This is a genomic window from Bacteroides congonensis (genome assembly GCF_900130125.1).
GTDB classification, from domain to species: Bacteria; Bacteroidota; Bacteroidia; order Bacteroidales; family Bacteroidaceae; genus Bacteroides; species Bacteroides congonensis.
In genome coordinates this window covers 692,059-749,729 of the sequence record NZ_FQXY01000010.1, presented here as the reverse complement: position 1 = coordinate 749,729, position 57,671 = coordinate 692,059, and the positions used below count along the sequence as shown (strand labels likewise).

The window sequence follows — 57,671 nt, the reverse complement described above, 5'->3', positions numbered from 1 at the left end:
TGATGATACGCGGAATCAAAGGAACACCCAGTTCCAGTAATTCGTGCGCAATGCGGTAATTGCTGATAGCCTTGATAGCCGGATAGCAGAAGATTACTTCACCATAGCTTTCGGCAGCAGGGTCGCCGTTGTAAGCGGCTTCCACGTCGGTTGCCAGTATTCTCCTCATGGCAGGCAGCTTACTGATAAATTTAGCAGCAAGGCGTGCGGCTTCTTCCCGTTTGGAGTCTGAGCAGACATTGCATTTCCCTTCTATGCTGACGCTGAAACACAACCCGGCGAGGATTTGCTCGGAGAGCAAACCGAATAACTTCTCAATATTTACACCGATGTGATAATTGATTGTCCGGCTGTTGATGGTTGAATTCCCGTAATATCCGGGGAAGAGAATGGAGCGTGAAAGCTCGATAATTTCATACAAGACTTTAGCAGAGGGCAGTGGTTCGCCATCTTTGTGTTGATGAAACAGTCCTTTGTAAGATTCGCTTTCCGATAGCTCATCGACTGCCTGTGTCAAAATGTGGGTGAAGTTCAGTGGACTCATTAGGTCAGTTACTCATATTTATATGGGTGCAAAGGTATTAAAAAAATAATAAAATTCGTTGGGATTCAGGATAAATAATGTATTTTTGTCACATTCAAAACATGACATGAATAAGGGGCAAATGAAACAAAGGGCTACTATGAAACTATTCGGGTGGTTGTGGCTGTTGATGTTATTGGGCTGTGGATATACTGACAAACATCACAGTAAGCCTTTGTGTGAACAGACTTTTGTTGATTCATTGGAAGTTCGCGTGCAGGACTCCCTGTTCTCCAATGTGCTTTATTCCCGCTCACAGATACGTGACGCGTTGGCTCAGGCGCAGGATTCCCAATTTTATTATCGTCTTCTCGCTTTGTACGGAAAAACATTCTTTGTTTCTTCTGATTTCGATTCTATCTTTTATTATCACCGGCAGGTGAAAGCATTCTCCCACAAGGCGGTCAAATGCCCGCGGTGGAACAATGTGCTTTCCGAGATTTATAATATGGAAGGAAATGTCTGGATGCAGTTGAATCGTCCGGATTCTGCCATAATGGACTATAGGCAGGCGTATAGGCATTGTCTGGACGGAGAGAAATTACAGCGTCTTCCGGATATTTGCATCAATATAGCCGATGCTTATCTGCATCGTGGCGACCTGGCGCATACTGCTTTGTATTATCGTCGTGCCCTGTTTCTCTGCGATTCATTGAACTTGTCCGAACATACGAAATTCCCCGTCTACTACGGGCTGGGGCAAACCTATATGGAATTACGTGACTTCGACTTGTCGAACCACTATTATGAACTGGCGGGACAGTTCTTCGATGAAATGAATGTAGGAGAGAAATGGACTTATCTCAACAACCGCGGTAATCATTATTATTACAGAAAAGACTATCAGGAAGCCTTGAAGTATATGCGCAGGGCAAATGAACTGGTATCTGCCCACTCCCAGATGGTGTTCGAGCAGAACTTTATCAAAGTGAATTTGGGAGAGTTATATGTATTGACCGACAACCTCGATTCCGCACAAATATGCCTGGATGAAAGCTATCGTTTTTTCTCTAAAATACAGCATAACTCGGCCATATATTACATCGAAACCCAAATGATTGAACTTGCCCTGAAGAAAGGCAACATTGCGCAGGCGCAAGAAATGATTGCCCGCACTGCTCCCGTGGGGCATCTCGATGCCAATATGCTGACCATACGCAACCAGTATCTCCAGCATTATTTTGAACGTACTGGTGGTTACCGTCGCGCCTATGAATATCTGAAACGTAATGGTCATTTGGACGACTCCATCCGTAGCGAACGGGTGCAGATGCGTGTTGCCGAATTGGATATGCGTTATCAGCAGGATACGATTGTGTTGCGAAAAGAGATACAGATTCAGCAACAGGCAGGTGAAATGAAAGCCCTGAAGTTGAGTGTTTATGTTTGGATACTGGTCTGCGTGCTGCTTGTAGCGGGTACGGTAGTCATCATCTGGTATATGCGCAAGAAGCGGGAATTCCTTCGTGAGCGCTTTTTCCGGCAGATAAACCGTGTCCGCATGGAGAATCTGCGCAGCCGTATTTCCCCTCATTTTACTTTCAATGTGCTGGGACGTGAGATTAACCAGTTCAATGGGTCTGAAGAAGTGAAACAAAACTTGATGGAACTGGTGAAATATCTCCGCCGGAGTCTCGAACTGACAGAGAAACTAAGCGTACCTTTGCAGGATGAACTGGACTTTGTATGCTCTTACATCGACCTGGAGAAAGGGCGTGTCGGAGAGGATTTCACCCCGATAGTTACAGTGGAAGATAGGTTGGATGCTACCCGTATCATGATTCCCTCCATGATTGTGCAGATTCCCGTAGAAAATGCCATCAAGCATGGGCTGGCAGGAAAAGACGGAGTCAAGGAACTGGCTATATGCGTCTCCCGGCAAGAGAACGGAATCCGCATAACAATTATCGACAACGGGCGCGGATATCTCCCGCAGGTGGCTTCCGCAACACGCGGTACCGGTACGGGATTGAAAGTCCTTTACCAGACTATCCAACTGCTGAATACGAAAAATAAGAGTGACAAGATACGTTTTGATATAACCAACAGAAGCGATGGACAGACCGGAACGCAAGTTTCGGTATATATCCCGTTTCATTTTTCTTATGATTTATGATGGAGACAGAAGAAAAGTATAAAGTAGTTATCGTTGATGACGAACGTTCGGCGATTGATGCTTTGCGCCATGAGTTGGAACCCTATCGTGATTTTGAAGTGAAGGGAATTGCAAGCAATGGTACAAAGGGGAAGAAGATGATTATGGAACTGCGCCCGGATTTACTCTTTCTTGATGTAGAACTTCCGGACATACTCGGTCTTAACCTGCTGAGTGAAATAAGGGATGATGTATTGTGGGATATGAAAGTGGTATTCTATACCTCTTATGACAAATATCTGCTGCAAGCCCTGCGCGAATCCGCTTTCGACTTCTTGCTGAAGCCTTTCGAAAGCGAAGATTTAAAAGTGATTATAGACCGTTACCGGAAAGCCATGTCAACCTCTGCGTTGCTTCCGCCGCCTTCCTTCGCGTCTTCTATCAATGCCCTGCTGCCGCAACATGGCATGTTTATGATTAGCACAGTGACCGGATTCAAACTCTTGCGACTGGAAGAAATCGGCTTCTTCGAATACCTGAAAGAGAAGCGCCAATGGCAGGTCGTACTGTTCAACCAGTCACGGTTGAACCTGAAACGGAATACGAAAGCCGAAGATATTATCGGTTATTCACAAGCTTTCATACAGATTAGTCAGTCTGCTATTGTAAATGTAAATTATCTGGCTGTGATTGACGGCAAGTGCTGCCAGCTTTATCCGCCCTTTCATGACAAGAGCGACCTGGTTATCTCCCGGAATTTCTTGAAAGAACTGCAAGAACGCTTTTACGTGCTATAATCTGCCGGGCTTATACATAATCGAAATTATATATCATCGGACTTAATATATAAATGGGCATATATATAAAATGGGGAGACGCCACTTCTTCATCAGGAGCGGCGTCTCTATTTGTTAGAATATTAGAATGAGAGAGAGTTATGTTACATATTTGTATTATCCATCGTAACGGTCATTTCGGGAACCAATACGTAGGTTTGTTTCTTAGCGTTCCATTTGTAATAATTGGTAGTGACAGTCTTGCCTTCATAAATGTAATTGATGCGTAAGTCTTTTTGCCATTCATCCTTGCTGCTGTTCCATTTCATGGATTCACTTTCAATCATACGTTTGTTGTCATCGTACTTATAATTGTACTTCATATAATTAGCGAGAGTGTTACCGTCCATTTTGTAAACGGTTTGTCCTACTGTCACGCCATTTTCTTCTACCGGATTATAAACCAATTGTCCATCGTAGCTACGTGCAGAAGTAGCAAGCGACACAACAAGAAGAACTGCTGATAAAACGAACATTTTTAAGGATACTTTTGCTTTCATGGCTATTTAAGTTTTTGAGTTATACTTTCATATTTCTACAACTGCGTCAGTTTTACGCTGCAAACTTACATATTAATTTGGTGTTTATGCAATTTAAATGCTGAAAGATTGTCAAAATGTCAAGAGATGGTGCGGGGTAACAGTTGCTTTTTGCCAATATTGGTGACAAAAAAATATCCGGCAGTCAATCTGCCGGATATAGAATGAATCACTTCGTTGAGAAAGTGTTCCTTTTACTAGCTTTATGGATACCGGGTTAAATAATGTTATTACATCTTTTACTTTCCGGTTTCCTGATATTTACTTTGTCAGTATGACCTGTGCCGCCTCTTATTAATGTGCTTCAAGCCAATTCTTCCCCCATCCGCAATCAGCTTTCAAAGGCACATGCATACGATATGCCTTCTCCATTTCCTCGATAACGATTTCCTCCACGCGTTCTTTCTCGTTGACGGGAACGCTGAAATTCAATTCGTCATGTACTTGCAGAATCATCTTCGCCTGTATTCCTTCCGCCTGGAAGCGCTGGTAAATACGGGCCATGGCTACCTTGATAATATCCGCCGCGCTACCTTGGATAGGCGCGTTAATCGCATTTCGTTCCGCATACCCGCGTACGACGGCATTTCGTGAATTGATGTCCGGCAAGAAACGTTTCCGATGGAAAATCGTTTCTACATATCCTTTTTCCTGTGCCACCTGAATGCTTTTATCCATATACGCCTTCACGCCCGGATAAGTCTCGAAATACCCGTCAATCAATTCTTTGGCCTCTTTCCGGTCTACATTCATCCGTTCGGCAAGACCGAATACGGATATACCATATATAATACCGAAATTGGCAGTCTTGGCCTTACGGCGCATATCCGAACCTACATCATTCAAATCAATCTTATAGATTTTCGCGGCCGTGGCAGCATGAATGTCGTGATTGCTGAGGAAAGCATCAATCATATTCTTATCCTCGCTGAGATGTGCCATAATGCGTAATTCAATCTGCGAGTAGTCCGCCGAGAAGAAAAGACAACCTTCATCGGGGATGAATGCCTTGCGGATTTCCTTCCCGTTCTCGTCGCGGATAGGGATATTCTGCAAGTTCGGATTGCTCGAACTGAGTCGTCCCGTAGCGGTGACCGTCTGGTTGAAAGACGTATGTACCCGGCCTGTGCGTGGATTGATTAATAAAGGCAGCGCATCGATATACGTTCCCAACAACTTTTTCAGCCCGCGGTGTTCCAGAATCTTTTCCACCACCGGATGCTTGTGGCGAAGACTTTCAAGCACCTCTTCCGAAGTGACATACTGTCCCGTCTTGGTCTTTTTCGCTTTCTCTACAATCTTTAATTTATCAAACAACACTTCGCCGACCTGTTTGGGCGAAGCGATATTGAAAGTCTCGCCTGCCAACCCGTAAATTTCCTTCTCGATGTTTTCCATCTGTGCCGTGAAATGGGCGGACGATTGTTTCAGCGCTTCCGTGTCCAGCAATACCCCGTTCCGTTCTATATTGACCAATACCGGAACAAGCGGCATCTCTATATCGTAGAATAACCTTTCGGCATCATTCTTCTTCAGTTCCTCTTCCAGTACATTCTTCAACTTCAACGTTACATCCGCATCTTCGCAAGCATAACGATAGACGTCCTTCGGGTCAAGGTCGCGCATATTCTTCTGATTCTTACCTTTCGGCCCGATTAGTTCGTCAATATGAATCGTCTGATAGTGCAGATAAATTTCCGCAAGATAATCCATCCCGTGACGAAGTTCCGGCTGAAGAACGTAATGCGCAATCATTGTATCGAAAAGCGGGCCTTTCACATCCGCGCCATAATTTTTGAGAACAATCATGTCGTACTTGATATTCTGTCCTACCTTCAGCGAATTTTCATTTTCAAAGACCGGACGGAACTCGTTGACGATTTTTAACGCTTCTTCTTGCCCGGCAGGGACAGGAACATAAAATGCTTCATTTTCGGCAATAGAAAAACTCATTCCGACCAATTCTGCGTCCATCGGTTCCGTTCCCGTTGTCTCTGTGTCTAACGAGAGAATTTTCGATGTAAGCAACTTTTGAATAATTTCCCATCTTTTCTCTTCTGTATCAATGAGTTGGTAGTTGCAATAAAGTGAATCTAACGTCTCTAGATTTGATTTTTTTGCTTCGTCCGGCTCGTTGCCCGTGAAATTTGCAAATAAATCGCCTTGCACAGCTCCTCCTTCTTCGGGAAAAAGTGGGAGAGGGGCGGGAGTCTCCTTTTTGAGCACGCGGTCGATAAGCGTCCGGAATTCCAGTTCCTCAAAAATACTGCGGAGTGAATTTTCATCTGCGTCTTCGCGGACAAGCTTGTCCATTTCAAGTTGGATGGGTACGTCGATTTTGATAGTTGCCAGGAATTTCGAGAATGTTATCATTTCCCGGTTCGTTTCCACTTTCGTCTTCAGTGCCCCTTTCAGTTGGTCGGTATGCTCCAGCAGATTCTCGATACTTCCGAACTCGGCAATCAACTTCTGTGCAGTCTTTTCCCCTACACCGGGGCAACCGGGAATATTGTCCGAAGAGTCACCCATCAAACCCAGCATATCAATCACTTGCGCAGGCGACTGGATATCAAACTTGGCTTTCACCTCCTCGATGCCCATCACCTCAAAACCACCCGTATGCTTGGGACGGTACATGAATACCTTGTCGCTCACCAACTGACCGTAGTCCTTGTCAGGCGTCATCATATATGTTGTAATCCCCTGCTTGCCGGCTTCGGTGGCAAGAGTTCCTATCACGTCGTCGGCCTCGTAGCCCGACACTTCGAGAATAGGAATACGATAAGCCCTTATAATATCCTTTATAATAGGTACGGACAGGCGGATCGCTTCGGGAGTCTCTTCGCGTTGCGCTTTATATTGTTCGAAAGCCTCGTGGCGGAAGGTAGGCCCTGAAGGGTCGAAAGCTACTCCTATATGCGTCGGATTCTCCTTTTTCAGCACTTCTTCGAGCGTATTGACAAAGCCCAGGATGGCTGAAGTGTTGAATCCTTTGGAGTTGATTCTTGGGTTCTTGATAAAGGCGTAATACGCCCGGTATATCAGTGCATAAGCGTCTAAAAGAAATAATTTATTATCTGAATCCATAGATTTAATTAATTTTTCATGGTAAAAGTACAAAAAAATACCGTATTAAGCGTTTTATTATTACTTTTGTGCTCAAATTACGTATTAATGGACAGTATCTCACTCATCAGGACTCCGATTGAAGCGGAACTGGCGGACTTCAAAAATCTTTTTGATAGTTCTCTTTCCAGTTCGAATGCATTGCTCGACAGCGTCGTATCTCATATACGACAGAGGAATGGTAAGATGATGCGTCCTATTCTCGTCCTGTTGGTAGCGCGCCTTTACGGTGCTGTCCGCCCTTCTACGCTTCATGCCGCCGTCTCCTTGGAGCTGCTTCACACAGCTAGCCTGGTGCACGATGATGTAGTGGACGAAAGTACCGAACGTCGCGGACAACTTTCGGTGAATGCCATCTTTAATAATAAGGTGGCCGTACTGACAGGCGATTACTTGTTGGCTACAAGCCTTGTTCATGCCGAACAGACCCACAGCCATCCTATTATCCAGTTAGTATCTTCATTGGGACAGGATCTCGCCGACGGCGAGTTGCTCCAGCTTTCCAATGTAAGCAATCGTAGTTTCTCCGAATCAGTTTATTTCGATGTCATCCGTAAGAAAACCGCCGCCCTTTTTGCAGCCTGCACAAAAGCCGCCGCTTTCTCGGTGGGAGTAGGTGAGGAAGAAGCTGAATTTGCCCGTTTGTTGGGCGAATATATCGGAATCTGCTTTCAGATAAAGGACGATATATTCGATTACTTCGACAGCAAAGAAATCGGCAAACCGACCGGCAACGATATGCTCGAAGGCAAACTGACATTGCCCGCCCTGTATGTGCTGAACTCAACGAAAGACAGCGCTATGCTGGAGATTGCCATCCGTGTGAAGGAAGGCACGGCCACCCCTGACGAAATAGCCCGTTTAATCGGGTTTATCAAAGAAAATGGCGGTATTGAATATGCAGTCCATACGATGAACCTTTATAAGCAGAAAGCCTTTGGCCTGCTGGCTTCCCTGCCGGATTCAGATGTCTGCGCGGCTCTCCGTGCCTATTTGGACTACGTGGTAGACCGCGAAAAGTAATTACTTCCTGTATTTGTCTAGCAGAGAATAACAAGTCAGCGCTCTGTCCCAATCTTCTATTCTTCCTGATTTCATGGCCCGGCCGAGCAGGTAGCTTTTGTCTATCTCTTCCGGAGTGCGAAGATTTTCCGCACATAATGCGCTTGCCTGTTCGATGTATTTCCAAGCCTCTTCTTTGGTAATGTACCCACTGCCCAAAGCTGCGCGGACTAATCCGACCAGCAGTCCCATATCCCATCCGACAACCCCTCTTTCCAAGTCATTAATCCATATGATCGGATCCCTTCTTTCTTCTGTATACTTCACGAAATTGTATAGATTCTTTCCCTGCTGAACGAAGCGCTCCACCCCGAAGAAACGTTTTTGAATGATTTCCTCGAACTCGCAGATGTTGCTTGTCGATAGGAGATAGGGGAGCATGATTTGATAGGAAACTCTGTCTCCTTCGTTAGTAAGGAACTGGAATAATCCGGTGACGGACTCGGTATCCGTGCAGTGAAAGTCTTCCGATAGAAATCTTGATAACTTTTGCGGATGTACGCCGGTATCCATGGAATTGATATAGAAACCATTCAGTGTGGCTTCCATATAACCTATACGCAACCCCTTTTTTCTCTCATTTCCAAGAAAGAAATTCAGAGGATTGGGATTGAATCGTACGGTTCTTATATGTGTTTCCATCCTTAGTACTTCCATTAAAATTTGCGAAAAGCGTGGGAACTGTTGCCATGTATTTTCCTGAGGCTTCGGCAAGCCGTTATGAAATACAAGCAACAGTCCCACGCTCCGTTCGAATATATAACAAAAGTATATACATGAAGGTGCGTGAGACCCGTTTGCTTATTACCGTTCATAACTTTGAAATTTGCCGAATTTCAGGAATATGGTAATAAATGAAACGTTCTCTAATATAACTAATTAGCTATATTTTCTCTGCTAATTCACTTACAAAGATAAGGAATTTTCCCGATAGCCTGGTAACTATCTTTAGTTTTTCTTAAATAAAAAATACCGCGTCGGCTTCCGTATAGACGGGAGCCGGCGCGGTGAGGCATATTTGAATTGCTAATGTAGCCTTTGACTTTCCTAGAAGAACTTGACCTCTTCGCCTTTAATATCCGAGAGCAATAAATTCGCTAAACGACTCGTTCCCAGGCGGAACAGTTGGTTATCCAGCCACTCTTCGCCCAGCAACTCCTTGACGATAGTGTAATAGATAATCGCATCGTTCACCGTGTTGATTCCACCTGCCGGTTTGAAGCCGACTTTGATGCCTGTCTTCTGATAATACTCCCTGATAGCTTCACACATCACGTAGGCGGCTTCGGGGGTGGCGGCAGGCTGTTGCTTTCCTGTAGATGTCTTGATGAAATCCGCGCCTGAATACATGGATAGGATAGAGGCTTTCTTGATGTTGGAAGCGCTCTTCAAAGCACCTGTTTCGAGGATTACTTTGAGGTGACGTTCCTTGCATACTTCCTTCAATTCCTGTATTTCCTCGCACATTCCTGCGTAGTCGCCACTCAGGAATTTGCCGACAGAAATGACAATATCTATCTCGTCCGCACCGTCTGCAATAGCCAGTGCAGTCTCTGCCACTTTTACCTCGATAAAGGTCTGTGAGGAAGGAAACCCGCCGGATACACAAGCGATATTGACGCCATCCACTTCCAACGTATTCTTCACGATAGCGGCAAAATTAGGATATACACAGATGGCAGCCACGTTCTTCAAGTCGGGATATTCGTCGTCGAACTTATTGACCTTTTCCGTGAAATGCATCACGCTTTCATCGCTGTCCGTACTGTTCAGAGTAGTCAGGTCAATGCAGTTGAACAGGAATTTCTTCACGTCTTCCGTATCATTTTCCGGTACTTTTTTCTCGATTAGTTCAGCTACGCGAGCCTGAATATCTGCATCGTTCAGATGTGTATTATACTTTGCCAATGCGGCATCATACTTGTTGGGCAGTGAGTTATTCTCTTCCATGCTCTTTCAGTTTTGGGTTATTGATATGTCTTTGATTATCTCGTTTCGTTTTCTTGTCCATGCTCTTCTGAAGGGCGGTGGTGAGGTCTACACCCGTCTGGTTGGCGATGCAGAGAAGTACCCAGAGTACGTCTGCTATCTCCTCGTCGAGATTGTCTTTCTCTCCCTCTTTGAAGGACTGGTCGCCGTATTTGCGAGCCATCACGCGTGCCAGTTCGCCTACTTCTTCCGTCAGAACCGCCATATTTGTCAGTTCACTGAAGTAGCGGACACCGTATGTCTTGACCCATTGGTCTACCTGTTTTTGAGCTTCTTCTAAAGTCATTTTTTACTCCTTGTTTTTTGTATCCATGCATATAGTAACAGGGCCGTCGTTTAAAAGTTCGACTTTCATGTCTGCCCCAAAGATTCCCGTGCCTATTTCTTTTCCTAATGCACTGCTCAAGTCCTTGCAGAATCGCTCGTAGAGTGGGATAGAAACTTCCGGCTTGGCAGCCTTGATATAAGAAGGGCGGTTTCCTTTCTTCGTAGAAGCGTGTAACGTAAACTGGCTGATGACCAGAATTTCGCCCCCGTCCTCTAAAATAGACTTGTTCATCACTCCGTTTTCATCGTCGAAAATACGTAGATTTACTATCTTTTTGCAGAGCCAGTCAATGTCTTCCTGACCGTCCGCTTCCTCGATGCCGACCAATATCAGCATCCCTTTTCCGATGGCGGACTTGCAGTTTCCTTCAATGGTCACTGACGCATGACTTACCCGTTGTATAACTGTTCGCATTGCTATTTATCCTATTTCATGATTATGAAAGGCAAATTTACAAAATTCGAAAGAGAAAACGATGGGTTGAGAGGAAAATATTATAGAGTCGTGCAGAAAGCTTTAATGATTTGGTTTAGGCACGGATTACACGGATTACGCTGTTACTTTATACAATCATATTTTCAAAATCCGTGTAATCCGTGTAATCCGTGCCTAAAAATGATAGAAATACAATCGGATCTATTCTGCCAATTTCTTATCGAACTGACGTTATTTATTGTCAGCTTGTTCATCGTTCAATCCCGCCTTTACAGTCTTTCCCTTCGCTTCCCCGACGATAGCGCTAATCTCCTCTAAAGAGGCTTCTTTGATTCGTTTTACGCTCTTAAACTCCTTCAAAAGGGCAGTCTTGCTCTTTTCACCGATTCCCTTGATATTATCCAACGCAGACGCCACTTGCCGTTTGCTCCGTTTATCGCGGTGAAAACTGATAGCGAAGCGATGCACCTCATCCTGAATCTGCGTCAGCAAGCGGAACAGCGGACTATGCTGCTTGATACCGATAGTCTGCGGTGGAAAACCGAAAAGCAGTTCCGATGTGCGGTGACGGTTGTCCTTAGCCAACCCCGCAATAGGAATATTAAGATTCAATTCATCCTCAATAACCTCCCTGACGACCTCCATTTGCCCTTTTCCACCGTCAGTAATAATCAGGTCGGGTAGTGGAGAGCTCTCCTCGATAGCGCGCTGATAACGCCTTCTTACGACCTCTTTCATCGACGCGTAATCGTCCGGCCCTACAACCGTCTTTATATTGTATTTCCGATAATCTTTCTTCGATGGCTTGGCCTTTTTGAATACGACACAGGCGGCCACGGCATCAGCCCCCTGTATATTCGAGTTATCGAAACATTCAATCTGCAAAGGCGGCCTTTCCAAATGTAACTCCTGCTGTATCTCTTTCATTAAACGCATACTTCTCTGCTCAGGATTCAGCTTCTCCGCTTGCTTCAGCCGGTCAGCCTTATATTGCTTCACATTCAAGATAGAAAGTTCCAGCAACTTCTTCTTGTCTCCCCTCTGCGGAACGGTGAAAACGACATTATTCAACTCTAAATCGAGCTTGAAAGGAACGATAATCTCCTTCGACATACTTTTATAACGCTCCCGCATCTCAATAATACCAAGCGTCAAAAGCTCCTCTTTCGACTCATTCAGCTTCTTCTTGTACTCGAAAGTGAATGCCTGATTGATAGCCCCGTTCGTAATATGAAGATAATTGATAAAAGCCGAATTAGCTTCATCTTCTTCAATAGAGAATACATCAATATTATGCAGGACAGAACTTACCACCTCAGACTTCGAACGGTAATTCTCTATCAGCAGATACTTTTCCTTTACCTTCTGCGCTTCTTCAAACTTCATCTCAGCCGCCAATGCCTGCATTTTCTCCAACAGCATCCGGCCGACCTCCTGTGTATTCCCTTTCAGAATCTCCTTGATTTCATCGATATTTTTAAGATAATCTTCCTGTGATTGCAGTCCGACGCAGGGGCCTGCACAGTTTTTGATATGATATTCCAGGCACACGTTGAACTTCCCGGCACGTATATTCTCCGGTGTCAGGTTCAAATGGCAGGTACGCAACGGGTACAAATGCTTAATCAAATCCAACAGCGCATACATTGACGGAATATGACTATACGGCCCGTAATAAGAAGAACCGTTCCTGATAATCTTCCTGGTTCTGAAAATCCGCGGAAAGTACTCATTCTGCACGCAGATGGAAGGGTACGTCTTGTCGTCCTTCAGCATTACATTGTAACGCGGCTTATACTTCTTAATCAGATTATTCTCCAGCAGCAAAGCATCCTCTTCCGTATTGACCACGATATAGCGGATATCGGCAATCTTGCTGACGAGCACCCGGGTCTTTCCCGGTTCATGCTCCTTGCTGAAATAGGAATAGACCCTTTTCTTTAAATTTTTCGCCTTTCCAACGTATATAATTGTCCCTTCCGTATTCAGGTATTGATAGATACCCGGCTTATCAGGAAGGTTGGCTACGATTCCTTTCAAATATTCATTGGTTTTGCTTTCCGGTTCTGTATTCATAATTGTTAGGGATGAGAGACCACTAAATGAGAAACTATTAAATGAGAAACTGCTAAAATGAAAAGGGCGTAGTTCAACTACGCCCTGCAAATATAATCAAATCCTTTATAAAGACAATACGGATTCTACTTCTACGTCATCTCCGAATACAGATTTCCCATTCAGGTCTTTCAGTTCGATGATGAAGTTTACATATACCTTCTTTGGTTTTAGCTTTTTCACCAGTGCACAGGCTGCTTTCATTGTTCCGCCTGTTGCCAGTAAGTCATCGTGCAGCAGCACTACGTCGTTTTCATCCAACGCATCTTTGTGGATCTGCACGGTGTCTTGCCCGTATTCCTTGTCGTAGCTTTCTTCAAGCGTTTCGGCGGGAAGTTTGCCGGGCTTGCGGATAGGGATGAATCCTGCGTTCAAGCGGGTAGCCAGGATAGGCCCCATGATGAAACCTCTCGATTCTATGCCTACTACTTTAGTGATGCCTTTCTCCTTATACATCTCAAACATAACGTTCGATAATTCTTGTAGACACCATGGGTCTTTGAATAAGGTGGTAACATCATAAAACAGGATTCCGGGAATTGGGAAATCCGGTATTTCCCGAATGCTTTTAATTAGCGTTTCTTTGCTCATAATCATTGAATTATATCGTTTCTTTAAATGCTTTGTTTCACGTGAAACGTTGCCGTTTATCGTCCGGAAAGTACCAGTAATACGTTGATGTCGCTTGGTGATACTCCCGGAATCCTGCTTGCCTGGGCAATCGTTTCCGGATCTATCTTTATTAGTTTCTGACGGGCTTCCGTCGATAATGATTGAATGGAAGCATAATCAAATTTGCCTTTGATTTTAATGCTTTCCAGTCTCGCCAGTTTTTCCGCTATCATTCGTTCCCTGTCAATATATCCTTGATATTTGATCAGGATTTCGGCAGCTTCGAGAATCTCTTCTTTACGGTCTTGATTAGCACTGGTTGCTTTATCCAGTTCCCGCTGAAATGCCGGAACGTATTCCGCTATGTTTCCGATTGTCACCTGCGGACGGTTCAGTATTTCTATCAGTTTGCATCCCTGGCGTAGGGGAGTTGTTCCTATCTTTTCGAGTGCGTCGTTAATTAATGCCGGTTTCATCGAGTAGTTGTGCGCGAAAGATACAATCTGGTCTACCGCCTCTTTCTTGCTCTTCATTAATTGATAACGTTCTTCCGTTGCCAGTCCGAGTTTGTAAGCCCGTTCGGTCAGGCGCATATCAGCGTCATCCATGCGGAGCAGGATACGATATTCTGCACGTGAAGTAAACATCCGGTAAGGCTCGTCCACACCTTTAGTTACTAAATCGTCGATCAATACGCCGATATATGCTTCATCGCGTGCCAGTGTGAAAGGCTCTCCGCCGTGGCAATTGATGTGCGCATTGATTCCGGCTACTAATCCTTGTCCACCTGCTTCCTCGTATCCGGTAGTACCGTTTACTTGTCCGGCAAAGAACAGGTTGCCGATAATCTTCGATTCCAACGTATGCTTTAACTGCGTCGGGTCGAAATAATCGTATTCGATAGCATACCCCGGACGATAAATCACCAAATCACTGAAAGCGGGAACTTTCTTTAATGCGGCAATTTGTATGTCCATCGGAAGCGAAGAAGAGAATCCGTTAAGATACAACTCTTGTGTGGTTTCTCCTTCCGGTTCGAGGAACAATTGATGCTGTGTCTTATCGGGGAAAGTTACAATCTTCGTTTCAATGCTCGGGCAATAACGTGGCCCGATGCTTTGAATCTGTCCGTTGAATAGGGGAGAATCCGGCAGTCCGTCACGTAGAATCTGATGTACCTCTTCATTGGTATAGCAAGTCCAGCATTGTAGTTGCTTCAGGTGGCGTACGCTCGTATTCATAAAAGAGAACTTATGAAAGTCACATTCACCGTCCTGTGTTTCCATCAGGTCGAAATGAACGCTGCGCGCGTCGATTCGTACCGGGGTTCCGGTTTTCATCCTTCCGTAAGTGATGCCGTGGCGGGCGATGGATTCGGTTAATTTGTAAGAAGCCGGTTCGGCCATTCTTCCGCCCGGTAACTGGTGGCGTCCTACGTGCATCAGCCCGTTGAGGAAAGTTCCTGCGGTGAGTACGATGCATTTTGCTGTAAGAGTAACACCCCACACAGTGACCACTCCGGTCACTGCACCGTTTTCAACAAGAAGTTCGCATACGGTATCTTGCCAGATATGAAGGTTGGGCGTATTCTCCAGTTTCTCCCGCCACGACCAGATAAACTTGGCACGGTCGCATTGGGCACGGGGACTCCACATGGCGGGGCCTTTCGAACGGTTCAGTATCCGGAACTGGATAGCTGTCTCGTCTGTTACCAATCCCATCTGTCCGCCCAACGCATCTATTTCACGTACTATTTGTCCTTTGGCAATTCCACCTACGGCAGGGTTGCAGCTCATCTGCCCGATCTTGTTCATGTCCATCGTAATGAGACAAGTCTTCGAACCTAAATTTGCAGCAGCGGCTGCCGCTTCGCAACCAGCATGTCCGGCACCAATTACAATTACATCGTACTTAAAATCCATTCTATCTTATTTATTATCAAACGGTGCAAAGTTACGGAAAAGTTGCGAGAAATATATCTCCATGCTCTTTTTGCTTCCGAAAATTCGGGGAGCTGCCCGGCTTCGTTGAAAAAAACGCCGTAATTTGGGCTTAGAAATATACAGTTTGTTCGATATTGACGGCTCAACCGTGTTTTAGATGCTTCGATTCCTTTTCAAAATGTCTATTTTCTGTCCAAAGATACTCGCTTATGCTTTCTTTTTGCTACTTCAAAATCGGTCGGAATACGGATAAAACTAGAACGAAAAGTGTTAAATTCACTCTTTGTCTTGACATAAATCAAAAAAACAGGCCAAAATTTGATTTTTTAGATTATAGCTCTTGTCATTTTCCGAAACAGCTCTAACTTTGCAGCGTAGTTGTGAAACTACTAAGATTTTTAGGTATTAGGAAAAAGGTAATATACGAAAGGTATTAGTTTATAAAATTAAGGTATTAGATTTAAAGATTAGTTTTTAGGAAAAAGATTGTTTTGATTAGGTATTAGGAAAAAAGTAGTTTTCAGGTAATGAGTAAATGAAAGATGAAAGAAAGAAGAATCCCATTAGGGGGATTCTTTAAAGGTGGGGCGGAATGATTCGCTCTTTTTTTGTGCCATGTCAGGAGATGCACGGGTTCTCTTTTTTTGAGCAAGGGGCTTTTCTAAAAGAAAGAGTCCCGAAAAAACTTCCGGGACTTTTCCATGCAATGATGGTTCTTTCATTCAATGATGAAGACACTCCTTGTTATTTCAAGACTTCGCTCAGTTTCTTTTCAATTTCCTCACCTCTGAGGCTTTTCCCTATAATCATTCCATTCGGGTCTACTAACAGGGTGGCAGGAATGGCTCTTATGCCATAAACGGCAGCGCCTTCACACTTCCAGCCTTTTAAGTCGGACATTTGCGGCCATGTGATACCCAGATCTTTTATTCCCTTCAACCATGCTTCTTTCTTGCTGTCCAAAGAGATGCCGACAACTTCAAAACCTTTGGAAGCGAACTTTTCGTAAGCTGCTTTTACATGTGGCATTTCCCCGCGACAAGGACCGCACCATGAAGCCCAAAAGTCAATCAATACATATTTCCCTTTTCCTATGTAGTCGGATAAGGCAACCTCTTTGCCGTTCACATCTTTCAATTTGACATCTGTATATTTCTGTCCCACTTCTGCGCGTTTCATGGCAGTCTGATGCTTGATAACAGCCTGAGTATATCCGTTTTCCTTCATGACAGGAGAGGCGGCTGCAAGAATTTTTGTAACCTCTTCGCTTGACAGGCTGCTTTCAAAGCGGCGGAGTAACTGTGCTCCGACAATATTGTTCAGGTTTTGGTTGATACATTCTTTTACTACTGCCGTCTGCCTGTTACTTACATCTTCCCAACTCTTTTCCAGTTCGAGCATTTTGTCCTTATCCTCTTCTTTTAATTCGGAAGCCTGTTTCCTTAATGCTTTGTATTCATTGTTGAATGCATTAATCTTCTCATTGCAAGCCTCAAGAATGTCATTTGAAGGCGTTCCTGTCGCTTTTCCCGAAGATTTATCCAGAGAGACATTGATAGTCCCGTCTTCAAGGATTAAAGTCGTTCTGGCTCTGCCCGCTGATACGGTGGCAAAACAAGCTTTTGGTTGTGTTCCTTTGAATGTAAAGGTATTGTTACTGATAATTACGCTATCCATTGCGGCGGCTTCACCGCTTTCTGCGTCATTGAGATAGACTGTCTGCCCATCCATACCGGTAGCGCTACCTTTGATGGTATAGTTTACTTGTGCGGATGCTGCGAGTGACATGCATAATGCGCATGTCGTGATACTGATTCTGTTCATAATTCGAATATTAAAGTTTTATTGTATGTTCAAGTTATCTGTTCATTTCTTTCCGAGCGGGTCATATGGACGGTTATCGACTTCCAATCCCCATTGCGGATTCTTTTCAATGATAGAGTTCGATTTCGGCAGCGTGTAATACTCATTATTCACCGGAGCCGAATAAGTCTTGCTTCCTATCTTATGTGTGATTGTAGTCTGACACCAGGGCTTTCCCGTATCATATACAAAACGTTTGATGTCAAAGGTACGCTGATAAGATGAAATAGGCAACTCCCGACGGCGTTCTTTTAGTATTTCATAAAGTAATTCATCTTCATTTAATGAACTGCCGTTCGGCAAGTCGGTATTATCACCGGAATAACGGTACTTGCGCAACAGGTTCAGGTCTTTCAATGCATTTGTCTTGTCGGAAGTGCGGGCTTCCGCTTCTGCTTTCATTAAAAGAAGCTGAGGATATGTGATGCCTTGATTGGTCAGCATTTTGGAACTGCGGCAATAAGTCCTTTTTATGCCGTCCTCATATTTTATGCCGCCTACGGTCGTCGAATATCCTAATATTCTCAAGGCAAATAACTGGTAACGCCTGTCGGTATCCGGGTCGAATAGGGCAAGGAAATCATCCGACGGGTAATAAGTGGATTGGCCATTGGTGGTGGCACATCCTGCAGGTGCTGTTCTGTAAAAAAGATTTTCCCTGTGTATACTTTGGTTGAACAGCAGGTCTTGTCCGAGTAAGTCGAGTGACAGTTCTTTGTCCGTTCCTTCTGCCGGCTCGGCATTGGGGTCATCCTCATAATAACATTGGTTGAAATCATAAATCATATTATCGACACTTCCTTTCAGTGCAAGAGAACGGCTCCATGCTTCCGACGCTTCTTTCAGCATATTGGGCCAGTCTCTCATATACATGAAATATTCTGCCCGCAAAGCATGCACGGCCGCCTTGTTGGCACGGCAGGGATTTACTACATTTTCGGGAGCGTCCAGCGCGTCATCCAAATCTTTCTTTACAAGCTGCATCAGTTCCGCTGTGGTAGCCAGGTCGGGATTGGGCACAGTAGGGTCGCCCGAAGTGCGGTAAGGAATTGTTTTGGTGCTGTTGTCCCCGTCAGGGTTATACATCGGGCCATAGCCCAGTCCGCCTACCATGTAAGACCATGCGCGTCCGGCTTTGGCCTGCGCGATAACCGCTTTGCCGTTTTCTGTTCCGGCGGCACCGTCCAGCCCTTCAATGCCCTCGATGACATTGTTGAATAATCCGACTGCCCGGTAGATTCCCCATTCCCACGTATATTGCGGCTTGATGGGACTCTCATAAGGCACATTGAAAGTATAGGCTGCATATACATCCTTATTGACATACGAGCTGATATATTTATATTTATCCTGATTCTCGCTTATGGATAAATTGTCCGCCAACATAGAATAAAAAGAGGTATTGTTGTTATCCATGAAATGGTACTTGATGGTACTTTCATTATTTAACAAATTCTCAAATTCCTCTATCTCTGTCGGTATTAACTTGCCGATGGGCTTCACATCCAGAAAATCACTGCAAGATGTAAAGGCGATGGATATCAAAAATAAGTATTTTAGTTTCATGATCTATTCAATTAAAATGAGAATGACAAACCGATATAAAACTCAGGGCGTAAAGGCAATGAAGTGTATCCCTGGTCGTAAGTGGGGCCGGAGTATCCGGTTTCGTTCACTTCCGCGATTTCGGGGTCTATGTCAACGCCTTTGGCTGTAATCCTGAACAGATTGCGCATCTGGAAATAGACTCTTGCGTTATTCAGATGAATCTTGCTGATGAGCGAACGGTCAAACGTGTAAGCCAGCGTGACATCCCGTAATTTCATATAACTGGCATTTCCGACTAATATATCCAGATATGGGAAATCAAACAAATCCATATTCCAGCTTTTCAGTACCGGATAGATTGCCGTTGCCTCGTCTCCCGGCTTTTGCCATCTTTCGCCTACATGGCGGTTGGAATAGTTGGAACCGCTGAAGCAATCTTTGCGATATTTGTGACCTAATTTGGCAATCAACATAAACGATAAATCCCAGTTCCTGTAACTGAATCTGTGAGTCATGGACATATCGAATTTGGGACGTAAGCTTCCCTGACAATAGACATCGTCTATCTCGGCGTCACCAATCAGTATTTTTTCTCCTTTTGAGTTATAAATCATGGTGGCTCCTTCTTCGTTCAAGCCTGCGAATTTATATCCCCAGATAGAATTGGCAGGGTATCCGGCAACAGTTACCGAGCCTGTGCTTGGCGTGTAACTACTTGCATAACTGCGTGTTACATTATACTCCTTCACCTTGTTATGATTGTATGCGAAATTGTAATTGATATTCCATTTGAAATTGCGCGTGGCAATAGCATCAGCGTCCACCGTTATTTCTATACCGTTATTGACAATCCTGCCCACGTTCTTGGTCAGAGAAGCAAAGCCGGTAGTCGGGTCTATCGCGTCTTTTGCCAACAGATCGGAACTGTTCTTGGTGTAGTAATCAAAGCTGAAGTTCAACCGGCTGTTGAAGAAAGAGAAATCCAGCCCGATGTTGGTCGTTTTGGTCTTTTCCCATCTTAACTGGTTGTTGGGCGGAGAGGCTACCTTGTAGGATACGCCACCGGTCGTCTGGTTGTAATCCCCTGCTTCCAGGATTAAGAACGGGCCTTCATCCAAGGCGATATTACCGTTTATACCATAAGACGCGCGGATATTCAGCCTGTTGATCCACGGCACATTGAAGAATTCCTCATTGGCAAGCTTATAGGTTCCGCCGACAGACCAAAGCGGTTTATGGCGGTATTTAGGGTCTGTACCGAAGAAATTGGTCAAATCCATACGAATGCTGCCGCTTACGATAAACTTGTTATTGTACTCATAGGAGCCGTTGCCATACCAGGAAACGAAACGGTTGTCACGGTAGGTATATTCTCCGTTTGTGAACGTGTCATAGAGCGGCGGACTCCACGGAGAGCCGAACAGCATGTCCGAATAGTTCACATTCCCGACAAAATCCTTTAAATTCATCGGAATAAAGGAACCGGCCACTTCATTGTATCCCGCGCGGGTTGCCATGGTGTTATAATCGTATGTGGAACGGCGTACTTCATTGCCCGCAAGGAGTGTGACGCGGTGTTTGTCATTCAGGAATGAACGGTTGTAATTGATTTGGGTACGTACCGTCCAGTCTTCGCTTACATTTCTTTTTTCATTGATAATGGCACCGTCGGGCAGATAATGGTTTACGGTATTTGTCTTGGAAGTCGCGTCGTTGTAGGCGATGCGAACGGCATAAGAATCGGCCTGACGCAATTGCTTGTATTGATAATTGCCCCTTTGCCATACCCCGCCGACTTCGATATTCAGTCCCTGCATGATGTCCAGACGCAGCTTGCCGCTGATTCTCGTGCTGAAGTTCGCGGTATTTATCGCGTCTTTGTAAACATCCTCAATCGGATTATATGACCAGTCTTTCATGCCGGGCGTATTCTGGTAAGTTTTCACTTTATACTGGCTGATTCCCCATACGTTACACGGATTCCCGTTTTCGTCTACAATGGCGGTATAAGGCTGTAAGGCGGAGCCGCTGCTGTATCCGGTCAGACTTGAATAGGTCGTGTTCGGCTCATTGGTACGGTTGTACAAGATGTTTGCCCCCAAGTCTATGGTCAGGAATTTATAAGGTTTCCATTGGTTGTTGAAATCCAGTATCAGCCTGTCCTCATCGGTATTGATGAAACTGCCCCTCTTGTAATTATAATTGGCTGCTACGTTGTACATATAGTTGTCTCCGCCACCGGAAATGGAGACATTGTGCTGATGGCTTAGCTGGTTGCGGAACATATACTTCTCAATCTGTTTCAAACCGTCCACCCCGCGGAGCTGGTTTATTTCCGCCATGGCTTCGTCCTGTGTTATCTTATTGTTATGTGCCTGCATCAGCAGATAGCTGACTCTGCTCATGTTTCCTTCATCCAACGGGTCGTAACTATCCGGAGACTGGTTGAACAAGTCAATCTCGGCATCAATATAATCCGAAGAAGATGCCCTGTTCAGTTTGCTTAAATCAGGTTTCAGCGTAACGTTGAACGAACCTTTGTAGGAGACTACCGCTTTTCCTTTCCGGCCGCGCTTCGTCGTGATGACGATAACCCCGTTGGCTGCCCGCGAGCCGTAGATGGAAGCCGCCACACCATCCTTGAGTACTGTGATGTTTTCAATATTGTCAGGGTTCAGATCTTCCAGTTTTCCTTCGATAGGATAGCCGTCGACTACGAGCAACGGGGTTTTCTCGGCGTTGAAAGTGGAGACACCCCGGATTTCAATGTTTCCTTTCTTGTCTATCACGATGCCGGCAGCCTGTCCTTCCAGTAAAGATTTCAAGTCGGGCTGTAACTTGGTTTCCAGTTTGCTGGAAGAAATAAGCCCGAATGCTCCTGTCACCCTCTCTTTGGAAAGAGTCTGGTAACCGGTCACAACCACTTCGCTCAACGCGGAAGTGGCAGGTAATAATTTTACGTTTACGGCTTTGGTGGCAGGAGTGACCTTGATCATCTGGTCAGCCATGCCTACAAAGGTGAATGTCAGTACCTCGCCCGGTGTGGCTTTGATTGAAAAGTGTCCGTTTGCGTCCGTGATTGTGCCGTTATTGCTTCTGGGGACAAAGACGCTTACACCTACCAGTCCGTCTCCGTTTTCATCTGTAACAGTGCCCGAAATGTTTATAGGAGCGTGTTTCTTGTCGCTGAGTGCCGTTTCCTTTTCAGGATAAAGGAGAATAAGGTTCCTTTTAATCTCGTAACGCAGCGAAGTCTGTTTGCAGAAATCCTGAAGGACTTCGGATAACGAAGCGTTTTGATAACTCAACGTCACTGTCTGTCCCGGATGAATGGTCGTTTCTTCGTACACAAAATGCAAATTTGTCTCCCTTTGCAATTGGTCTAACACTACCCTGACCAGAGTGTTTTGAACATTTATGCTTATCTTCTTGTCAGCCTGGGCAAACGCTTGTGTGCCAACTGTTAAAGAGAAGAGCATAAAAGTTATAAAACATCTAATCATTAAATTCTTACGAAGAAAAATTTCGTTTAAAACTTTTTTTCCCATAACTTTGTTTTGATTAAATGATTGAAATTTCCTGTTTCACAGGATTTTGATTGTTGTGTTATAGCGGGAAGGCTCCACCCTTTCCGCTATTTGTTATATATATCTTATTGTTTTCCCTGATGAATTTCACGTTTGACACTTTCTCGATTACTTCGATGGCAAAACTGAGTTCGTTATTGCGGAATATGACTCCGGCAAAACGCTTGTGCTTTAGCTTTTCATCATTGAAGCATATGTCTACGTTGTACCAACGTGAAAGTTGTGCGGCGATGTCGCCGAGTTCTGTTTTGCGGAACTCATACATTCCCTGCGACCACGATGTAAAGAGTCTTGCATCCACATTTTCTACTTTGATATCTCCTGTTCCGTGCATTGCCGCTTGTTGGTTCGGGAGCAAGGTGACCGAGCGTTCATGGTTATATATCTTTACTTTTCCTTCCGCCAGTGTCGTGTATATTCTATTTTCCGGATATGCTGAGACATTGAACTTGGTGCCCAGTACTTCTACTTTGTTGCCGGCCATGCTGACTATGAAAGGACGCTTGTTATCTTTGGCAACTTCAAAATAGGCTTCACCTGTCAAAGCAACTTCACGTTTGTCCACGAAACTGACCGGATAGTGCAGGCTGCTTTCAGAATTTAGCCACACTTTTGTCCCGTCTGCCAGAACAAGCAGGTACTCGCCACCACGGGGAACGGTCAGCGTATTGTATTTGAGAGTCTTGGGCGTCTCCTTTTTCGTGTCTTGATAAACAAGCGCCTCATTGGGCTTGCTGACGGCAATTGTACCTTCCGTACTCTCTATATTTCCTTCTTTTGTACCTAAATCTATTTCTTTCCCGTCATCCAGGGTTAAAGTGGCTTTTTTACTGCCCATTTCCGGAAAAGAATCCGTTGCGGCGGAAAGTTCTGTTTCCTTATGAGGGAAATTATGAGATAAGGAAGTGTAAGCCAGTGTGAAAATGAGCAGGAAAGATGCCGCGACAGCAACAGATGTATATGTCACGCGACGTATTTGTCTCCGGCTTTTCTTTTTCTGAAGGCGTTTCCATGCTTGTGCAGCGTCATACTGTTCGATGAAGTCAAGGCAGCGTCTGATTCTATGATGTTCAAACCATGTCTTTGCCGCCTTCTTGTGTTCATTCAAGTTATTGAACTGCGTGCGAGGGGTTTTCATTTCTTTGCTCATTTTATCAATCCTTTATAATAAGGAGTATAAAAGTTGCAAAATGGGTGACATAAGAAACGAAAAATATAAAATTAATTATTTTATAGCCATAAAAGTATTAGGTTGTTATCTTTGCGCAAGCGCTTCAATGCACGTGACAGATGGGTTTTCAGGGTATTCACGGATATATTCAGTTCTTCTGCCGCTTCTTTGTACTTTTTGTTTTCGAGAATCACCGCTTGCACGGCAGAGAGTTCCTGTTTGGGCAGCTTTTCCAGTTCTTCCATGATTTTCCTCTCTTTTTCTCTCAGTTCTTCTTCGTCGGTGATAGATTCGGTGATATCTATTTCCGTATCAAAAAGTTCTTCCATCGAGACGAGGTTGTTCTTCCTTAATGATAAGTAAGAGTTGTTCCGTATGGCATAAAACAGGTAACTGCGTAGCTTGACAGCAATATTCTGATATGTTTTTTTCTCCCAAAAAGAGATAAAGAAGTCCTGCACGATGTCTTCAGCCATGCTGAAAGAGTCTGTCAATTGCACGGCATAAAGACAAAGAGGCATATAATACGTATCAAACATCAATTTGAACGCACTTTGAGGATTGGTGCGAAACAGTTCCAATATGAGCTTGTCTTTTTCGTCGTAATATTTTTGTTTCTCTTGAAATCTGTGCATTACTTACTGCTTTTGGTTTTGCAAAGAAACGAAAAAAAAGCTTTCTAGGAACATTTTGATAATTATTAATAGTAGATATCGATAACTCGGTGAACAGATAATTTCATACTCATCAACATACCTTAATAATGATGCGTGTTAATGATTTGAGTCATTACCCTCTTTTGCTTTCCATTCCATCAATAGTTCGTCTGCTAGATATTCATCGCTTAAGCAGTGCATGTCACCTATTCCTTCACTTACCAGACGATAAGTATCCGAATCATAGAAGAATCCGAGTGCGTCTTCATATGGCAAGTGGAGAAAGTCGGCAAACAACCGGACTATTCGGGCATATTTCATTTGCAGTATGATTTTATCGGCTTGCATGGTCAGTTCCTCTTGTTGTTATTTCCTTGACACTGATAAAATGAAGATGCATGATATAGTTTCATGCTAATACTCCTTTCTCTTTCATGTATTGGATAAGATCCTCAACGATGTATTCTTTATTGAATGTATGAAGAACGTCATATCCCGGAATCAGATAATCTGTCAGTATTCCGGAAGTACGCAGTAATTCATATGTTTTCCCTGCACTCATTTTCAATGCTTCTGCAAGGCTGCCTACACAAAAGGTTGTAAAACTTAACGTCTCAAAATTCATATCCGTCAATTGATTGTTATTTGCAAAAATAGCACTAATTCTTCGTAAATCAATCGGTTCTCTTAGTTTTTATTCGATTGGTTGTTCATTCCCTTCACATTGAGATAATTCTCAATCTATCAGTCATTTTACGTGATTCGTTGAGTGAAAACATCTCTTTCACGTCCTTCACACCCTTCATCGTGTGGGATGCTCCGCATCTCTCGACACCCCATAATAACCGGGAGCAGGCACATACATCGGTTGAGTGCGCAAGCCGATATTCACCAGCTTTCCTTCTCCACGCAAACGAACCAAATGTGTTTTGGCGGTAGTACGAGCCAAGCCGCATATCTCTTGAAAGTCACGACGGGTCATCATCTGATGTCCGGCAAAATATTCTTTCAACAAGATGTCAATCTCCACTTCCGAAATCTTCTCCGAATGGCGGACGTACTTGGACTGACTGGCACGAACGCCAACAAAATGTCCTTTCAGATTAGTGTCAGGACGGAAACGGACTGTTTTAAAAGTCACCTTGTTGGTTTTGTGCGGAGTACTGCGGGTCACTTTCCCCGTAGCCGCCAAAGTGGGGAAAAAATAACCGATTCCCTCGATATGCACTTCTTTCCCCTCACGCAACGACTCGCCGAGAATCTTCGACAGGTTGTCAAGCACATTCTTTACATCACCCACAGTCAACGAACTGTAATCATGAATCTTATAACAAAGCATATCCGTATCCACCTTACCATTCATAAAGATACGCGGATGCAACGCTGTCTCTTCTTCTTCCGAAGATGCATTAGGATTTTCATACCAATCAAATACAATAGCCATTACTTCTTATTAATAAAAATGTTTAACTTCATCATGAGACGACTGTAATCGGCTACTTGGACAACTGGAATCGGCTGTTCAGTCAACTATAGTCAGCTAACTGGACAACTCTAGTCGGCTTTCCTCAAATAAGCACTAAAGATACGACAAAGTAACGACATATCAGCATAAGAATGTATGTTTTTCGTTTCAGAAGAAAGGAAGTATTTACTTTGTTTAATGCTTGTAAGCCTTATATTCATGTTATACCTTAACAATATCTTTATTTGCATCCGCCTTGTCTGACTCATTGTTGATACAAAACTTCTTATATTTATTTCCGTATTTCCGACATAGTTCAAAAAAAACATCTATCTTTGTCACGCACTTTCGGCCCATCGGCGTGATGAAACTGGCGGAAAGTGTTTTTTATTTCCTTTATGGAGTAAATAACGTATTGTCTCTTGTTCTAGAAATTAGCAAACTTTTATGTGTCAAGAGATGATACAACAGATACTCCGCGTGAATTGCCGTATATCAACATATCCGTGAAAGATGTGTTATATATAAACGATTGGCGTGGGTGTCTGTTGTTATCATTATCTGGCACAAGGGTATTGCTAGCCTCTAGAATGGATAATGGTGCAACAGCATCTGCGCCTTTCTTGTGTCCGGACGGTTTGTTTCGCGCCCTTGTATATCCCTGATTAATCCCCACCCACCGGATTATAGAAAGTGCAGATGCCCGTTGTGCTAATATATTAAGAAAAGAGCTTTCACTCTTTTTAATTGTATAACACATAAAAAACGAACACTATGTCGGAATGGATTAGCATAAAAGAAGCGGCTAAAAGACACAACCTTGATGAAGAGTATATCCAACTTTGGGCGGACATGAAAGTGATAACTGCCTATCTCAAGGAATATAATACGGTTGTAGTAAACGATGAATGCCTTCGTGCATTCCTGAAAGTCAAGGAGCAAGGGAATACTCTGGCATATGTTGGGATGCTGGAACGATTTGGTATCAGCAAATCCGAGGCTTGTGTAACGTATGCCTATCTCTTAAGTGCACGCGACAAGGAAATAGAAATGTATAGAGAAGCAAAAACGCAGCGGGACGCATTACGTAGGATGTGGCTGGAGCAGAATGACCAAATGCGGGATTTGGCAGTAGAATTTGCATTGGAGCAAACCTGTTGTTATAAATGTTGGTTGAAGAAGCTGTGTATGACAATCAAGAAAATAACAGCTCGTAGTCGTGTCGGAATGAGGTTTCCGGTAAGATTGAGGAGAAATAATAAGAAATCAGAGCGATAAAATAGCGGTGATAGGTGATAGATGAGGTGATAGGTTGCCGACAACCTATCACCATATCTGAAAGTACCATGAATAAACTGTTTCAAGATGTCCGGTGATAGGTGAAAGAGAAAAGTGAAAAAACTCTATGTATGTGAGAGAGCTTTTTTTATTTTCTATTTTGTAAGCCGGCAAGGTCTGCGTTTCTGAAAAAAACAATATATTTGCATTCGTAAATATCGCAAAAGTAAGTAGTTACGGTGATTTTTATGAATTCTGTTTTCTTTTTTCGCAGGTAATGTGACAGTATGAACGATAAAATTGACACCATAGTAGCGGGAGTAAACCGGAAGGATGAAAAGATGTGGGGCGATTTCTACGATCGTTTTTATGCTGCTTTATGTGTTTATGTTTCCAAGATATTGCCGGTTCCCGATGCGGTGGAAGATTTGGTGCAGGAAGTCTTTATTTCTGTATGGGAGGGCAAGCGAACCTTTTCCGATATGAAAGAACTTACCAATTATCTCTATCGCGCCTGCTATAATAACACCTTATTATATATACGCAATAATCAAATTCATGATACCATATTGAGTTCTTTAGCCGAAGAAGAAGGTGTAGAAGATGAAGATATGATTTATGCATTGACGGTAAAAGAAGAAATTATCCGCCAACTGTATTGTCATATTGAAGAACTTCCTGCCGAACAACGCCGGATTATCTTAATGAGAATCGAGGGGCATACGTGGGAAGAGATAGCGGAACGTCTGGAGATAAGTATCAATACCGTCAAAACCCAAAAGACCCGCAGCTATAAGTTTCTCCGTGAAAGGCTGGGGGATTCCATGCATTCCATAATTCTTTGTTTATTTCTCTAAAAAGATAAAAAAGTCATTCTGATACTTCTTTATCTTTTTATTGATTGATTAAGATTTGTTTTCTTTGTTAAAATCAAAAGATTTTCTTTTATATTGTGACATTATGATATATTTCTGCCCCTAAATTCTGATTCCTTATTCTCCTATCTCAAAAAAATATCATCTTTTTGTCACCCCTTTCTATGAGTTGTGTATATCTATAATAAAGATGAATTAAACAATTGTTTAATTAAAAAAATCGCAATAAGATGAAGAAGTTCGAAAATGTATATCAAGATGCCGCTTTAATGAGAAAGGTTCTTTTGGGAGAAGCTGATGAAGTGGAGCAACAAGACCTTGAAAAACGGCTGGCGGAATGTCCGGACTTACAAAATGTATATGAACAATTACAGAACGGGGAGACTTTGAAAGTCGCCTTTGGAGAATATCAAAAATATTCGTCAAAGAAGGCTTATCAGTCTTTTCTTCAGAATATCGGACGAATGGAACCCGAAGCGCAGAAGCGCCGTTCTCTCCGTGTTTGGTGGTACGCTGCTGCGGCTGTCGTTACTTTAGTCGTTGCCCTTTCTTTCTATATGTCGAACTATATCTCACCGGAAAAAGAGGGGAAGGCCCTGATTCAGCCGGGAACCCAGCAGGCACAACTGACTTTGCCCGATGGCAGCGTGATTGATGTGCATAAAAAAGAAGTAAGCGTAATCGTGGACGGTGTTCAAGTAAAATATAAGAAAGGAGTGCTGTCTTATCAGCCTACCGTCACAACACAACATGAGGAGAAAAGCGTCGAAGAACAACCTGCCAAATCAAATGAACTGGTTATACCGCGTGGGGGTGAAAACACCGTAATCCTTGCCGATGGAACGACAGTGCATTTGAATGCCGGCTCCAAACTGACTTATCCGGTACGTTTTGGCGGTAAACGCAGAATTGTACGTTTGGAAGGCGAAGCCTATTTTGATGTTGTGGCGGATGAGGAACATCCGTTTGTGGTACAAACTCATCTTGGAGAAATAACCGTACTTGGTACTGAATTTAATGTGAATGCTTATGCCGATGCCCCTGTCTGCTATACGACTCTGGTACATGGGAAAGTGAAATTCTCCACATTAAATGCGGAAACGATTACTCTTTCCCCGGGTGAACAGGCTATTGTATTTGCCAATAGTTCAACGAAACGCGAGGTGGATTTGGAAGAATATGTTGGTTGGGTAGATGGTATGTACATCTTTAATGACCGTCCCCTGGGCGATATTATGAAGACATTCGAACGCTGGTATGACATACAGGTTTATTACGAAACCCCGAACCTGCGCGACATTACCTATAGTGGCAGCCTGAAGCGTCACGGAACAATAAACTCCTTCCTGGATGCACTGGAACTGACGGGCGACCTGACTTACAAAATCAGTGGGCGGAGTATATTGATATATGACAAAGCGGATGAACAGGAATAAAAGGATAGAATATTAGAATAATTAGAATATTAGGTACACAAAAGTTTAATTATTAATTTATGAGAGAAAAACGATGGCTGCTATGTTTTCTAGTGGCAATGTGCTGCACGTTTAGTGCATGGGCATTACCGTCACAAGACAAGACGGTGACTTTGAAACTGCACAATGTCTCTATCGAGACTGTCCTGGATGCAGTGAAGAAACAGACAGGCGTGAATATGTTGTATAATTCACAAATGTTCAAGGGCGTTCCCCCGGTGTCGATTAATGTGAAAAATGAGAGATGGGACGCGGCTCTTAAGTTGGTATTGAATCCTCAAGGCTTTGACTATGTGATGAAAGACGGTATCGTTGTCATCCGCAAACAAAAGCGTGAAAACCGTGTTCGTGGTATGGTGACAGATTCACATGGAGAGCCGATTCCCGGAGCCAGTATTATTGTTAAAGGTACACGTACAGGTACTTCTACCAATATTGAAGGTGAATTCACTTTGGACGTGAAAAGTGATAAAGTGGCGTTGGAAGTTTCTTTTATTGGTATGAAGAAGCAGACTGTTCAAGTAGATGCTACCCGCCGGAAAACGGTTGAAATTACATTGGTAGACGATGTCAAAACATTGGAAGATGTGGTTGTGACCGGATATAGCAATGTACGTAAATCTAGCTTTACAGGTAGTTCGACTCAGATTTCGGGTGATGATCTGCGTAAGGTGTCGCAAACAAATGTGATCGGAGCAATTCAGTCATTCGATCCCTCTTTCCGTCTGGTGGATAATGTGCAATTTGGTTCTGACCCGAATGCTTTACCTGAAATGTATATCCGTGGACGTTCTGGTTTTGGTGTTAAAGAACTTGATAAAGATCAACTTTCAAAATCAAATTTGGAGAATAATCCTAACTTACCAACCTTCATCATGGATGGTTTTGAGGTAAGTATTGAGAAGGTATATGACTTGGATCCTACCCGTATTGAGAGCTTGACGGTTTTGAAAGATGCTGCTGCTACTGCTATGTATGGTTCACGTGCTGCTAATGGTGTGGTAGTTATTAATACGGTTGCTCCGAAAGCAGGGGAGATTCGTGTTTCGTATAATTTTACCGGAACGTTGGAAATGCCTGACTTGAGAGACTATAATTTGGCAAATGCATCAGAAAAATTGGAGATAGAACGTTTGGCCGGGCTATATGATAAAGGACAAAATAATAATTCAACAACCGCACAGGGATTGAATAATTATTATAAGAGATATGCTTTAATTCAAAAAGGTGTTGATACAGATTGGATGAGTCTTCCGCTTCAGAATTCTTTTAATCAGAAGCATAGCATTTATTTAGAAGGAGGTACACCTAATTTACGCTATGGTGTAGATGGATCATTTAGTCCAGGAAATGGTGTAATGAAAGGAACGAAACGTGATCGTTATACTGCGGGCTTTTCATTAGATTATCGTATTAAAAAACTGCAAGTTAAGAATTATGTGTCTTTTGGACATACTAAGGCAACCGAATCTCCTTATGGCTCGTTTAGTGACTATACTAGTTTGCAACCTTATGATACCCCTTATGAAGATAATGGAGAGTTGAAGCAGCAGCTTAGTTTTTCTAATGTAGGCGGGAAAATTGCAAACAACCCGTTATATGAGGCTACTTTGAGTAACTATAATTGGAATTCTTACGATGAAATAATTGATAATTTGAACTTTAATTGGTATTTGGATGATTATTGGACTGTAAAAGGCCAATTAAGTCTTACTAAAAAGTATTCTAAATCTGAAAGGTTTATCGATCCACTTTCAATAAAGTCCAGTGTATATGGTACGAATGATAAAAATTTGTCTGGTGACCTTTATACGACACAAGGTGAGAGTCTGAATTGGAATGTAAATGCATTTCTTTATTATACTCGTAGCTTTAATAAGAAACATAATTTGAATGTTTCAGGAGGTTGGGAGGCTTCTTCCGGAATGACTGAAAGTACTAATGCTCATTATCGTGGTTTCCCATCAGGAGAGTTCCATTCGTTAAACTATGCGGCGGAAATCTATAAGAAACCAACTCGTTCCGAGAATACCACTCGTATGGTCAGTGTGCTTGCTTCTGCCAATTATACTTGGGATGATATCTATTTGGTGGATGCTTCTGTTCGTTTTGATGGTTCTTCAGAATTTGGGGCAAATCAGAAATGGGCGCCTTTCTTTTCTGGTGGTTTAGGTATTAATGTCCATCAATATGACTTTCTTAAGGAGAATGCGTTTATTAATAAGCTGAAAATCCGTGCTTCCTATGGGCGAACAGGTAAAGTCAACTTCCCTGCATATGCTGCTACAACAATGTATGAGTCTTTATTTGACGAATGGTATATAACAGGTTACGGAGCAGTATTAAAAGCATTAGGAAATAAAGACTTGACTTGGGAGAAAACGGATAAATTTAATATCGGTCTGGAGACCAAAACATTCAATAACCGTTTGACAATTGATTTTGAATATTACTTTAACAAAACAATTGATTTGGTGAATGATGCCACTCTTTCTCAGACTTCCGGTTTCTCAACTTTTAAAGATAATATGGGAGAGGTGGTCAATAAGGGGATAGAATTGAAGTTGCGTGGTGATATTTATCGTGATAGAAACTGGATTGTTTCGCTATGGGGAAATATGTCGCACAATGCCAATGAAATTTTGAAGATTTCTGATTCACAAAAGGCTTATAATGAGCGAATAATAGCATTTTATAAGAAAGAGGCTCTTTATCAGGAGGTGAATAACAAATCTTTGGGAGATGCGAGCTACTCTGTACCTCTCCCTCAATATGAAGAAGGAGCTTCTTTGACTTCAATCTGGGCAGTGCGTTCATTAGGTATCGATCCGACTACGGGAAAAGAAATATTTCTTAATCGGGATGGCTCTATCTCTGATAAATGGGATGCGACTCAGGAAGTTGTAGTCGGTAATACGGAGCCAACTTGTAGTGGAGCGTTCGGCTTAAATTTAGCTTATAAAAATTGGAGTTTGTTTGCTTCTTTTTTATATGAATGGGGTGGTCAGGAATATAACCAGACTTTGGTTAATAACGTAGAAAATGCAGATGTGGTTAATAAGAATGTTGATTTACGTGTGTTGACAGATAGGTGGAAGAAACCGGGAGATGTAGCTCAATTTAAAGATATTAAGAGCCGTACATTGACAACTTTGCCTACTTCACGTTTTGTGCAAGACAAAGCGTTGATTCGAATGAACGCATTAAATCTTAGTTATGATTTCAATCGTGAATGGATAAAAAAACATTTTCGTATGAATATGCTTCGTTTGGAAGCCTCTACCAGTGATCTGATAAATTGGTCTTCAATCAAGCAAGAACGCGGTTTAAGCTATCCAAAATCATGGAAAGTGGAATTCTCATTAAAAGCACAGTTCTAAAAAGAAGGAAATATGAAAAAAATATATATTATATTATTCACACTATGTATGGCAGGCATGTCTCTCGTTTCTTGTAATGACTGGCTTGATGTGAGACCTGCAGATGAAATAAAAGAAGAATATCTTTTTGAGACAGGAAATGGGTATCGCACTGCTCTAAATGGCATTTACCGTAAAATGGCAACATTTGATCTATACGGAAGTAATTTAAGTTGGGGGTTAGTTGATGCTTGGGGACAGGTATATGACTTGAAGAAATCCACAGATAACGGTGGTGGAAAAGCTATGAAAAAGATTGCTGATTTTGCATATAAAAATTCAGAGTTAGTTCCAACTACAGATGCTATGTGGGCAGCCGCATGGAATATCATTGCTAATTGCAATAACTTAGTTCAGCAAGTGGCGGAGGAAGATACGATGCTGTTCTTTAACAGGACGCAGGAGAAGAATATGATTCTAGGTGAAGCAATCGCTTTACGTGGGTATATGCATTTTGATTTGTTACGTATGTATGCACCCTCTCCGGCAATGAATCCGGGTGAGCGTACTTTTATTCCTTACGTGGATAAGTATCCTTCTTATCTGTCGGATAGACAAACAGTAGATTATTGTTTGCAGCAAATAATTGCCGATTTGGAAAAAGCTCAAAAGATGTTGTGGGAGGTAGACAAAAACTATAACTTCGAAACGGAAGAACGATTTGATAAGAGTCCTTCCGGTGAATATCGTTTCTTGTACTACAGAGGTTTTCGGTTAAATTATTATGCAGTAACAGCGACACTGGCTCGGGTTTATTTATATGCCGGTCGATTGGACGATGCTTATAATGCGGCGAAAGTTTTGATTGATATAGTAGCAAATAAGGGCTATTTTAAGGCATTAACGAGTTACTCTTATATAGAAAGTGGTAATGTGAAAATGTATGATGATATTATTTTTGCGTTGTATTCTACAGATCTTACCGATTGGGATCAAGAAATAAATCACTCTACTGATAATGCTTCTAGTCCTTCTAGTGAGAGTTATTTAGCGATAGGAACTAAGATTGTAGATGAGTTCTTTGGTAGTGAGCAGAGTAGTGATTGGCGTCTCAAATATCAATTGGGGCCAAAAAGTTCATATTATTACTATCGTTCTTTGAAGTATCGCAGGCAGGATGAAGGCACTAAATATGGTAAAGTGAATAGCGTAATGATTCCAATGATCCGTATGTCTGAAATGTATTATATTGCAGCAGAAGCAATATGCGGGAAAGATCTTGGCTTAGCTAAGTCATATCTGACTTCAGTAAAAAAAGGTAGAGGTATATATTATCCAAATCTTGATGCTGTTGTTGATCAGCCTACGATGATTGATGCTATTGTGAATGATGCTCGTCGTGAGTTTTTTGGTGAAGGACAAACTTTCTTCATGTATAAACGTCTGAAAAAAGAACTGAAAGGTGTATTTTATGATGATTATGTAATATATAAGCCTGATGAGGAACATCTTGTATTACCGTTGCCAGATTCAGAAAGTAATATTTAATTAAGGTAGAGAATATGAAAGGACTAACTTTATATATAATTGGAATTTTATTAGTTTCATCCTTTTTAGCTTCCTGTGAAGAAAAAGGATTATTGGTAAATGCGAATAATGTATCATATATTTCATTTGAAAAGAATATGATGACAGATACTACGGGTGTAAGTTTTAAGTTTTACAATGAGGGTGAAGATGCTACAATCTATTTGGGAGTAACTGTTTCAGGAAAAGTACAGGATAAAGATTTGGAGTTTACGATAAGTGTTGACCCTTCTCGAACTACTTTGCCAGCTTCTCAATATGAACTGCCGCAAAGATGTGTTGTTAAAGCCGGAGTACTTACAGGTGAGATACCAGTCACTTTAAAGTATTATAATAAGCTGGATGAAGAGGCTCAGTTATTAACTTTGAAGGTTGATGAGAATGGTGAGGTAAGCCAAGGTATTTCCGCTTATACACGCGCTATTATTTCTGTATCGAATTTGTTGTTTGCACCTGAATGGTGGACGAGGAATGATGGTGATGTGGATAAACCCTATAATAATGTTGAAGAGTGGTATCTTGGAATTTATTCGGAAAAGAAATATTTGATGTTTTTAGATGAACTGAAAAAGGATGGAGTTGTCTTTGATGGCAAAGATATAACTGTATTACGTAAATACTCATTACGTTTGAAAAATACACTCAAAGATTATGAAGAACGTGGTGAGACTGTATATGAAGATGATGACAAAAAGATTCCAATGGTTGTGAAGGTTGCCGGATAGTAAAAAAAGAAAAATTATGAAGAAGATAACATTATACTTTTTATCCTTGCTTTTATTAAGTAGCATATATAGCTGCCTGGATGATAAAAATGATTATAATTATAGCCAGATAAATGGTCTGAAGGGCGATGCGAGTCAAATGATGCCGAGTGTTTATAGTGTTGGTGTGAATGAAGATTTAGAGATAAAGCCTAAATTTGAGTTTACTGTTGACAAAGCGGAGATGGATCTTAGTTATGAGTGGTTACTAGATGGCAAACTATTGGATGTAAAGACACCTGAGTATATTTTTAATTCGAGTAAGGGTGGTTTGTTTGAACTTACTTTTTCGGTGAAAGATAACAAGACTGGTGTTAAATACTCTGCTTCTGCTAATATTTCAGTTCGTTCTCCCTATCAGAGAGGATGGGTTATTTTGTCAGAGGTAAATGGAGAGTCTGCTCTTTCATTTATCAAGATGAAAACTTTATATGGTGTAACAGAAACTGTTGATGTTTTTGGTGACCCTGTAGTGCGTGATTCTGTAGTCTTCCGTGGAGTAGAAAAATATGTGGTTAAGAATTTGGGAACAAATCCAAAAGGGATTATGGAACATCTTGGTTTTCCTAGTACTTTTGGTCAGTTAGAAACTGTATATGATGAACTTGTTGTTATGCAGGATCGTTGGGTAGAATTGAACGGTAATACTTTAGAGCATGAAGTCTATACGGATGAAGAATTCGGTGGCGATTTACCTGAAGGAGGATTTAAGCCTGTGGATGCTTCGATGTCGTTCTCTGCCAAGTTCGTTCGTGATGAAAATGGCTATATTTATATGCACATGAAACCGTACGCCAATGATTTTCATGCAGGAGTATATATGTCGATTCCTTTATGGAACAAAACAGAATTTAGTGCTTTGTATCCTGCCCAAAAGTTTAGAAGTACTTATCAAGATGCGGTACTTGCATGTAGAAAGAAAGATAATTCATTAGTAATTATTCGAGATGGAGGTGCCGTTGATTATAATGAAACAAGTCCGGCCTTAACACTCAACTCTATTAGTGATACTGGCAATGTTCTTGAGCTAATGGGAGACAATGCGTCGAAATTTCAGAATATGGGTGATAAGAGTATTGTATCGTTGTTGCCTGCAACTATTAACAAGAGCGATTGGAAACAGGCATGGGTCGCATTAATGAAAGCCCCTGATTCTAACTTATACGAGTTGCGATATTTTAGAATAGACGGTGATAATACGACAGTCGAGGATTATTATGAAAATAAAGCAGGAAATTTTGGTGGTCAGAGTTATACAGATATGGCGGTATTCAATCATAAGAAATTTGCAATAATCGCTACAGGAAACAAATTGTGGTATTGGCAATATGCAGATGCTACTTGGAATAGTTTTACTCTTTTGCCTTCGACTTCTCCTATTTTATTAAAAGAATTCAGTAATGATATAGTTTCTGTTTCATCCAATGATATCTATATTTATGCTGGATATGGGGTTTATAATGGACAGTTGGGTGTAGCTTTGGATGATGGTACCTTCTGGATTTATGAAGTAATAGAAGGGAAAAAAGATGCTTCGGGCAAAGTTGTGAAACCGACTGTCAAACAAGTATATCCAAATGAAGAGACTAACAAAGAAGGAGATAATAATTTCGGAAAGATTGTAGATACATTATATAAAATAGGTAATGCAAAACAAATCACACGATATGATCTTTAATTGTAAATATTAAAATTAAGAGGAATCACATTGATCTGCAATTCGTATCAATGTGGTTTCTCTTGGTTAATTCAAATATGAAAAGAAATATATTGTTCATCATACTATTTTGCTGGTTAAGTTGTTTACAAAGCTTTTCACAACAACAGGCAAACTATGAACTAGTAGAAAAGTTTTATGCTTTCGGATTGGGAGGAAGCTTATCAGGTAATAGTCAAAGCATCTGGCCAAACGAAATAAACGGGACAGACAAATTCTGGTTTGAGTTTCGTACTATTGCTGGCAAGGATTATTATTTCGTAGACCCGGCACGGCGTTTGAAAGAACCTTTATTCGATAAAGGAAAACTGGCGTCTGGTATTGCTCAAATTACTAAAGAAGTGGTAGACCGAAATAAGTTGGATTTGAGCAATATTAAGTTTTCTGAAGACCTTGCTTCTTTTACATTTTCTATTAGAGGAAAAGGGTATGAATATAACCGTCGGACACATCGAGTATTAAAAAAGGAAAAAGAAAAGAATAAATCCTTCTCCTGTCAGTATTCGTGGATGAATCTATCACCGGATAAGAAATATATTGCTTATGTAAAAAAACATAATCTTTATGTCAAAGGTAATAAAGAATTGGGTATGGATACTACTGAGGTACAGTTGTCAACAGATGGCATATTGCATTATTCTTATGCACGTAATGGGGGGACAAATGAAGAAAGAGAGGTCGAATCTGATATACGTTGGTGTCCTGATTCACGTCATTTTTATTTAGTGCGCAAAGATAGTCGTTTGCTCAGAAACCAATGGGTTATAAATTCACTAAGTGAGAACCCTAGCTTGATGACCTATCATTATGAATTTCCGGGAGATAAAAATGTGGCTCAGTATGAATTGTTTATAATAGATGCAATCGGAAAGACGGTAAAGAAAGCAAAGATCGATAAATGGCAAGATCAGTATGTGTCAGTGGTAGATGTGACTTCTGATAGTAAGTATCTCTTCTTCGAACGGACGAAGCGTACGTGGGATGAAGTGGATTTATGTTCTGTTAATCTCTCTACTATGGAAGTGAAAGAAATCATTCACGAAGTTGACAAGCCGTATCGTGATCCTCATGCTCGTAGCGTTGCTATTTTGAATGACGGTAAAGATATTCTTTTCCGTTCGGAACGTACGGGATGGGGGCATTACTATCATTATGATGGCAATGGAAAGCTGAAGAATGTGATGACTTCCGGTGACTGGGTGGCAGGTCAGATAGCTTCTATTGATACTTTGGAACGAACAGTATATTTGTATGGATATGGTAGGGAAAAAGATATTAACCCATCTTATTACATGCTCTACAAAGTACATATTGATAGGGAAGGAGTGACTCCATTAAGTACGGAAGACGGTCAGCATCAGGTTAACTTCCTGAAGTCTAACAGATATTATATTGATACTTATTCTAGAGTGGATATGGAACCTAGAATCATGTTGAAAGACAATAAGGGACAAACGATTCTTGAATTGGCAAAGCCGGATATTGAATTAGCCGGCAAAGCCGGATGGAAAAAACCGGAACGTTTTGTTGTGAAGGCTGCTGATAATATAACTGATTTGCATGGAGTAATGTGGAAACCGGCAGACTTTGATTCGACTAAGGTGTATCCGATTATTTCTGTGGTATATCCGGGACCTTACTTTGGGCAGGTTCCTACTTCGTTTACCTTAGAAGATAGATGTTGTACCCGTTTGGCCCAGTTAGGTTTTATCGTAATTGCTGTGTCTCACAGAGGAGATACCCCTATGCGTGGAAAGGCATATCATCGGTTTGGTTACGGCAATATGCGTGATTATCCATTAGCGGATGATAAATATGTTATCGAGCAGTTAGCTCGCAAACATTCTTATATTGACATTGACAAGGTAGGTATCTACGGTCATTCCGGTGGTGGATTTATGGCTGCTGCAGCCATCTGTACCTATCCGGACTTTTATAAAGCTGCTGTCTCCTGTTCCGGAAATCATGATAACAACATCTATAATCGTGGATGGGGAGAATGCTACAATGGGGTGAAGGAAGTGGAGAAAGTTGTAAAAGACAGTTTGGGCAACGAGACAAAAGAGTATGAATATAAGTTTAGTGTAAAGTCGAATGCAGAGATTGCTAAGAATCTGAAAGGCCACTTGATGCTTGTCACCGGAGATATGGATAAGAATGTGAATCCAGCACATACATATCGTATGGCTCAGGCTTTGATTGAAGCCGGAAAGGATTTTGATATGCTGGTGATTCCGGGTGCCGGTCATGGATATGGTTCTGCTGATAAGTATTTTGAAAAGAAAATGTACCGTTTCTTCGCTAAACATTTGCTGGGTGATACTCGTGCGGATTATTGGGGAGACATTAATCGCAACAAATAAGACAATAGATAAGATTTTATGAAAAACTCTCTCTTTAGATATGTGTGTCCGTTGGTTGCATTGTTGATATGCAGCTTTGCCGGTGCACAGCAGAAAGCGAATTATAAGTTAGCGGAGAAGTTCCGTCTGTTGGAGCAGAATCCTATAACAAAATATTCTACAGAAGTCAGGCCGACGTTTATTAACGATACGGATTGTTTTTATTATTCGTTTACTACACGTGAAGGAAAGAAGTATTATTATGTAAATCCGAAGAAAAAGGAAAAACGTCTCCTGTTTGATACGGCTGAATTATTGAGTAAAATTGCGGCATATACCAAGAAAGCCTATTCTTCGGCAGACCCATATCTGTCTTTCACTTTCATGAAGGATAACGAAACAATTCGTATTGATTTCGACCGTGGGCTTTATACATACAACATTCATACGAAAGTGTTGAAACAGCTTAATGAGAAACCATCTTATGGAAATAGTGATCCGTATTGGATGAAATATTCGCCGGATAGTCTTTACTTTCTTTATGCCAGCAAGGATAATTTGTATTTTGTCGGGAATCAGAAGAAAGGACAAGATACTATTCCTGTACAACTGACAACGGACGGTGAACCGAATTATACATTTAACCGTGAAGACGAGGGCATGATGGAAGGGCGCTTCGGGGCTGAATCCGCTCATTGGATTCCGGGTAGCCATCGTTTTTATGCAGTTCGTGAGGATAACAGGAAAGTGCGTGATTTATGGTTAATCAATTCGTTGTCTACTCCATATCCGACACTGAAAACTTATAAAGCCGAACTAGCGGGCGATAAACATGTCACCCAATATGAATTATTGATTGGAGATGTTGATACCCGTGAAGTGAAGAAAATTGATATTAATCGTTGGCCTGATCAGTATATTGACGTATTATATATTTCGAAAGACGGGAAACGTTTGTACTTCCAACGCTATAACCGCCCATGGAACCAGTCGGATATCTGCGAAGTAGACGTAGAAACCGGAAAAGTGCGCGTGGTGATTCATGAAGAAAACAAACCGTATCTCGATTATCAGATGCGTAATGTCTCTTTCTTGAATGACGGAAAGGAAATTCTGTTCCGTTCCGAACGTAACGGTTGGGGACACTATTACCTGTATGACACGGCAACGGGAAATCTGAAGAACCAACTGACTGATGGGACGTGGGTAGCCGGTCCGGTTACCAAGATTGATACTATCGGGCGTAAGATGTATTTCTATGGTTATGGTCGTGAAAAAGGTATTGATCCTTATTACTACATTCTTTATGAAGCTCAATTGGATCGTCCGAATGCTGTTCGTTTGTTGACTCCGGAGAATGCGTCACATGATGTCAGTATCTCTCCGTCTTACCGATATATGGTAGATTCTTATTCTACCGTTTCGCAGGAACCGGTGAATGTGGTTCGTAACCGGAATGGAAAGGTGATCATGACATTGGAAAAGCCCGATTTGCAGCCTGTCTATGAGATGGGATGGAAAGCGCCGGAACGTTTTAAGGTAAAAGCTGCCGATGGAGTGACCGACTTGTATGGCGTGATGTGGAAACCTGCCGATTTTGACTCGACAAAGGTCTATCCTATCATTTCTAATGTTTATCCGGGACCGTTCTTTGAATATGTGCCGACACGTTTTACGATTAGCGATGTTTATAACACCCGCCTGGCTCAACTGGGATTCATTGTAATAACCGTAGGGCACAGAGGCGGCACTCCGATGCGTGGAAAGGCTTATCATACCTACGGATACAACAATATGCGTGATTATCCGTTGGCGGATGATAAATATGCTATCGAGCAACTGGCTGCCCGTTATCCGTTTATTGATGCTACCAAAGTTGGTATTTACGGACATTCTGGTGGGGGATTTATGTCGGCTGCCGCCATTTGCACTTATCCCGATTTCTATTCGGCTGCCGTTTCATCGGCTGGTAATCACGACAACCGTATTTATAATAAAGGTTTTGTAGAGATTCATTTCGGTGTGGATGAGAAGGTGAAAACGACTAAAGACAGTTTGGGAGTAGAAAGCACGACGTATGATTATAGTGTCCGTGTACGTCCGAATCAGGAGTTGGCAAAGAATTATAAGCACGGCTTGCTGCTGTTTACCGGTGCGATGGATAAGACTGTGAATCCGGCTAACACATTGCGTCTAGTGGATGCGTTGATTAAGGCAGATAAGGATTTCGAGATGTTTGTATTGCCGAAATGTACACATGGATTCTTCGGTGAGTCCGAGGACTTCTTCGAGCATAAGATGTGGCGTCATTTTGCCCGCTTGCTGTTGCATGACAACTCGGCTGATTCTGATGTCGATTTGAACAAGGATATGATTAAAGATGACAGGAGAAGATAAGATGAATCGGATATTTATACATATAGGGATTATTGCGGGTTTGTTGCTGGGTGGAAGCTTGTCTGTTGAGGCTCAGAAGAGGCCGTTGGATATAGAAGCGTGTACGTCTTGGAAACGTATTGATGCGCCGGATATTTCACCGACAGGCAGGTGGGTGACTTACCGTATATCGTTGATGGAATATAATCCGGATAGCAAGGAAGAAAAACCTCTGCATTTATTCGATTCTCGTACACGGAAAGAAATATTGCTGAATGGTGATATAGAGCGCCTGGAGTTTTATAATAACGATCGGGGAGCTTTTTATCGGCAGGCGGACTCAGCAGGAGTAATGAAGACGTTCTTGTTGTCATTGCCTTCGGGAGTAAAGGCCGAATGGAAACATAAAGAGGCTTTTCGCCCTGTAGAAGGGACTCCTTACTCAATCTCTGTAACTAACGTGCCGAAAGATACGGTGAATCATGTCCCGGCTTTTAACAGGCTGGTGGTACGTCATTTGAAGACAGAAGTTGCTTTTCATATTGACAGTATCGGCTATCATACATTGTATGACGGAGGACGTTCTATTCTTTTCATTCGTAGAAAGTCAGGCGGGAACGAGCTATGTTATGGTCCTTTAGCCGGTCCATATAAGACTCTTTATCAGAGTTCTGTAAAGAGTGAACCCTCTTCTTACAGTTTTAATGAAAAAGAGATGACCGGGGAGTTTAGCGTAAATGATTCTTTGTGGTATGCTTTCTCATTAAAGAAACCGGGTTGTAACTTACTTTTTGACCGGAAAGAGATTGTTTTACCTGAGGGAATGGCTGTCGGACGCATTGACTTGTCTAAAAGCCATAATTTTCTGATACTTGAACTTCGGGACTCACAGCAGATTTCACGTAGAAGGGAAGAACCGGAAAAGAAACCGGACAAGAGCTTTGAATTGGAGTTGTGGACATGGAACGAAATGGAAGTTCCGACTTTACAAAGGGGCGGACGTTATAGGCAGGATAAGTCGGTGACGTATATTTATGATATTTCTTCTAAGAAGCTTACTGAAATTGCCCCGTCTACCGTAGATTTACTCTTACCATCGGGAACAGAGAAATTGGATTATGTGCTTTATACGGACGAATCTCCTTATAAGATGCAGCGTGAGTGGCTGGATCGCTTACCGTTCGATGTGTATTCGGTGAATGTGCATACAGGTGCGAAACTACTGATCGGACGTAACTATCGTACTGCTCCGAAATGGTCGATGAATGGCAAGTGGGCGGTAATGTATGATCCGATTGCCCAAGTCTGGAATAAGTTTGATGGTGCTACCGGTAAGGTCGTTAATGTATCTGATGCTATCGGTTATCCGATGTTCGTGGAAAGTTATGATAAACCGGCTCCTGCCCCCGCTTATGGAATAGCAGGGTGGACGGCTGACGGGAATAATGTCTTTCTGTACGATGCATATGACTGGTGGAAGGTTGATTTGACGGGAGAACGTCAGCCGGAGTGCCTGACTAAAGGGTATGGCCGTAAACATGGCAAATCTATTCGTAAAATGACGAGCAATATAGATAAGGATGTTTTTCAGAAAGACGAGACTGTCATTGTCAGCCTTTGGGATAAAGACACGATGGATGAGGGTGTCTATCAGCTTGATATGAAAGGACGTCTGAAGAAGCTGATGGAAGGGAATTATGTATATACCATACACCGTTTCTCTGACAATCATAAGTATTGTGTTTGGAATCGTCAGAATGTATCGGAATTTCGGGATTTGTGGTGGAGCAAAGCAGACTTTTCAAATCCGGTCAGAGTAACGGATGCCAACCCTCAACAGGCGGATTATAAATGGGGTACAGTCAAACTGGTGAAGTGGACCAATTACGAGAATAAGGAAAATAAGGGATTGCTTTACTTGCCTGAAGATTATGATCCCCAAAAAGAATATCCGGTGCTGGTACAGTTTTATGAAACCCATTCCGGTGAGCTGAATATCTATCATGCACCTTTGCTGAGCAGTGCGTTAGGAGATCCTGTATATTTTGCCAGCAATGGTTATATTGTGTTTATGCCGGACGTGCATTTCACGGTTGGGACTCCCGGCCAGAGTTGTTATGATGCTGTGGTTAGCGGAACAAAGTACTTGATAGAGCTGGGGATAGCGCATCCCGGGAAAATTGGTTTGCAGGGACATAGCTGGTCCGGTTATCAAACATCCTATTTGGTGACAAAGACAGATATTTTCACCTGTGCCAATATTGCGGCTCCTATCACCGATATGGTTACCGGCTATTTGGGAATTCGTAATGGAAGTGGGCTGCCGCGCTATTTTATGTACGAAGAGACACAGAGCCGGATGGGAAAGACTTTATGGGAAGCGAAAGATAAGTATTTGGCTAGTTCTGCAATTCTGGAAGCAGACAAGATACATACACCTTTATTGATATTGCATAATGACCAGGATGAGGCTGTTGCGTATGAACAAGGTCGTGCTCTTTATTTAGCTATGCGCCGCCTGCAACGTCCGGCATGGTTATTGAATTACAAAGGTGAAGGGCATTTTGTAATGGGCAGAGGTGCTCAGAAAGACTGGACTATCCGGATGATGCAGTTCTTCGACTATTACCTGAAAGGAACAAAAGAACCGCGTTGGATGAAGGAAGGTATCCATTTGCGTGAACGTGGAATTGAACAGAAATACGATTTACTAGAAAAATAAATAAAATGAAGAAACTATTAATTACAGCTATGGCTTTGTCTTGCTTCGCATTCAGCAGTTACGGACAGGGCAAAGTAGAGAAACAAATTATTGGTAAATGGTGCAATCCTTATACCTACAAGTCTACAGGTGAATTCAAAGGATTTGAATTCAAAAAAGGGGGAAAATGCTCTGCAGTCAATATCCCTTCTTTGGATTTAAAGACTTGGAAAATTGATAAAGACGGCTATTTGATTATCGAAGGATTCAGCAAGGAAGACAATGGAAAGACGGAAGTGTATAAGACACGTGAACGCATCGGAAAGCTGACAACTGATTCATTGGAACTGGTTACACAGGACGGACCACCGAGGTTGGCTTTCCTGTATCTGAATACGAAATCAATCAAGAAACTGGTGACTCCGGAAGTAGCTCCCGACAAGAAGAAATAAATCTCTCTCTTAAATAATTTAGTGTTAATATTAGCATTACGTTGCTAATGAAGGCGCCCCGTCGTAGTGGTTACGATGGGGCGTTTTTTTGTTATAAAAACAATTTATACCAAATGTACTTCTTAAGGCTTCACACAATCTACAAGTCCTATATCAATGTATGAATAAGGAGCTTTATTCTCAAAGACTACGGCTATAATGTTGTTACCTGTTTGGAGGCATTCTTTATTAATGGTTTCTTTTGTATATTCTATCAGATTGTTTTCATTTGAATAAATTAATTTTTCATTGATCCAAATATTGACGGAGCCTGTATGGCGAAGAAATAGAGCGGGTTGCTCAGGAAGTGTATCAATAGAGAAGTTTTTTCTCATCCAAAGTTTATCAGAAGAATATTCTGAACCAACGTCACTGAATGTGCCGTGGTTCATGACTTCCGGATTTCCGAATGCGCCTTCTTTTTTATCCCATTCCGTATCTTTAAAATACATAGACAGCCAGTTACCTTTCGGCTCTGTGGTTGTAATATACCATATAGGGCGTGGATATGAGCGTTTGATAGACAAAGCGCCTTCGGGAGAAACTTCAATTGGAATAAGGGCAGGTTCGATTGCTTTCTCCATATGTGGTTGTGGGTGAAACTGCGTAGACCACCAATAACCTTTCTTGTCTTTAAAGATATTATTATGTCCGGCATAAGTGATGGCACGATGACGATTATTGTAAGGTCCATAGATTGACCCCGATGATGTGGCAGAAAAACAGTCATACGTGCGTGCTTCTTTTCCGTTGATTGTAGTGAAGGTATTCGAAGAGTTATACCATACGTATTTTTCTCCCACTTTAAGCATATTGATACCTTCTCCCCAAGGTGGAGTGGGGTTAAACTTCAGATCCCTCAAGGGTTCTGCTAATCCACTCATATCGTCTTTCATACGGGCTATGCTATATCCGTCGCACAAATAGTAAACTGTGCCGTCCGTATCTTCGAATAGTGCTACGTCAATGTGTCCTGGTAGAGGCCCATCGGTCTTTATATCGACATAAGGACCTTCCGGTTTGCCACTTGTGCTTTTTAGTATTCCTATTCCGCCGTAATTCATTGAATAACCGATCCAGTAAGTACCTTTCAGATAATGAATCTCAGGAGCCCAAATACAACGTACCGGATCGTTGTTGGGTGTTTGGGTATTAGGAGAGAGTTTGAATTCTTTCGACCAGGTAGCATCTTTTTCGAAAGTCCATACATATCCCATTGTTTCCCAGTCTTTCAGATTCTTTGAACGCCAAAGTGGGATGCCGTCGTTATACCACCAGCCGTTTGATTCGGGACTGCTTTTCAAAGGAGCAGGCAAGGTCGTGAGTTCTGGTGTTCCCACCATATAATAATATTCATCCGGTGCATTCAGTATAAAAGGGTCACGTACCCAGTTATTAAAAAGAACTCTTAGCGGAACCCCGCTATAAGAGTTATAATCCCGTGCTGCGGGAAGTATTACGGTAGCGTCGATAGGCTTGTCTGCCGGTTGCGGGACAGGATACCATTTTATATTATTTTCTATGTTTTCTCCTGTGTTTGCATGGTTGTCTTTGGCGTTATTATCAGCACAACCGGGAATGGACAGGCTTGCTAGAATTATTAAACCTGTGAGATGTTTCTTTTTCATGGTAATGATTTTAATTAGTAATGGATATGTGCAAAGATAAGCTATTGTTATATCAGGATTTTCCTTTCTTGTAACAAGATTATTCTCTATGGTAACCAGCCCGTTTTTGAAAGATAATTTCCTTTTTATGTTTGTATAAGGCTTTTTGAAGGGAATTGTAGGTTAAAAAGGTTTGTGGATAGGGTGATTTTAAAGCAAATTTTTATGTTTGTTACAATATCGAAGTATCATGTGACAATAGGGAAAGTCGTTTGAGCAAAACACCTTTACATTTGCAATCAGTTAAGTTGACGAAAATACTAATTAAAAACACCAAGGCTTATGAAGAAACACATTGAATCGGGCTAATCATCTCTTTTCTCAGTAGGCAATCTTCTTCGGATATATGTCTTACTATACTCGTTAAAATTATTTCTAATCATTGCATTTGCCGTTCTCACGGGACTTGCTAAATTAAAAAACTCATGGAAAAAGATATGAATCATTATATCTTGAAATGGCGAATATCAACGTTTACAAGATGTTACTTGCTATGTTTGGTATCCTTTATGCTATGCTTTGCCATGAATGCCTTCTCTCAAGGGTCGCAGAAAACCATCTCAGGGAAAGTGACCTCAAACGATGGAGAAGCGCTCATTGGAGTAACTATCCAGGCAGAAGGTACGTCAGTCGGGACTATTACAAACGTGGACGGTGCATTCTCGTTTAAAGTACCTTCCACTTCCAAGACGCTAATTTTCAGTATGATAGGTTTCAAGGAACAAAAAATACTGATTGGTACTAAAACTTACTTCAATGTACTTATGCAGGAAGATGCCATTGCGATAGGAGAGGTCGTGGTGGTAGGCTATGGCGTTCAGAAAAAAGCCACTGTTACCGGAGCTATTTCAGTTGTCGACACGAAAGACCTCCTTCAGTCTCCACAGGCAAATATTAGCAATGCGCTTGTAGGACGAATGCCGGGACTTCTTTCCGTACAGAATAGTGGTGCACCTGGGCAGGATGCTTCTACATTAAGAATACGTGGCGTGGGAACATTTGCCCAATCTACGGAATTGTTTGACCCGTCCGCCCCATTGATTATGGTAGACGGTATTGAGGCGGCAACATTCAATAACATCGATCCGAATGAGATAGAGTCCATCTCTATTCTGAAAGATGCATCGGCTACGGCGGTGTATGGAGTACGTGGTGCGAATGGTGTTATTATTATTACTACCAAACGGGGAACTGAAAGTGCTCCGAAAGTAAGCCTTTCCAGTAATTTTGGACTGGCTACGTTCACCGAAACTCGTGAGAATATGGGGAGTTATGAGTGGGCGAAGACCTTTAATTCGGCTTTGAAGAACGACGCCTATTTTAAAGGAGTTTATATTCCTAAATTTACGGATTCGGAAATAGAGCGTTACCGGCTCAATTCTGACCCGCTTTTCTATCCGAGTACTGACTGGACAGATGTGATTCTGAAGAAATGGGCATTTCAGACGCAGCATAACGTGAATATCAGCGGTGGAACCAAGCGGGTGAAGTATTTCGTTTCATTGGGATATTTCAATCAGGAAGGTCTGTACAAGAATACGGATATCATGTCCGACGTAGACTACAAACTTAAATATGACCGATACAATATCAGGGCGAATTTTGATTTTAAGGTAACAGATGATTTGGGTATCAAGTTGAGCTTGTCCGACCAGTTGGATACTCGTTCCGGGCCGCGAAACAGTGTGGAATATGTACTTTCCACTGCCTATAAGGCGGCTCCTAATCTTGCACCGGGCATTGTTGACGGCAAACTGACTGTACTTAAAAACAGAGACAATAGTATTGTCAACAACCCGTTGGGCAATCTGCTGAGAAGCCCTTATGATAAAGATCAGGGAAATAATCTGAATGCTCAGGTGAGGGCAGACTACAAACTGGATTTTCTTACCAAAGGACTCTCTGTACACGGAACGGTGTCTTATCAGAATTACTACTGGTATCAGCGTAGCTATCATCCCGAACTACCTTATTACTATTTGGTTTATGATCAGGAAGGGGGGCCAAAACATGTGAAAGCAAGCCAGGAACGGCCGCCTTCACTCAATACGGATTCCCGGAAAACCCGTAAGGTAGATATTGAATTCGGACTGGATTATGCCCGTTCTTTCGGCGGTGATAAGGAACATAACGTGAGTGCCTTGTTGCTTTATAATCAGCGGAAGTTGTATGACCCGCGCCTTAAATATGGAATTCCGAATGCTCATCTCGGGTTTGTAGGTCGTGCTACTTACGATTACAGGCAGAAATATCTCATAGAATTCAATATGGGCTATAATGGTACGGAAAATTTCGCAAAGGGACATCGATTCGGTTTCTTCCCGGCTTTTTCGCTAGGCTGGGTAGTGTCCGAGGAAAAGTTTTTCCCAAAAACAGAAGCAGTTTCTTTCCTCAAGATACGCGGTTCTTACGGTGAAGTTGGTAATGACTGGGTGGGGGATGATCGCTTCCTCTTTCTACCGACTTCTTACACCAAAGATGGTGGCGGTGATTTTGACATCGGCTATTGGTTTGGAGAGGTTGGTGTCAATGCAAACAAGCATGGCTCTGCTTCCGAAGGGATTTTGGGTAATCCTGATCTTACTTGGGAGCGTGCTCGTAAAGCAAATATAGGTCTTGAAATCAGGCTGTGGGATGATAGAATCAGCCTGACCGGAGATTATTTTTATGAGAAGCGTAGCAATATCCTTACCCGTATGGGAACAGCACCTGTCATCACCGGTGCACAGCTTCCTGCATACAATCTTGGTATTATGCAAAACCAAGGGTTTGATGGGGAGTTGACTTTCCGTGATCGTGTTGGTCAGTTATCTTATTGGGCAAAAGGAATCTTTACCTTTGCACGTAATAAAGTTATAGAAATGGATGAAGTAGCACCGAGATACCCTTATCTGAGAGCCACAGGACAACGTAGCGGTCAGTATTTCGGACTTATTGCAGAAGGCTTCTATAATACTTGGGAGGAAGTCAATGACCCTAATCGTCCACGTTCTATTTGGGACAATAACAAGATACAGCCCGGTGATGTGAAATATAAGGATGTGAATGGTGATGGCGTTATTAATGAAGACGACCGTGTACCTATCGGTTATTCCGGTTTCCCTGAAATCATGTATGGAATTTCTTTTGGTGGTAATTGGAAAGGTTTCGACTTCTCCGTATTATTCCAAGGAGCAGCCAACCAATCCCGCCCGGCATCCATTACTATGAGCCGTGGCTTCATCACTGATGGCGGTGCACCCGCTTATTTGAATGATTATTGCTGGACTCAGGAAAAGTATGATAATGGCGAAGCGATTAAGTTCCCTCGTCTGTCCATTTCGAGCGACCACAACTATCAGCGTTCTACACTTTGGGTGCGCAACTCGAAATATCTCCGTCTGAAAAATGTGGAACTGGGCTATACGTTCAATGGCAGTATTCTGAAGAAGCTGGGGCTGAGTTCTACCAGAATCTATGCTAATGGCAGTAACTTGTTTACATGGCACAATCTATTGAAAGGCGAAGACCCTGAAATCCCCTTTGTGGGTGATGGCAATTATGAGCCATATCCTACAACAATGGTGTTTAACTTTGGACTAAATGTGAATTTTTAATATGCATACGATATGAAAAGGACAGTAATATATGTGATATCTTTTGTGTTGGCAGCCTTTTTAGCTACATCTTGTGAAGATTATCTCGAAAAGCCTCCTGGAGTTGATCTGACGGAAGATATGATTTTCGATAACGAACAAAATCTCGAGGAGTTTATCAACGGTACATATTGGTTGGGTGTTACTTCCGATCTTGGATGGCAGGGTAGAGAAGGTGGCGGTGGTTACGCGCCATGTTGCGACGAGGGAGAGATTTCGATGGCGTGGTATTTCCAGCATGTGTGGAACAGAGGAGCGCTCAATGCTTCAACCGGACCAACTACGCATGATACACGTTGGGATGACCGTTGGAAAGCATTACGCCGGGCTAATATCTTGATAGAACGGATAGGCAGTATTACTTTCGAACCTACCAACCGTGAGTATGACTACAAGAACCGTGTAATGGGAGAAGCTCTTTGGATACGTGCCTACAATCATTTTGAATTGTTTCGTAAGTTCGGTGGGATTCCCAAAATTGACAAACGTTTGAATATGGGTGACGATATGAAGATTCCCCGTTCTTCGGTAGAGGAGATAGTGAAATTCATCGTAAAAGATTGTGAGGATGCTGCCGGACTGTTGCCCAGTTCGTATGCTTCCAATGAGCGTGGACGCATTCATAAAGGTGCAGCACTGGCTTTGAAAGCACGAACACTTCTCTATGCGGCAAGTCCTCAGTTTAATACGGGTAGTCCTTACATGAGTTTGGGAAGTGACAATAACCTCATCTGCTATGGTAATACTGATGTCAGTCGCTGGAAGGCTGCTGCCGATGCTGCTTTGGCAGTTCTCACTTGGGCCGAGACAGAAGGAAAGTGGTGCAAACTCATCGATACGGACCAACCTGATAAAGATTATCTAACCTCTTGGAATGTTTATGATAATTCGGAGATAATTCTTGCTCAGAAGGCTTCGGGAGCAGTGGGACCCTGGCATTGGCCTTTCGAACCGATGACTCCCAAAACACAGGGACAAGGAGGTATTTCTGTTCCATTGAATTTTGTAATGCTTTATCAGAAGAAGGATGGAACCGATCAAAATTGGGATTTGAAGAACGGAGGAGATGACTTACTAGCCAAATATTCAGAACTCGATCCGCGTTTTGCACAAACGCATGCTTATCACACAAGCCGTTGGAATAATCAGATTGAGAAATTGGATATGACTTCGGGAAGTGTTAATAACCCTCTTGAACAACCTTGTTGGGGGGGAGTAATGGCACATAAACCAGTACCATATGACCTTTCGTCCGACCATCCAATCATTCCGAATGTTACGCTGTTCCGGCTTGCCGAATTTTATCTCAACTATGCTGAAGCGCTGAATGAGGCAGACCCCGGTACAGTTGTTCCAGAACCTGCCAGACTGAAAGCAAACGTTATCAGAGATCGTGCCGGTATGCCGGAATTTCCGGCCGGAATGTCAAAGAACGATTTCCGCAAAGCTATAAAACGCGAACGTGCCATTGAATTGGCTTATGAGAACCATCGTTTGTGGGATTTGAGACGCTGGTTGGACTGCGAACAGGACGGAGTGATGAAAGGGGATATGTACGGTATAAAGATATATCCGTTGGAGAACAACCCGGCAGATTTCAAGTATGTACCTTATGTCTTTGAGAAGCGGTTCTTCCCGAAGTATATGTATCTTAATCCTTTCCCGCAGAGCGAAGTGAACAAAGGGTATATCGTACAAAATCCCGGTTATTAGAATCATTACCTATTTATTGTATAATAAAACAGTAATTACTATGGCTTTAAAATACACTACAATATTTCTGAGTACGTTTCTGCTTCTCGGTTCGGGATTCGCTTCTGCCCAATCGTCCTTCAAGGATGTTACGCAGTATGACGATTCCGTACAGATAGGCTATGAGAAACAGCCGTTTTGGAAGGTGACTTCTGCCATTTCTACGGTAGAAGGAGAGAAGTTGCAGAGGACATTCACAACGAATGTTGCATCTACGTTATATGGGAGATTGCCCGGTCTTACACTGATGGAAGGTAGCAATGAGCCGGGATTCAGTATTGGTTCCAACAGTATGTTTGCACGAGGCATCGGGACTTTCCGCGATGATGCGCAGAAGATGCTTTTGCTTGTTGATGGGTATGAGTGCGATTTCACTCAACTTTCGTCTTTTGAAATAGAATCGGTTACTTTACTCAAAGATGCTTCTGCCACTGCCATATATGGCGCCAGGGGAGCCAATGGAGTACTATTGGTGACTACAAAGAAAGGAAGTGCTTCTGCTCTGCAAGTTAGCTTGCGTGCTCAGGTGGGTTTCCAACAGGCAAAGCGGATGGAGGAATTTATGGGAGGTTACGATCATGCACGCTTTTACAATGAGGCTTATAAGAATGATGGAAAAGGAGATTACTATTACTCGCCGGAAGATCTCGAAGCTTATCGCACGGGGAGTGACCCCTATTTTCATCCGAATGTGGATTGGGCTTCTCAAACATTGAGAAAGGTAAACCCTATAATGAACTACGATCTTAGTTTCCGTGGAGGAGGTGAGCGTGTACGCTATTTTGTGATGCTCAATGTCTTGAATAGTAAGAATTTAGTCAAGCCGATGGCAGACCGTTCGGATAATACGAAGAATGCCGACTTTACCAAATATAGTTTCAGGTCGAATGTGGACATTGATATTACACGCTACCTTACCGCAGAAGTACTGTTGGGCGGTATGGTGCAAGATCACACTACTCCCGGTTGGGAGAGTGACAGTAATCTTTTTAGCATGATTAACGGCATTCCTCCTATCTCATTTCCGGTTTATAATCCCGATAATTCGTACGGAGGAACTGCATTAAGCGGAAATCCGTTGGCAGAGATTACCGATATGGGGTTTTATTCGAGGAACTCCCGTTTGCTGAATTCTGCTATCAAACTAACCGGTAAACTGGACTTTATTACTCCGGGATTGAGCGCTTCGGTAGCTCTTTCTTACAATAATTATTTCAAAGGATATACTATCCGTGGACGTAGTTACTCCAGATATTCGATAACAAAGGGTGCTGATGGCAATCCGCTTTACCATCAGCATTCGGTAAATACAGATTTAGGAAATGATGAAAACCGTGCCGAAGAATGGAATAATGTAACTCTCAGGGCATTTCTGAACTATGGACGCACTTTTGGACGTCATGATGTGAATGCATTTATGTTGTTCAACTATGATGAACTTGCAATTTCACGTAGAAATATGCCCGAAGGTTATCAGGATGCATCAAATTTCTATAACTGGAATAGATATAATATTCTTTCGGACAATCTGCCTGTGAAGCATGCAGGTTTTGCAGGTAGAGCGACCTATGCATACGATAAGAAGTATGTGGCGGAAGTGTCGTTTAGTTATGAAGGTTCGGATAAGTTTCCCGGACATGCCCGGTTTGGTTTCTTTCCTGCAGCTTCGCTGGGTTGGATACTGTCACGTGAGAGTTTTATGAAGAATGTCACATTTGTTGATTTTCTGAAGGTCAGAGGTTCTTATGGTGTGGTAGGAAATGATGCAATTGGTGGTGAACGTTATATGTATGACCAAACGTTTAATGGTGCCGAAGGTTATTTGTTTGGCGTTGCACCGACCGATCCCGGTAGTCTTCGTGAGTGGCGTGTTGCCAATCAGGATGTGACATGGGAGAAAGATAAAAAGTTCAATATTGGTGTTGAAGGGCGATTCTTCGATTGCATAGATATGTCTTTCGATTACTTTCAGCATAAGCGTAATAACATCTTGGTTGTACCGGATGCAACGTTACCTTCTTTTTTAGGGATGATTCCTCCTTATCTGAATCAGGGGCGGATGACTAACAGTGGATTTGAGGCTATGTTGAGATATACCAACTCAGCAAAGAACCCTTTTCGATTTTATGTAGAAGCCAATGCATGGTTTGCCCATAACAAGATAGATTTTATGGCGGAAGAGGTAAAGCTTTACGATTACCAGCGGCGTACAGGGCAATCTTATGGCAAATCTTATGCACTTATTGCTGAAGGTTTTTTCAACTCTCAGGAGGAGATTAATGCTAGTGGACTGACTTACGAATGGGGAACCATTCGTCCGGGGGATATCAGATATAGAGACATGAACGGTGACAACGTGATCAATGACAATGACTTTTACCCGGATGGATATAACAATATTCCGGAGATAACGATGAATCTTGAATCGGGCATTAGCTGGAAAGACTTTGATTTTAGTTTTCTATTTCAGGGAGCAGCACGAAGAGATGTTTATTATTCCATTTCAGCATTTGCCGGTGATAGCAGAATCCCGGAAATGGCTAGAGGGCGATGGACTCCGGAGACGGCTCAGACAGCTACCTATCCGAGGCTTACGACTGAAGTGGATAATATAAACTTCCGTACTTCTACTTTCTGGAAACGCAATGGTAGTTTCTTGAAACTGCGAAATGTAGAGCTTGGCTATACGCTGAAAAATCTTATTCGTAAAGGAAGTAATCTTAGAATATTTGCCAACGGGACAAACTTGTTTTCCCTTGACTATATGGACGGAATGACTGACCCGGAAATTTTTGGAGGTTATCCTACTCTCCGTACTGTCAGTCTTGGTGCTCAATTAACGTTTTAATTTTTATAAATTCTGAATGATGAAAAAGTCAGTATATATTATAGCACTTACCTCTTTATGCTTGTTAGGCAGCTGTGACCTCGATAGGGAGATACAAACGGACATCAGTCCTCAGTATGCTTATCGGAACTTCGATTATACCATGATGCGGGCAAATGGACTGTACGGACCGTTACTGCGTGGATTTAAGTATATAGACGATGCAATGATGGCATCTGCCACAGATGAGGCTGAATTTGTTGTACAGTGGGCTAATGTACAGAACTTCAATCAAGGTTCGTGGAGCGAACGGTTGAATCCGGACAATAAGTGGGGGCATTATTTCGATGCTATACGCAGATGTAACCTGTTTCTCGAGAATTGTGATAATGTAGACTTCGACCAATGGAAGATGGATCCCGACGAGAATCAGCAAATCATATACCGTAAGAACCTGGCCAAATTGGAGAACCGGAAAAAAGAAGCGCGTTTCCTACGTGCATTCTATCATTTCGAACTGATGAAGCGCTATGGTGGCATTCCGGTGATGGATCGTACTTACTCTTTGAAAGACGATTATACAGTGTTGACCCGTCGCCCTTTGCAGGATGTAATCGATTTTATAGTCGGTGAATGTAAAGAACTGGCAGGTGATGAAGGGCTTCCGGTAAGTTATGAAGAGAATCTTGATTACGGCAGAATAACCAAAGGAGCCGCTCTTGCATTGAGAAGTCGTGTATTGCTTTATGCGGCGAGTGATCTTTATAACAATTCTGCATGGACAAAAGGTTATGAACATCCGGAATTGATTTCACTTACTGGAGACAGGCGTACTAAGTGGGCGGAAGCTGCACAGGCAGCCAAAGATTTGATTCTGATGCCCGAATCACCTTACTCGCTTTGTAATGATTATAGCAAAATAGGGAAGGATGCTAATATTTCCGAATTGATACTGTTCAGGATAGAAAGCCAGTCTAACGACTTGGAAAGAATTAACTATCCGATTGGTTATTTGGGAGGAGGTACAGGGAATATGCCGTCCGGTAATCTTGTAGATGCTTATCAGAAGTCAAACGGAGAAATGTTTGACTGGACTAAGTTGGCAAATGATGCTGATCCCTATGCCGATCGCGATCCGCGCCTCAAAATGAGTATCATCACTAATAACGATACCTATAAGGGGCGTCCGGTAGAAATATGGGAAGGTGGTAAAGATGGGCAGCCGATTGAAAGAAGTACCCGTACCGGATACTACTTGAAGAAGTTTTTGGATGAAAATATCAATTTGCTCGAGAATGGTACGTCTGTTCATGTGTGGCCTTATTTCCGGTTGGCAGAGATTTATCTTAACTATGCGGAAGCTTTGAATGAATGTGATCCGGGAAATGCTGATATCAAGAAATATGTTGATATGGTACGCGACCGGCAGAATGTAAAAATGCCCGGAATGACAGTCACGGGGCAGGAAGATGTCCGTGAATTTATTCGTAACGAACGCCGGGTGGAATTGGCATTCGAAGATCATCGTGCATGGGATGCCCGTCGCTGGATGATTGCAGATAAGGTGGAGAACCTGAAACTGAGAGGAGTAAGAGTTACTAAATCTCCAACAGGTTTCGTCTACCAACCCAATGAAGTAGAAACCCGAGTCTTTGAGCCGAGGATGTATTTCTATCCCATTCCTCTGAATGAAATAAATGTGACCGGCTGGCCTCAAAACCCGCTTTGGTAATAGTGAACCCAGATAAAATCAAATGAAGATGAAAAAGATAGGTAAACAGATATATGGTATTTTTCTCCCTTTGGGCATCATCCTGTTTTTGTATTCGTGCGAATACAAGGAGATAGCAGACGCTGACTACCCTCAGCAGAAAATATATCTAACGACGGCTTCTTACGGAGTTTATGATGTGAACACTCCGCCTGCTTCTGAAAATGAGGCTTATCGCTTTAAACTCGACTTCGAGAACGGCAAGTTCATCATACCTCTAAGTGTTTCACGCGGGGGGATGGACAAAGGAGGTGAAGTATGCGTGAATATCTTTGTACAGAATGATACGATAGCCAAAATGGTGGAGGCGGAGACGCTTAAGTATGTGGATGAAAGCGGCAATGTACGAGAAGTCAAAGTGCTGCCTGAGGGAAAATACACTTTGCCGTCCGGAGTATCGATCCCATCCGGAGAAGATACAGGTAAGTTCACATTGGATGTTGATTTTGATTTCCTCGAAAGCAATATTAATGAACTATTTGCTATTGCCATTCATATCGACAGCCAGGACAGGGAAGTTTCGAAAGGCTTGAATACGACAGTTGTAGTGATAGATACCAAATTTATGGAGGTGGTTTCCTCATTCACTTACAAGCAGGATGACGCCAATCCAAATCGGATTATATTTACCAATACATCCAATGGGGCAGTATCTGTTTTGTGGGATTTTGGAGATGGAGCTACTTCGACAGAGATGAATCCTACACACGTCTATGCAACGAAGGGACGTAAGATGGTAACTTTGAAATCGACGGGAATACTAGGAACAGGTGATATGAAAGAAGGTAAGGTGGAAATATGGGATAAAAAAGGTGTCACCTGGTTCTTCCCCAACGGAGTACGTCCTTTCCAGAATGATGGTGTTTTCGTGGGTCCTTTCAGTACGCTGAAGGATTGGAATATGAATTCAAACGTACGTTATATCACTGAGGGGTCTATTTCAGTAGGAGGCTGGGGACCGGGTGATGATGGTATCATCCATATGGAGCCTTCTCCATGGCCTGATGGTGTGAAAGCAAGCAATGCTCATATCTGGTGTACCAAGAAGCTGCCGCGTGGAGAATACTATGTTAATTTCAATGTTGGTGCAAGCGGTATAGA

38 protein-coding genes (2 of these 38 only partly in view) are annotated in these 57,671 nt (G+C 42.4%); 19 read left to right on the top strand and 19 right to left on the bottom strand.

All coding sequences use genetic code 11. From position 1 onward, the window contains the following. Positions 1-544, bottom strand: partial view of a serine O-acetyltransferase gene (locus BQ7997_RS14310; RefSeq protein ID WP_022138029.1) — the 5' portion only. 362 nt of this gene lie to the left of the window's left edge; the window shows 544 of its 906 coding nt (coding positions 1-544); the start codon lies at positions 542-544; its stop codon lies beyond the left edge, outside the window. 121 nt (positions 545-665) lie between these two features. Here BQ7997_RS14310 and BQ7997_RS14305 point away from each other — a divergent pair, with 121 nt between their 5' ends. Further along, entirely contained in the window at positions 666-2,699 is a 2,034-nt protein-coding gene (locus BQ7997_RS14305; RefSeq protein WP_073347439.1) for a tetratricopeptide repeat-containing sensor histidine kinase, read from the top strand. After that, a complete protein-coding gene (locus tag BQ7997_RS14300; RefSeq protein ID WP_073346982.1) occupies positions 2,696-3,475 on the top strand; it encodes a LytR/AlgR family response regulator transcription factor in 780 nt (259 codons plus the stop codon). Before BQ7997_RS14305 ends, BQ7997_RS14300 begins: the two co-directional genes overlap by 4 nt. A gap of 143 nt (positions 3,476-3,618) precedes the next feature. On the opposite strand, the gene BQ7997_RS14295 is transcribed toward BQ7997_RS14300, so the two are convergent. Continuing rightward, the gene (locus BQ7997_RS14295) at positions 3,619-4,014 is read right to left on the bottom strand and encodes a DUF3836 domain-containing protein (protein ID WP_022138032.1); all 396 of its coding nucleotides are present in this window, start codon (positions 4,012-4,014) and stop codon (positions 3,619-3,621) included. A gap of 333 nt (positions 4,015-4,347) precedes the next feature. Next, entirely contained in the window at positions 4,348-7,140 is a 2,793-nt protein-coding gene (polA, locus tag BQ7997_RS14285) for a DNA polymerase I (RefSeq protein WP_073346981.1), read from the bottom strand. Positions 7,141-7,227: 87 nt separating this feature from the next. Between polA and BQ7997_RS14280 the strand changes: the two genes are divergently transcribed. Next, positions 7,228-8,202, top strand: coding sequence for a polyprenyl synthetase family protein (locus tag BQ7997_RS14280; RefSeq protein WP_073346980.1), 975 nt, complete (start codon positions 7,228-7,230; stop codon positions 8,200-8,202). Here BQ7997_RS14280 and BQ7997_RS14275 read toward each other — a convergent pair whose 3' ends face one another. The 15 genes from BQ7997_RS14275 to BQ7997_RS14205 all read right to left on the bottom strand — a co-directional run bounded on the left by BQ7997_RS14275 (position 8,203) and on the right by BQ7997_RS14205 (position 25,932). Beyond that, positions 8,203-8,883, bottom strand: a complete 681-nt coding sequence (locus BQ7997_RS14275; protein ID WP_073347438.1) for a DUF1266 domain-containing protein — start codon at positions 8,881-8,883, stop codon at positions 8,203-8,205. It abuts the gene before it with no gap. A gap of 405 nt (positions 8,884-9,288) precedes the next feature. Next, positions 9,289-10,191, bottom strand: a complete 903-nt coding sequence (gene deoC / locus BQ7997_RS14270; RefSeq protein WP_022138036.1) for a deoxyribose-phosphate aldolase — start codon at positions 10,189-10,191, stop codon at positions 9,289-9,291. Beyond that, positions 10,178-10,516: a nucleotide pyrophosphohydrolase gene (locus BQ7997_RS14265; RefSeq protein ID WP_022138037.1), complete on the bottom strand. Its 339-nt coding sequence runs from the start codon at positions 10,514-10,516 to the stop codon at positions 10,178-10,180. Before BQ7997_RS14265 ends, deoC begins: the two co-directional genes overlap by 14 nt. Before the next feature lie 3 nt (positions 10,517-10,519). After that, on the bottom strand, positions 10,520-10,972 hold the full coding sequence (gene dtd, locus BQ7997_RS14260) for a D-aminoacyl-tRNA deacylase (RefSeq protein ID WP_022138038.1): 453 nt from the start codon (positions 10,970-10,972) through the stop codon (positions 10,520-10,522). A 252-nt stretch (positions 10,973-11,224) separates the two neighbouring features. Beyond that, complete coding sequence (gene uvrC / locus BQ7997_RS14255; RefSeq protein ID WP_073346979.1) at positions 11,225-13,069, bottom strand: excinuclease ABC subunit UvrC; 1,845 nt, start codon at positions 13,067-13,069, stop codon at positions 11,225-11,227. 105 nt (positions 13,070-13,174) lie between these two features. Then, entirely contained in the window at positions 13,175-13,705 is a 531-nt protein-coding gene (locus tag BQ7997_RS14250; RefSeq protein WP_097677808.1) for an adenine phosphoribosyltransferase, read from the bottom strand. A 50-nt stretch (positions 13,706-13,755) separates the two neighbouring features. Further along, positions 13,756-15,642, bottom strand: coding sequence for a tRNA uridine-5-carboxymethylaminomethyl(34) synthesis enzyme MnmG (mnmG, locus tag BQ7997_RS14245; protein ID WP_073346978.1), 1,887 nt, complete (start codon positions 15,640-15,642; stop codon positions 13,756-13,758). Positions 15,643-16,407: 765 nt separating this feature from the next. Then, positions 16,408-17,487 carry a TlpA disulfide reductase family protein gene (locus tag BQ7997_RS14240; RefSeq protein ID WP_073346977.1) on the bottom strand — a complete coding sequence of 360 codons (1,080 nt, stop codon included), beginning with the start codon at positions 17,485-17,487 and terminating at the stop codon, positions 16,408-16,410. Between the two features lie 42 nt (positions 17,488-17,529). Next, a complete protein-coding gene (locus BQ7997_RS14235; RefSeq protein ID WP_022138043.1) occupies positions 17,530-19,092 on the bottom strand; it encodes a RagB/SusD family nutrient uptake outer membrane protein in 1,563 nt (520 codons plus the stop codon). Between the two features lie 11 nt (positions 19,093-19,103). Beyond that, entirely contained in the window at positions 19,104-22,553 is a 3,450-nt protein-coding gene (locus tag BQ7997_RS14230) for a SusC/RagA family TonB-linked outer membrane protein (RefSeq protein ID WP_073346976.1), read from the bottom strand. Between the two features lie 127 nt (positions 22,554-22,680). Next, positions 22,681-23,811, bottom strand: coding sequence for a FecR family protein (locus tag BQ7997_RS14225; RefSeq protein ID WP_235817297.1), 1,131 nt, complete (start codon positions 23,809-23,811; stop codon positions 22,681-22,683). A gap of 80 nt (positions 23,812-23,891) precedes the next feature. Then, a complete protein-coding gene (locus tag BQ7997_RS14220; protein ID WP_022138046.1) occupies positions 23,892-24,467 on the bottom strand; it encodes an RNA polymerase sigma factor in 576 nt (191 codons plus the stop codon). Between the two features lie 138 nt (positions 24,468-24,605). Further along, positions 24,606-24,809, bottom strand: coding sequence for a DUF3791 domain-containing protein (locus BQ7997_RS14215; RefSeq protein WP_229088124.1), 204 nt, complete (start codon positions 24,807-24,809; stop codon positions 24,606-24,608). Positions 24,810-24,897: 88 nt separating this feature from the next. Next, on the bottom strand, positions 24,898-25,113 hold the full coding sequence (locus tag BQ7997_RS14210) for a DUF3791 domain-containing protein (RefSeq protein WP_073347436.1): 216 nt from the start codon (positions 25,111-25,113) through the stop codon (positions 24,898-24,900). Positions 25,114-25,290: 177 nt separating this feature from the next. Then, positions 25,291-25,932, bottom strand: a complete 642-nt coding sequence (locus tag BQ7997_RS14205; RefSeq protein ID WP_073346975.1) for an HU family DNA-binding protein — start codon at positions 25,930-25,932, stop codon at positions 25,291-25,293. A 795-nt stretch (positions 25,933-26,727) separates the two neighbouring features. Between BQ7997_RS14205 and BQ7997_RS14195 the strand changes: the two genes are divergently transcribed. From BQ7997_RS14195 to BQ7997_RS14145, 11 genes are all read left to right on the top strand, one after another. Further along, on the top strand, positions 26,728-27,231 hold the full coding sequence (locus tag BQ7997_RS14195) for a hypothetical protein (RefSeq protein WP_073346974.1): 504 nt from the start codon (positions 26,728-26,730) through the stop codon (positions 27,229-27,231). Positions 27,232-27,518: 287 nt separating this feature from the next. Next, complete coding sequence (locus tag BQ7997_RS14190; RefSeq protein WP_073346973.1) at positions 27,519-28,088, top strand: RNA polymerase sigma-70 factor; 570 nt, start codon at positions 27,519-27,521, stop codon at positions 28,086-28,088. A gap of 248 nt (positions 28,089-28,336) precedes the next feature. Further along, a complete protein-coding gene (locus BQ7997_RS14185) occupies positions 28,337-29,542 on the top strand; it encodes a FecR family protein (RefSeq protein WP_073346972.1) in 1,206 nt (401 codons plus the stop codon). Between the two features lie 59 nt (positions 29,543-29,601). Then, entirely contained in the window at positions 29,602-32,961 is a 3,360-nt protein-coding gene (locus BQ7997_RS14180) for a SusC/RagA family TonB-linked outer membrane protein (protein ID WP_073346971.1), read from the top strand. A 12-nt stretch (positions 32,962-32,973) separates the two neighbouring features. Further along, positions 32,974-34,488, top strand: coding sequence for a RagB/SusD family nutrient uptake outer membrane protein (locus BQ7997_RS14175; protein WP_073346970.1), 1,515 nt, complete (start codon positions 32,974-32,976; stop codon positions 34,486-34,488). 14 nt (positions 34,489-34,502) lie between these two features. After that, complete coding sequence (locus BQ7997_RS14170; RefSeq protein ID WP_073346969.1) at positions 34,503-35,252, top strand: DUF4843 domain-containing protein; 750 nt, start codon at positions 34,503-34,505, stop codon at positions 35,250-35,252. Positions 35,253-35,268: 16 nt separating this feature from the next. Then, positions 35,269-36,969: a PKD-like family lipoprotein gene (locus BQ7997_RS14165; protein WP_073346968.1), complete on the top strand. Its 1,701-nt coding sequence runs from the start codon at positions 35,269-35,271 to the stop codon at positions 36,967-36,969. Between the two features lie 77 nt (positions 36,970-37,046). Further along, positions 37,047-39,371 carry a S9 family peptidase gene (locus BQ7997_RS14160; protein ID WP_073347435.1) on the top strand — a complete coding sequence of 775 codons (2,325 nt, stop codon included), beginning with the start codon at positions 37,047-37,049 and terminating at the stop codon, positions 39,369-39,371. An 18-nt stretch (positions 39,372-39,389) separates the two neighbouring features. Further along, complete coding sequence (locus BQ7997_RS14155) at positions 39,390-41,747, top strand: S9 family peptidase (protein WP_073346967.1); 2,358 nt, start codon at positions 39,390-39,392, stop codon at positions 41,745-41,747. Beyond that, positions 41,731-44,448, top strand: coding sequence for a S9 family peptidase (locus BQ7997_RS14150; RefSeq protein ID WP_073346966.1), 2,718 nt, complete (start codon positions 41,731-41,733; stop codon positions 44,446-44,448). Before BQ7997_RS14155 ends, BQ7997_RS14150 begins: the two co-directional genes overlap by 17 nt. Before the next feature lie 5 nt (positions 44,449-44,453). Next, positions 44,454-44,879, top strand: a complete 426-nt coding sequence (locus tag BQ7997_RS14145) for a lipocalin family protein (RefSeq protein WP_073346965.1) — start codon at positions 44,454-44,456, stop codon at positions 44,877-44,879. Positions 44,880-45,001: 122 nt separating this feature from the next. Here the strand turns inward: BQ7997_RS14145 and BQ7997_RS14140 are convergent, their stop codons facing one another. Continuing rightward, positions 45,002-46,546: a family 43 glycosylhydrolase gene (locus BQ7997_RS14140; protein ID WP_073346964.1), complete on the bottom strand. Its 1,545-nt coding sequence runs from the start codon at positions 46,544-46,546 to the stop codon at positions 45,002-45,004. Positions 46,547-47,022: 476 nt separating this feature from the next. On the opposite strand from BQ7997_RS14140, the gene BQ7997_RS14135 reads away from it, so the two are divergent. The 5 genes in view from BQ7997_RS14135 to BQ7997_RS14115 are tightly spaced (at most 40 nt apart) and all read left to right on the top strand, a layout consistent with a single transcriptional unit that may run on beyond the window. Next, positions 47,023-50,181, top strand: a complete 3,159-nt coding sequence (locus BQ7997_RS14135) for a SusC/RagA family TonB-linked outer membrane protein (protein ID WP_073347434.1) — start codon at positions 47,023-47,025, stop codon at positions 50,179-50,181. A 12-nt stretch (positions 50,182-50,193) separates the two neighbouring features. Continuing rightward, positions 50,194-51,933: a RagB/SusD family nutrient uptake outer membrane protein gene (locus tag BQ7997_RS14130; protein WP_073346963.1), complete on the top strand. Its 1,740-nt coding sequence runs from the start codon at positions 50,194-50,196 to the stop codon at positions 51,931-51,933. 40 nt (positions 51,934-51,973) lie between these two features. Continuing rightward, on the top strand, positions 51,974-54,820 hold the full coding sequence (locus tag BQ7997_RS14125) for a SusC/RagA family TonB-linked outer membrane protein (RefSeq protein WP_073346962.1): 2,847 nt from the start codon (positions 51,974-51,976) through the stop codon (positions 54,818-54,820). Positions 54,821-54,836: 16 nt separating this feature from the next. Further along, positions 54,837-56,531 carry a RagB/SusD family nutrient uptake outer membrane protein gene (locus BQ7997_RS14120; RefSeq protein WP_097677807.1) on the top strand — a complete coding sequence of 565 codons (1,695 nt, stop codon included), beginning with the start codon at positions 54,837-54,839 and terminating at the stop codon, positions 56,529-56,531. 28 nt (positions 56,532-56,559) lie between these two features. Continuing rightward, positions 56,560-57,671, top strand: the 5' portion of a protein-coding gene (locus tag BQ7997_RS14115) for a DUF5013 domain-containing protein (protein WP_159436768.1). Its footprint extends 313 nt past the window's final position; the window shows 1,112 of its 1,425 coding nt (coding positions 1-1,112); its start codon is at positions 56,560-56,562; the stop codon falls past the right edge of the window.

Bases quoted from the DNA above. Each gene is read 5' to 3' on its own strand.
- BQ7997_RS14305 (WP_073347439.1), top strand. From the start codon at position 666: ATGAAACAAAGGGCTACTATGAAACTATTCGGGTGGTTGTGGCTGTTG.
- BQ7997_RS14300 (WP_073346982.1), top strand. From the start codon at position 2,696: ATGATGGAGACAGAAGAAAAGTATAAAGTAGTTATCGTTGATGACGAA.
- BQ7997_RS14295 (WP_022138032.1), bottom strand. From the start codon at position 4,014: ATGAAAGCAAAAGTATCCTTAAAAATGTTCGTTTTATCAGCAGTTCTT.
- polA (WP_073346981.1), bottom strand. From the start codon at position 7,140: ATGGATTCAGATAATAAATTATTTCTTTTAGACGCTTATGCACTGATA.
- BQ7997_RS14280 (WP_073346980.1), top strand. From the start codon at position 7,228: ATGGACAGTATCTCACTCATCAGGACTCCGATTGAAGCGGAACTGGCG.
- BQ7997_RS14275 (WP_073347438.1), bottom strand. From the start codon at position 8,883: ATGGAAACACATATAAGAACCGTACGATTCAATCCCAATCCTCTGAAT.
- deoC (WP_022138036.1), bottom strand. From the start codon at position 10,191: ATGGAAGAGAATAACTCACTGCCCAACAAGTATGATGCCGCATTGGCA.
- BQ7997_RS14265 (WP_022138037.1), bottom strand. From the start codon at position 10,516: ATGACTTTAGAAGAAGCTCAAAAACAGGTAGACCAATGGGTCAAGACA.
- dtd (WP_022138038.1), bottom strand. From the start codon at position 10,972: ATGCGAACAGTTATACAACGGGTAAGTCATGCGTCAGTGACCATTGAA.
- uvrC (WP_073346979.1), bottom strand. From the start codon at position 13,069: ATGAATACAGAACCGGAAAGCAAAACCAATGAATATTTGAAAGGAATC.
- BQ7997_RS14250 (WP_097677808.1), bottom strand. From the start codon at position 13,705: ATGATTATGAGCAAAGAAACGCTAATTAAAAGCATTCGGGAAATACCG.
- mnmG (WP_073346978.1), bottom strand. From the start codon at position 15,642: ATGGATTTTAAGTACGATGTAATTGTAATTGGTGCCGGACATGCTGGT.
- BQ7997_RS14240 (WP_073346977.1), bottom strand. From the start codon at position 17,487: ATGAACAGAATCAGTATCACGACATGCGCATTATGCATGTCACTCGCA.
- BQ7997_RS14235 (WP_022138043.1), bottom strand. From the start codon at position 19,092: ATGAAACTAAAATACTTATTTTTGATATCCATCGCCTTTACATCTTGC.
- BQ7997_RS14230 (WP_073346976.1), bottom strand. From the start codon at position 22,553: ATGCTCTTCTCTTTAACAGTTGGCACACAAGCGTTTGCCCAGGCTGAC.
- BQ7997_RS14225 (WP_235817297.1), bottom strand. From the start codon at position 23,811: ATGAGCAAAGAAATGAAAACCCCTCGCACGCAGTTCAATAACTTGAAT.
- BQ7997_RS14220 (WP_022138046.1), bottom strand. From the start codon at position 24,467: ATGCACAGATTTCAAGAGAAACAAAAATATTACGACGAAAAAGACAAG.
- BQ7997_RS14215 (WP_229088124.1), bottom strand. From the start codon at position 24,809: ATGAAATATGCCCGAATAGTCCGGTTGTTTGCCGACTTTCTCCACTTG.
- BQ7997_RS14210 (WP_073347436.1), bottom strand. From the start codon at position 25,113: ATGAATTTTGAGACGTTAAGTTTTACAACCTTTTGTGTAGGCAGCCTT.
- BQ7997_RS14205 (WP_073346975.1), bottom strand. From the start codon at position 25,932: ATGGCTATTGTATTTGATTGGTATGAAAATCCTAATGCATCTTCGGAA.
- BQ7997_RS14195 (WP_073346974.1), top strand. From the start codon at position 26,728: ATGTCGGAATGGATTAGCATAAAAGAAGCGGCTAAAAGACACAACCTT.
- BQ7997_RS14190 (WP_073346973.1), top strand. From the start codon at position 27,519: ATGAACGATAAAATTGACACCATAGTAGCGGGAGTAAACCGGAAGGAT.
- BQ7997_RS14185 (WP_073346972.1), top strand. From the start codon at position 28,337: ATGAAGAAGTTCGAAAATGTATATCAAGATGCCGCTTTAATGAGAAAG.
- BQ7997_RS14180 (WP_073346971.1), top strand. From the start codon at position 29,602: ATGAGAGAAAAACGATGGCTGCTATGTTTTCTAGTGGCAATGTGCTGC.
- BQ7997_RS14175 (WP_073346970.1), top strand. From the start codon at position 32,974: ATGAAAAAAATATATATTATATTATTCACACTATGTATGGCAGGCATG.
- BQ7997_RS14170 (WP_073346969.1), top strand. From the start codon at position 34,503: ATGAAAGGACTAACTTTATATATAATTGGAATTTTATTAGTTTCATCC.
- BQ7997_RS14165 (WP_073346968.1), top strand. From the start codon at position 35,269: ATGAAGAAGATAACATTATACTTTTTATCCTTGCTTTTATTAAGTAGC.
- BQ7997_RS14160 (WP_073347435.1), top strand. From the start codon at position 37,047: ATGAAAAGAAATATATTGTTCATCATACTATTTTGCTGGTTAAGTTGT.
- BQ7997_RS14155 (WP_073346967.1), top strand. From the start codon at position 39,390: ATGAAAAACTCTCTCTTTAGATATGTGTGTCCGTTGGTTGCATTGTTG.
- BQ7997_RS14150 (WP_073346966.1), top strand. From the start codon at position 41,731: ATGACAGGAGAAGATAAGATGAATCGGATATTTATACATATAGGGATT.
- BQ7997_RS14145 (WP_073346965.1), top strand. From the start codon at position 44,454: ATGAAGAAACTATTAATTACAGCTATGGCTTTGTCTTGCTTCGCATTC.
- BQ7997_RS14140 (WP_073346964.1), bottom strand. From the start codon at position 46,546: ATGAAAAAGAAACATCTCACAGGTTTAATAATTCTAGCAAGCCTGTCC.
- BQ7997_RS14135 (WP_073347434.1), top strand. From the start codon at position 47,023: ATGAATCATTATATCTTGAAATGGCGAATATCAACGTTTACAAGATGT.
- BQ7997_RS14130 (WP_073346963.1), top strand. From the start codon at position 50,194: ATGAAAAGGACAGTAATATATGTGATATCTTTTGTGTTGGCAGCCTTT.
- BQ7997_RS14125 (WP_073346962.1), top strand. From the start codon at position 51,974: ATGGCTTTAAAATACACTACAATATTTCTGAGTACGTTTCTGCTTCTC.
- BQ7997_RS14120 (WP_097677807.1), top strand. From the start codon at position 54,837: ATGATGAAAAAGTCAGTATATATTATAGCACTTACCTCTTTATGCTTG.